The sequence below is a fragment of the Gaiella sp. genome, assembly GCF_057140465.1.
In genome coordinates this window covers 1-48,863 of record NZ_DBNHWK010000026.1, presented here as the reverse complement: position 1 = coordinate 48,863, position 48,863 = coordinate 1, and the positions used below count along the sequence as shown (strand labels likewise).

At 72.1% G+C, this 48,863-nt stretch carries 47 protein-coding genes and 1 pseudogene; 15 read left to right on the top strand and 33 right to left on the bottom strand.

Annotated features, from left to right (window positions below; all coding sequences use genetic code 11):
• Nucleotides 1–248: 248 nt before the first annotated feature.
• Complete coding sequence (locus AC162C_RS03855; protein ID WP_484096391.1) at nt 249–1,625, top strand: HD-GYP domain-containing protein; 1,377 nt, start codon at nt 249–251, stop codon at nt 1,623–1,625.
• On the opposite strand, the gene AC162C_RS03850 is transcribed toward AC162C_RS03855, so the two are convergent.
• A complete protein-coding gene (locus AC162C_RS03850) occupies nt 1,526–4,066 on the bottom strand; it encodes a helix-turn-helix transcriptional regulator (protein WP_484096390.1) in 2,541 nt (846 codons plus the stop codon). The two genes, AC162C_RS03855 and AC162C_RS03850, sit on opposite strands and share 100 nt — an antisense overlap.
• A 182-nt stretch (nt 4,067–4,248) precedes the next feature.
• Nucleotides 4,249–4,509, bottom strand: a complete 261-nt coding sequence (locus AC162C_RS03845; protein ID WP_484096389.1) for a response regulator transcription factor — start codon at nt 4,507–4,509, stop codon at nt 4,249–4,251.
• Nucleotides 4,510–4,614: 105 nt separating this feature from the next.
• Between AC162C_RS03845 and AC162C_RS03840 the strand changes: the two genes are divergently transcribed.
• From AC162C_RS03840 to AC162C_RS03830, 3 genes are all read left to right on the top strand, one after another.
• Nucleotides 4,615–5,511, top strand: a complete 897-nt coding sequence (locus AC162C_RS03840) for a TerC family protein (protein ID WP_484096388.1) — start codon at nt 4,615–4,617, stop codon at nt 5,509–5,511.
• Entirely contained in the window at nt 5,508–5,783 is a 276-nt protein-coding gene (locus AC162C_RS03835) for a MarR family transcriptional regulator (protein ID WP_484096387.1), read from the top strand. The genes AC162C_RS03840 and AC162C_RS03835 overlap by 4 nt, the downstream gene beginning before the upstream one ends.
• 200 nt (nt 5,784–5,983) lie before the next feature.
• A complete protein-coding gene (locus tag AC162C_RS03830) occupies nt 5,984–6,625 on the top strand; it encodes a CBS domain-containing protein (RefSeq protein WP_462974067.1) in 642 nt (213 codons plus the stop codon).
• A 3-nt stretch (nt 6,626–6,628) separates the two neighbouring features.
• Here AC162C_RS03830 and AC162C_RS03825 read toward each other — a convergent pair whose 3' ends face one another.
• On the bottom strand, nt 6,629–8,125 hold the full coding sequence (locus tag AC162C_RS03825; protein ID WP_484096386.1) for a gamma-glutamyltransferase family protein: 1,497 nt from the start codon (nt 8,123–8,125) through the stop codon (nt 6,629–6,631).
• On the opposite strand from AC162C_RS03825, the pseudogene AC162C_RS03820 reads away from it, so the two are divergent.
• Nucleotides 8,021–8,455: pseudogene (locus tag AC162C_RS03820) on the top strand (FAD-dependent oxidoreductase); the annotation flags it as partial. The gene AC162C_RS03825 and the pseudogene AC162C_RS03820 overlap by 105 nt on opposite strands.
• A gap of 58 nt (nt 8,456–8,513) precedes the next feature.
• Here the strand turns inward: AC162C_RS03820 and AC162C_RS03815 are convergent.
• On the bottom strand, nt 8,514–10,469 hold the full coding sequence (locus tag AC162C_RS03815) for a cbb3-type cytochrome c oxidase subunit I (protein WP_484096385.1): 1,956 nt from the start codon (nt 10,467–10,469) through the stop codon (nt 8,514–8,516).
• Nucleotides 10,466–11,011, bottom strand: coding sequence for a cupredoxin domain-containing protein (locus AC162C_RS03810; protein ID WP_484096384.1), 546 nt, complete (start codon nt 11,009–11,011; stop codon nt 10,466–10,468). Before AC162C_RS03810 ends, AC162C_RS03815 begins: the two co-directional genes overlap by 4 nt.
• Before the next feature lie 133 nt (nt 11,012–11,144).
• On the opposite strand from AC162C_RS03810, the gene AC162C_RS03805 reads away from it, so the two are divergent.
• The gene (locus tag AC162C_RS03805; protein ID WP_484096383.1) at nt 11,145–11,645 is read left to right on the top strand and encodes a universal stress protein; all 501 of its coding nucleotides are present in this window, start codon (nt 11,145–11,147) and stop codon (nt 11,643–11,645) included.
• A 59-nt stretch (nt 11,646–11,704) separates the two neighbouring features.
• Here AC162C_RS03805 and AC162C_RS03800 read toward each other — a convergent pair whose 3' ends face one another.
• Nucleotides 11,705–12,346 carry a response regulator gene (locus tag AC162C_RS03800; protein WP_484096382.1) on the bottom strand — a complete coding sequence of 214 codons (642 nt, stop codon included), beginning with the start codon at nt 12,344–12,346 and terminating at the stop codon, nt 11,705–11,707.
• A complete protein-coding gene (locus AC162C_RS03795) occupies nt 12,343–13,962 on the bottom strand; it encodes a sensor histidine kinase (RefSeq protein WP_484096381.1) in 1,620 nt (539 codons plus the stop codon). Before AC162C_RS03795 ends, AC162C_RS03800 begins: the two co-directional genes overlap by 4 nt.
• Nucleotides 13,963–14,018: 56 nt before the next feature.
• Here AC162C_RS03795 and AC162C_RS03790 point away from each other — a divergent pair, with 56 nt between their 5' ends.
• Nucleotides 14,019–14,783 (top strand): DsbA family protein, encoded by a 765-nt coding sequence (locus AC162C_RS03790; RefSeq protein WP_484096380.1) that lies wholly within the window; start codon nt 14,019–14,021, stop codon nt 14,781–14,783.
• The gene (locus AC162C_RS03785; protein WP_484096379.1) at nt 14,780–15,193 is read left to right on the top strand and encodes a vitamin K epoxide reductase family protein; all 414 of its coding nucleotides are present in this window, start codon (nt 14,780–14,782) and stop codon (nt 15,191–15,193) included. Before AC162C_RS03790 ends, AC162C_RS03785 begins: the two co-directional genes overlap by 4 nt.
• Before the next feature lie 76 nt (nt 15,194–15,269).
• Here the strand turns inward: AC162C_RS03785 and AC162C_RS03780 are convergent, their stop codons facing one another.
• From AC162C_RS03780 to hemE, 8 genes are all read right to left on the bottom strand, one after another.
• Nucleotides 15,270–16,325: a class II aldolase/adducin family protein gene (locus tag AC162C_RS03780; RefSeq protein WP_484096378.1), complete on the bottom strand. Its 1,056-nt coding sequence runs from the start codon at nt 16,323–16,325 to the stop codon at nt 15,270–15,272.
• Nucleotides 16,326–16,476: 151 nt separating this feature from the next.
• Complete coding sequence (cofE, locus tag AC162C_RS03775; RefSeq protein WP_484096377.1) at nt 16,477–17,226, bottom strand: coenzyme F420-0:L-glutamate ligase; 750 nt, start codon at nt 17,224–17,226, stop codon at nt 16,477–16,479.
• 3 nt (nt 17,227–17,229) lie between these two features.
• Complete coding sequence (locus AC162C_RS03770; protein WP_462974079.1) at nt 17,230–17,850, bottom strand: NADPH-dependent F420 reductase; 621 nt, start codon at nt 17,848–17,850, stop codon at nt 17,230–17,232.
• Entirely contained in the window at nt 17,847–18,758 is a 912-nt protein-coding gene (gene cofD / locus AC162C_RS03765) for a 2-phospho-L-lactate transferase (RefSeq protein ID WP_484096376.1), read from the bottom strand. The genes AC162C_RS03770 and cofD overlap by 4 nt, the downstream gene beginning before the upstream one ends.
• On the bottom strand, nt 18,755–19,318 hold the full coding sequence (locus AC162C_RS03760; RefSeq protein WP_484096375.1) for an NTP transferase domain-containing protein: 564 nt from the start codon (nt 19,316–19,318) through the stop codon (nt 18,755–18,757). Before AC162C_RS03760 ends, cofD begins: the two co-directional genes overlap by 4 nt.
• A 72-nt stretch (nt 19,319–19,390) precedes the next feature.
• Complete coding sequence (locus AC162C_RS03755) at nt 19,391–19,681, bottom strand: hypothetical protein (protein WP_484096374.1); 291 nt, start codon at nt 19,679–19,681, stop codon at nt 19,391–19,393.
• Nucleotides 19,678–20,886, bottom strand: coding sequence for an ABC transporter ATP-binding protein (locus AC162C_RS03750; RefSeq protein ID WP_484096373.1), 1,209 nt, complete (start codon nt 20,884–20,886; stop codon nt 19,678–19,680). The genes AC162C_RS03755 and AC162C_RS03750 overlap by 4 nt, the downstream gene beginning before the upstream one ends.
• A 91-nt stretch (nt 20,887–20,977) precedes the next feature.
• Nucleotides 20,978–22,009, bottom strand: coding sequence for a uroporphyrinogen decarboxylase (hemE, locus tag AC162C_RS03745; RefSeq protein ID WP_484096372.1), 1,032 nt, complete (start codon nt 22,007–22,009; stop codon nt 20,978–20,980).
• A 23-nt stretch (nt 22,010–22,032) separates the two neighbouring features.
• Between hemE and AC162C_RS03740 the strand changes: the two genes are divergently transcribed.
• Nucleotides 22,033–22,857 (top strand): hypothetical protein, encoded by an 825-nt coding sequence (locus tag AC162C_RS03740; protein WP_462974085.1) that lies wholly within the window; start codon nt 22,033–22,035, stop codon nt 22,855–22,857.
• Here AC162C_RS03740 and AC162C_RS03735 read toward each other — a convergent pair.
• A complete protein-coding gene (locus AC162C_RS03735; RefSeq protein WP_484096371.1) occupies nt 22,820–23,623 on the bottom strand; it encodes an ABC transporter permease in 804 nt (267 codons plus the stop codon). The genes AC162C_RS03740 and AC162C_RS03735 overlap by 38 nt on opposite strands.
• A 95-nt stretch (nt 23,624–23,718) precedes the next feature.
• Here AC162C_RS03735 and AC162C_RS03730 point away from each other — a divergent pair, with 95 nt between their 5' ends.
• Both AC162C_RS03730 and AC162C_RS03725 read left to right on the top strand, forming a co-directional pair.
• The gene (locus AC162C_RS03730) at nt 23,719–25,527 is read left to right on the top strand and encodes a PglD-related sugar-binding protein (protein ID WP_484096370.1); all 1,809 of its coding nucleotides are present in this window, start codon (nt 23,719–23,721) and stop codon (nt 25,525–25,527) included.
• Entirely contained in the window at nt 25,524–27,680 is a 2,157-nt protein-coding gene (locus AC162C_RS03725; RefSeq protein ID WP_484096369.1) for a hypothetical protein, read from the top strand. Before AC162C_RS03730 ends, AC162C_RS03725 begins: the two co-directional genes overlap by 4 nt.
• An 18-nt stretch (nt 27,681–27,698) precedes the next feature.
• Here AC162C_RS03725 and AC162C_RS03720 read toward each other — a convergent pair whose 3' ends face one another.
• Genes AC162C_RS03720 through AC162C_RS03675 form a run of 10 tightly spaced genes read right to left on the bottom strand, consistent with a single transcriptional unit; the run spans nt 27,699 to nt 37,382 of the window.
• Nucleotides 27,699–28,346: a class I SAM-dependent methyltransferase gene (locus tag AC162C_RS03720; protein WP_484096368.1), complete on the bottom strand. Its 648-nt coding sequence runs from the start codon at nt 28,344–28,346 to the stop codon at nt 27,699–27,701.
• The gene (locus AC162C_RS03715; RefSeq protein ID WP_484096367.1) at nt 28,343–29,098 is read right to left on the bottom strand and encodes a glycosyltransferase family 2 protein; all 756 of its coding nucleotides are present in this window, start codon (nt 29,096–29,098) and stop codon (nt 28,343–28,345) included. Before AC162C_RS03715 ends, AC162C_RS03720 begins: the two co-directional genes overlap by 4 nt.
• Nucleotides 29,095–30,111: a glycosyltransferase family 4 protein gene (locus tag AC162C_RS03710; protein WP_484096366.1), complete on the bottom strand. Its 1,017-nt coding sequence runs from the start codon at nt 30,109–30,111 to the stop codon at nt 29,095–29,097. The genes AC162C_RS03715 and AC162C_RS03710 overlap by 4 nt, the downstream gene beginning before the upstream one ends.
• Entirely contained in the window at nt 30,108–31,076 is a 969-nt protein-coding gene (locus tag AC162C_RS03705; RefSeq protein WP_484096365.1) for a glycosyltransferase family 4 protein, read from the bottom strand. Before AC162C_RS03705 ends, AC162C_RS03710 begins: the two co-directional genes overlap by 4 nt.
• On the bottom strand, nt 31,073–31,501 hold the full coding sequence (locus tag AC162C_RS03700) for an NUDIX domain-containing protein (protein ID WP_484096364.1): 429 nt from the start codon (nt 31,499–31,501) through the stop codon (nt 31,073–31,075). Before AC162C_RS03700 ends, AC162C_RS03705 begins: the two co-directional genes overlap by 4 nt.
• Before the next feature lie 38 nt (nt 31,502–31,539).
• Nucleotides 31,540–32,610 carry a glycosyltransferase family 4 protein gene (locus AC162C_RS03695; RefSeq protein WP_484096363.1) on the bottom strand — a complete coding sequence of 357 codons (1,071 nt, stop codon included), beginning with the start codon at nt 32,608–32,610 and terminating at the stop codon, nt 31,540–31,542.
• Nucleotides 32,607–34,712 (bottom strand): hypothetical protein, encoded by a 2,106-nt coding sequence (locus AC162C_RS03690; RefSeq protein WP_484096362.1) that lies wholly within the window; start codon nt 34,710–34,712, stop codon nt 32,607–32,609. Before AC162C_RS03690 ends, AC162C_RS03695 begins: the two co-directional genes overlap by 4 nt.
• On the bottom strand, nt 34,705–35,943 hold the full coding sequence (locus tag AC162C_RS03685; RefSeq protein WP_484096361.1) for a glycosyltransferase family 4 protein: 1,239 nt from the start codon (nt 35,941–35,943) through the stop codon (nt 34,705–34,707). Before AC162C_RS03685 ends, AC162C_RS03690 begins: the two co-directional genes overlap by 8 nt.
• The gene (locus AC162C_RS03680; RefSeq protein ID WP_484096360.1) at nt 35,940–36,965 is read right to left on the bottom strand and encodes a glycosyltransferase family 4 protein; all 1,026 of its coding nucleotides are present in this window, start codon (nt 36,963–36,965) and stop codon (nt 35,940–35,942) included. Before AC162C_RS03680 ends, AC162C_RS03685 begins: the two co-directional genes overlap by 4 nt.
• 9 nt (nt 36,966–36,974) lie before the next feature.
• Complete coding sequence (locus AC162C_RS03675; RefSeq protein WP_484096359.1) at nt 36,975–37,382, bottom strand: hypothetical protein; 408 nt, start codon at nt 37,380–37,382, stop codon at nt 36,975–36,977.
• A gap of 58 nt (nt 37,383–37,440) precedes the next feature.
• Between AC162C_RS03675 and AC162C_RS03670 the strand changes: the two genes are divergently transcribed.
• Nucleotides 37,441–38,499, top strand: coding sequence for a glycosyltransferase family 4 protein (locus tag AC162C_RS03670; protein WP_462974957.1), 1,059 nt, complete (start codon nt 37,441–37,443; stop codon nt 38,497–38,499).
• On the opposite strand, the gene AC162C_RS03665 is transcribed toward AC162C_RS03670, so the two are convergent.
• Genes AC162C_RS03665 through AC162C_RS03655 form a run of 3 tightly spaced genes read right to left on the bottom strand, consistent with a single transcriptional unit; the run spans nt 38,478 to nt 41,664 of the window.
• Entirely contained in the window at nt 38,478–39,248 is a 771-nt protein-coding gene (locus AC162C_RS03665; protein ID WP_484096358.1) for a methyltransferase domain-containing protein, read from the bottom strand. The two genes, AC162C_RS03670 and AC162C_RS03665, sit on opposite strands and share 22 nt — an antisense overlap.
• Complete coding sequence (locus tag AC162C_RS03660) at nt 39,245–40,168, bottom strand: glycosyltransferase family 2 protein (RefSeq protein ID WP_484096357.1); 924 nt, start codon at nt 40,166–40,168, stop codon at nt 39,245–39,247. Before AC162C_RS03660 ends, AC162C_RS03665 begins: the two co-directional genes overlap by 4 nt.
• Nucleotides 40,165–41,664: a hypothetical protein gene (locus AC162C_RS03655; RefSeq protein WP_484096356.1), complete on the bottom strand. Its 1,500-nt coding sequence runs from the start codon at nt 41,662–41,664 to the stop codon at nt 40,165–40,167. The genes AC162C_RS03660 and AC162C_RS03655 overlap by 4 nt, the downstream gene beginning before the upstream one ends.
• A gap of 21 nt (nt 41,665–41,685) precedes the next feature.
• Here AC162C_RS03655 and AC162C_RS03650 point away from each other — a divergent pair, with 21 nt between their 5' ends.
• The 3 genes from AC162C_RS03650 to AC162C_RS03640 all read left to right on the top strand — a co-directional run bounded on the left by AC162C_RS03650 (nt 41,686) and on the right by AC162C_RS03640 (nt 45,654).
• Nucleotides 41,686–42,834: a GDP-mannose 4,6-dehydratase gene (locus AC162C_RS03650; RefSeq protein ID WP_484096355.1), complete on the top strand. Its 1,149-nt coding sequence runs from the start codon at nt 41,686–41,688 to the stop codon at nt 42,832–42,834.
• A 235-nt stretch (nt 42,835–43,069) separates the two neighbouring features.
• Nucleotides 43,070–43,987: a GDP-L-fucose synthase family protein gene (locus AC162C_RS03645; RefSeq protein ID WP_484096354.1), complete on the top strand. Its 918-nt coding sequence runs from the start codon at nt 43,070–43,072 to the stop codon at nt 43,985–43,987.
• Entirely contained in the window at nt 43,984–45,654 is a 1,671-nt protein-coding gene (locus AC162C_RS03640; RefSeq protein ID WP_484096353.1) for a hypothetical protein, read from the top strand. The genes AC162C_RS03645 and AC162C_RS03640 overlap by 4 nt, the downstream gene beginning before the upstream one ends.
• Here AC162C_RS03640 and AC162C_RS03635 read toward each other — a convergent pair.
• The 4 genes from AC162C_RS03635 to AC162C_RS03620 all read right to left on the bottom strand — a co-directional run.
• Entirely contained in the window at nt 45,626–46,027 is a 402-nt protein-coding gene (locus tag AC162C_RS03635; protein ID WP_484096352.1) for a DUF2304 domain-containing protein, read from the bottom strand. The two genes, AC162C_RS03640 and AC162C_RS03635, sit on opposite strands and share 29 nt — an antisense overlap.
• Nucleotides 46,024–46,755 (bottom strand): glycosyltransferase family 2 protein, encoded by a 732-nt coding sequence (locus AC162C_RS03630; protein ID WP_484096351.1) that lies wholly within the window; start codon nt 46,753–46,755, stop codon nt 46,024–46,026. The genes AC162C_RS03635 and AC162C_RS03630 overlap by 4 nt, the downstream gene beginning before the upstream one ends.
• A complete protein-coding gene (locus tag AC162C_RS03625) occupies nt 46,752–47,951 on the bottom strand; it encodes a CgeB family protein (RefSeq protein WP_484096350.1) in 1,200 nt (399 codons plus the stop codon). The genes AC162C_RS03630 and AC162C_RS03625 overlap by 4 nt, the downstream gene beginning before the upstream one ends.
• A gap of 49 nt (nt 47,952–48,000) precedes the next feature.
• Nucleotides 48,001–48,863, bottom strand: an 863-nt coding sequence (locus AC162C_RS03620) for an exopolysaccharide biosynthesis polyprenyl glycosylphosphotransferase (protein WP_484096349.1), incomplete at its 5' end; no start/stop codon positions are given.

Below are 48,863 nucleotides of genomic sequence, written 5' to 3'. Positions count from 1 at the left end.
TCCGCGCCCTTCCGGTTACCCCGAAAGAGGGATGCCCATCAGGGACAGAGAAACCAGGATTCGACGGCTACCAGTCCTTCACGCCGGCGCACATGGCGGCAAGAAGGAGGTTGCGAACGAAGAGCCTTCGCATCGCTACTCCTAGGTTGGGGAACTGACGGCACAGAGATCGTATACCGCAATCGAAAATCGAACAAGGGAACAAGAGTGGTACGTCGATGAATCGCCAGCGCGCACTCAATGCCTATGTGGCGCTTCTCGCCGTATCCGCTGCAGGGCTGGGTCTTGCTCTCGTGGAGCGCGGTGTGGGAATTGGAAGCCCTTGGGCAGTTGTGGCCCTTGGCATCGCCGCAGCGATCGCAGAACGCGGAACTGTCCGTGTGACGCAGACGACAGAGCTCTCGATCTCGCCTGTCCTTACTCTCTTCGCGGCGGTGCTCTTCGGCCCCCTGGCCGGAGGCCTGGTCGGAGCGGCCTCTGAACTGGGCGAGCCCGAACTTCTTGGCCAGTCGACACGGGGCAGATCCCCGGGACTCAAGTGGCTCACCTATTCGAGCACGCGGTTCATCTCCGGTGTGGCGATGGGCGTATCGGCCGATCTCGCACGAGGTCGACTGGACAGCGACACGGGTGCGATCATCGTGGCGACCATCGCCGCGTCCATCGTTGGAGAGACGCTTGAGGTGCTCTTCGCGTCAGCCACGAGCCGACTGCGCGGCAATAGCGTCTCAATAGCCCGGATAGCCGGTCCAGTCGCCGCGATGGCCGTGCTCGTGTACGCACCAGTGGTGGCTCTTCTAGCCTTCGCATACACAGAGATCTCTCCTTGGAGCGCCTTCCTATTCCTGGCACCTGCCCTTGCCGCCCAGCGACTGTTCAGCCTCTACCAGGAGAAGACCCGACTGCTCGAGGAGCAGCTCCGTCTTGCTGCGGATCTCAGCGACGCAAACGAGTCCCTACGCAGCGCAAACCTCTCCTTCGCCGCAGCTCTAGTTCAGACGCTGGAAGAGAGTGACGAGTATACAGCCGGCCACTCCAAGGCCGTGGCGATCTACGCACGAGATATCGCGACGCAAATGGGTTTGTCTGCCGAGGATCAAGAACGCGCGTACCTCTGCGGCTTGGTTCACGACATCGGGAAGATCGGACTCCCCGCGTCACTACTCAACAAAGAGGGTCGTCTCACTCTCGAAGAGAGACGAGAAATGGAGAAGCATTCTGAAATCGGCGAGAGAATTCTGAGCAAGGTTGACGCATACACAGATGTGGCGACAATCGTGCGACATCACCACGAACGGATCGACGGCGAGGGATATCCGGATCGATTGCGTGGAGACGCGATTCCAATGCTTTCCAACCTCATCGCGGTTGCTGACGCATACAACGCCATGACCTCCGACAGGCCGTACCGAAAAGCGATGGAATACCCCGTTGCGCGTGATCGGCTGCTCCAGGCCATGGGGAGTCAGTTCCAAACCGAGGCCGTCGTCGCCTTCGTTTCCCTACTCGCAGAGGCTGACAACGACTACCGACATGCCCTTGGATCCGAGTTTGCCCCGCTCGACTTCTGGTCCACGGTGGAGTTGCTCGAGGGTTCCGTCGGGCGAGAGGCAGACGCAGCCTGACCCCCCCGCGTAGCGGCGCCGAGAGCCAGAGCAGTTCGGGACCGGATCCCTAACTTGTCGAAGACATGATGCACGTGTGACTTAACGGTCTTCTCGCTGATGAAGAGCTCTCGTGCAATCTCGTCGTTTGTCAAGCCCATGCAGACAAGTTCGTAGACGTCTCGCTGTCTTGGCGTGAGTGTCGTGCGCGGGTCGAGCAGATCCTCAGGTCTCGCACCCACACTGGCTACGAGATCCTCATCCCCGGCGCGTGCAACGAGAAACGCGATTCTCTCTCGGACGGACGACGTACTGAGCAGAACAGCGAGTAGGTCTGGATTGGCTCGATAGGCCGTGACCAAGGGATCGACTGCACCCAATGAATACGCAAGATCTACTACGTCGCGAATGCGAGTCGCAATCCCAGCCTGCCGTGTCTTTACAGCGCATACGAGATCGACGCAATGGGCGAGCACTTTCGCCTCTAGGCCTCGAGTTACTGAAGTCGCTTGTCTAGCGAGGGATTGGGCATCTTGTACTCGGCCGATCGTTGCGAGCACTAGAGCGCGTGAGCCCAACACTTCGCCCTTCATACTGCGGAGCGACGGCCTGAGGTCAGGCGGCTCAAGGCCTGCGGCGTCAGTCGCCCTTCCTTCCTGCAGAAGGAGTCTCAACCCAATGGAGTACGCGTTCTGCTCACCGTTGGAGTCATTACAGCGGCGAGCCTCCACTCTCGCCGCTTCAAGCTCATCCGCCGCGGCGCCGTACTGCCTCATGCCCGCCAATGCAGCGGCGCGTGTCGCGTGCCCATATGTCAGAGCAATGTCGACACGAAACCTTGACGCGTCGTCGACTAGTTCCTGGGCGACGGTCTGAGCCTGGCCATAGTGGCTTCCCAGAGCAAGCGCCCATCCGTACATGCTTCTGAATGAGCATCGCACGAATGGGTCGTCGATACTGGTAATGAGTTCCGCAACGCGCCGTGCGTCAGAGAGGTTCTTCACATAGCCGAACTTGAAGCCAAGGCTGAGCTGCTTGTCGGCCAGGCGCACCAACTCCAATGGATCGCCGTGGTTGATTGTCGACTCCAACTTGCGAAGTAGGGAGAACGCCTCTTTTCGCTCAAGAGCGGCTAAACACATGACCTGGCCCCATTGGGCGGATCGTAGGCATGCGTTATCAGGCGCCACATCGCCGGCGAGGCGGTAGTAGGAGAGTGCTTCCTCTTCCCGTGAGCCAACATGCGCCGCCCGCGCTGCAAGCGCACGGAATCGGAACTGGAGCGGCTCTCCGAGTACGTCAGGCGCATCCAGGGAGCCCCTTGCAAGAGTCGAAGCCGTCATGTGTCTGCCACGCCGCAGACTGACCTCACCCTCCGCCAGTCGCAGTATTGGAGCGTTGCATCGCGCCGTTGTATTGAACTGGAGCATGCTCTCCAGCGTTGCGAGTCGGCCGGCGTTGAGGAGCTCGTCGAGGGACTCGGTGAGAAGCGGCTCGAGCTGGTCGTGGAACCCGTAGCGATCGACGAGCTCGAATGCCGCATCCCACTCCCGTCCGTTGCGGTAGATCGCCAGTGCGCGCCGAGCGGCAGACTCGAGATCGCGTTCGCGATCCAACCGTGCTCTCTGCTCGAGGAACGCCGCGGCAAGCGGATGGAGCTCGAGTCGGCCCTCGCGCTCGTCAACGATCCCGAGGCTCAGGGTCTGCTCGCAGACGGCGCGGCCGACGTCGTCGCCGAGCACCTCGAACGCGAGTGCCCGATCGACGAGCGGCAGGCCCGCGAGGATCGACAGCCCCGCCCGGACCGGCCCCTCCAGCGACCGGTACACCTCGTCTGCGAAGAACTCGTAGAGCTCCTGGGGAACCTCGACGTCACCGGTCGGCTCGGCGTCGGCGACGCGCGCCAACCCGATGACAGCGGGCCAGCCCTCGGCGATCGCGATCAACCCGGCGCTGAGCCCGGGATGCCGTCCTTCGAGCACCTCCTCGGCCTCGTCCGCGTCCATCGCAAGGGCCGTCTGCGTGATCTCGAGCGCCCCTCCGTACAGGATCGTCCTCCCCGAGACCCACCCGGGGCGCCGGCGGGACGCGATCAGGAACTGGGTCGGCGTCTGGTGCGCCAACGTCTCGACGAACGCCTCTCCCGCCACCGACCGCGAGACGAACTGGTAGTCGTCGATGACGATCCAGGCGTCCGACGGCCACTCGCCGAGATCGGAGGCCAGGATCTCGGCGAGGACAACCGCTTCCCGCGCCGGATCCTGCGTGACTGCGAGACGCTCCTCGAGCTTTCGCCCCGCTCCGGGCACGATCTCCCGCGAGGCCGCGGAGAGGCCCCGCGCGAGCACGGCGACGTCGATCGCGGAGCGCCGGGCGCGGAACCACGCGACCTGCCGCGCGCCCGCCTGCGCCCACTGCTCCGCGAGCGTCGTCTTCCCGTAACCGGCCGGCGCGACGAGCATGCGCACGCGCGCCTGTGAGCGGTCGAGCGCGCGAATCAGACGAGGCCGCTCGATGATGCGACGCCGACGCAACGGTCGCGGAGGCCGCTCCCCCATCTCGGGTGGGGAGGCTACTGCACGGTTCGGCATCGGGGAAGACGGCGCCCACGGCGTCGGGGGCGGAGCCGTGGGCGCCGTCGTCTTCAACCCCCCAGCGGGGAGAGCCCCGGTGCACCCGCCAGCGGGTCCTCGCCCGTGAGGATCCGGTAGGCCGCCGGGATGTGTCTCCGGCGTGGAACGCCGAGCTTCCGCCGGAGCACGTCGCAGTGCGCCTTGGCCGTCCTCGGCGAGATCCCGAGCTCGCGTCCGAGCTCGACGTTGGAGCAGCCGGCCGCGATCAAGGCGACGACCTGTCGCTGCCGCTCGGTCAACCCGGAGATCTGTGTCGTGGTCAGCTCTGTCATGCCGCGGGATTCTGCCCCGACCGGGTCGGTCGATCCATCGGTCGAAGGATGGAAGCTGGGGTGGAAATCCAATAATAGAAGTGTGCTTCCTGTATAATTGCTCCTGTGAGTTCTTCGCTCGTCCCCTGGCTCTCCCTGGCGGTCGCGATCCTCGTCCTCCTCGCCGTCGACTTCGTTCTCTTCGGGCGCCGCGGCATCACGTTCCGCGGCTCCGCGGCGTGGAGCGTCGGATGGCTCGCCCTGGGAGCGGGCTTCGCCGGAGTGATGGCGGCATGGAGAGGAAGCGAGGCGGGCGGGGAGTACCTCTCCGGCTATCTGATCGAGCGCAGCCTCTCGATCGACAACATCTTCGTCTTCGCGCTCATCTTCTCGGCCTTCGCGATACCCCCATCGAGGCAGGGAGGTCTCCTGTCGCTCGGGATCGTGATGGCCCTCGTGATGCGCGCGGTCTTCATCCTCATCGGCGCGGCGCTGCTCGATGCGTTCCACGTCACGATCTACGCGTTCGGCGCGCTACTCGTGATCACCGGCGTGAAGCTCGCGCGACACTCGGCCGAGGAGGTGCACCCGGACCGTAACCCCGCCGTGAGGCTCGTCCGCCGGCTCTGGCCCGGTGCGCCGATCACGGCAGCTGTCGTGGCGGCGCTGGCGACGACCGACCTCATCTTCGCCGTCGACTCGATCCCCGCGATCTTCGCGGTGACCGACGACGCCTTCATCGTCTTCGCGGCGAATGCATTCGCCCTGCTCGGGCTGCGGTCCCTGTACTTCGCGCTCTCGGGGATGATGGAGCGATTCCACTACCTGTCCCACGGGCTCGCGTTGATTCTCGTCTTCGTCGGCGCGAAGATGCTCCTCACGGATGTATGGAAGATCCCGACCTGGCTGTCTCTGCTCGTGATCCTTCTCCTCCTCCTCGCGGCGGTCGGGCTCTCACTGGCACGGACGCCCGGTCGGCGCCCAGGCATCCGGAGCGCCACGCACGACGGAGCCGTCGCGTGACGTCCTGGACCTTCCTCTCCCACCACGCGCACGTCCTCCTCTGCATCGCCCGAGACCCCGACGCCCGTCTGCGCGAGATCGCAGCGGGGGTGGGCATCACGGAGCGCGCCGTGCAGACGATCGTCAACGACCTGGTCGCAGAGGGATACCTCGTTCGCACGAGGGTCGGGCGTCGCAACCACTACGACGTCGTGCTCGACGCCCGCCTCCGGCACCCCCAACAGCAGGACGTCGACGTGCGCGACCTCCTCGGGTTGGTCGGGCCCCGCTGACGGCCTCGGCTCTCGGGCGGACATCGACCACCTGGGGACGCCCGCGGCACGCACGTCTGCGGCCGCGAGAGCCCGCGTCCGGGATCCGGGTCGACCGCCATCGGTATCGCGGACAACCCGCACCCGGATCGGGGGCTGACCCGTTGCGCCGGCACCGGCCCCCGGTGACGATGGACGAGACGAGAAGGAGGACTGATTCGATGAAGATCCGAGATGTGATGTCGACGTCGGTGATCACGACGACGCCTGACGCCCCGCTCAAGGAGGCAGCGTTGCACCTCGCCCGCGAGGGCATCTCCGGCATACCCGTCGTCGACGAGGACGGTGCTGTGATCGGCGTGCTCTCCGAGGCCGACGTGATCGTCAAGGAAGGCAACGGGCACGCGTCCCACGGCTTCCTCGCCTGGTTCCTCGACCCCGGTGACCCGTGGCTCGACGACCGGATGGCGGCGAAGACGGTCGGTGACGCGATGAGCGCCCCGGCGATCGTCGTCGCCCCCGACCGCCCGGTCGCCGAGGCCGCAACGCTGATGATCGAGGAGGGTGTGAACCGGCTGCCCGTCGTCGAGGACGGCGTGCTCGTCGGGATCGTCACCCGGGCGGATCTCGTCCGGGCGTTCGTCCGCTCGGACGACGAGGTGCAGCACGAGATCGAGGAGGACGTCATCCGCCGGATCCTGTGGCTCGACCGCGACACGCTGCGCGTGACCGTCAAGGACGGCCTCGTCACGCTCGAGGGAACCGTCCCGACGAAGTCCGACCTCGAGCTGGTGCCGTCGCTGACGCGTCGGGTCCCGGGCGTGATCGATGTCGAGTCGAAGCTGAAGTCGGTGCAGCCCTAGCGATCAGATACCGGCTGCGTAGCCGTCACCACGACCGTCGGATCCTCCGACGAGTGCGTCGCCGACGCGGAGAATCGCCTGGCCGACGCCGAATGCATGCCGATCGATCGGTTGGACGACATCGTGCCCGAGGCTGCGTAGGGCATCGGCGTGACGGCCGAGACCCGGCTCGACGAGCACACGCCGTCCCTCTTCGACGCGCCAGCGCGGTGCGTCGAGCGCAGCCTGCGGGTCGTCGGCGTGGTCGACGAGGCGGGTGACGACCTGGAAGTGGCCCTGCGGTTGCATACGGCCGCCCATCACCCCGAAGGGGCCGAGAAGCGTCCCGCCCTCGAGGAGCATCCCCGGGATGATGGTGTGGAACGGCCGCCGGCCGGGTGCCAGCGCATTCGGGTGACCCGGGTCGCTCGAGAACCCGGCGGCGCGGTTCTGGAGCACGACACCGGTGCCGGGAGCGACGACGCCGGAGCCGAAGCTCTCGTACACGCTCTGGATCAGGGAGACCGCCATCCCGGCACCGTCCACGACGGCAAGGTATGTCGTCCCTCCGTGTGGCTGCTCGTAGGGGGGCGGATCGAGTGCCGCCGACGGGTCGACGAGCGCGCGACGGGCTGCGAGCCGTTCCGGCGCGAAGAAGTCGCCGGGCAACGGGCCGTCGTGGACGACCGCCTCCGTGTCGGCGAGCGCGAGCTTCATCGCCTCGATCTGTGAGTGGAGGCCCGGCTCGAGCCCGTCGTAGAGGGCGAGAGCGAGCAGCGCCGCGACGCCCTGGCCGTTCGGCGGGAGCTCGCACACCTCGATCCCGCGGTAGTCGTAGCTCACCGGCTCCACCCACTCCGAGCGATGCGCCGCGAGGTCGTCGACGGTGAGCCACGTCGCGGAGGCGATCGCCTCCGCCGTCTCGCCGCTGTAGAAGGCGTCGGGCCCCTCCTCGGCGATCCGGCGTAGTGTGCGCGCGAGCTCCGGGAGCCGGAAGCGCTCGGCGATTCGGGGAGCCGGCCACGGTGCCCGCTCGGCCACGGCCCACTTGTCGGCGATCCGCGGCGTGCACGCGACGCCACGCTCGGCGAGGTCGGCGGCAGGGGCGACCGCGGCGCCCAGGTCGAGTCGCCCGAAGCGTTGCGCGAGGTCGGCCCACGCCCGCACGGCCCCCGGGACGGTGACGCTGCGTGCGCCGGACGCCGTCGCCGCCTGGACGCCGACGATCGCCGGAGACCGCCCCGAGCCGTTGATGCCGACCAACTCGGCGTCGTCCCACACGAGCGCGAACGCGTCGCCGCCGATCCCGTTGTCGGTCGGTTCGGCGACGGCGAGCACAGCGGCGGCCGCGAGAGCGGCATCGACGGCGTTCCCGCCCTGCTCGAGGGCACGGAGGCCCGCCCGTGTCGCCAGAGGGTGGCTCGTCGCCACCATCCCGTCTCCGGCCACCGCGGGCATCCGACGCCAGCCGCTCGTGTGCGAACTGCCGGGCCGGTTGAGGGCGTCGAAGTCGATCTCCACGCGTCGATCCTCGCACGACCGGGGCGCGACGGTCGATATGTCGACCGTGTGAGGTCGGTCGACGTCGAGGTGGCGGTCGTCGGGGCTGGCGCCGCAGGGCTTGCGACCACGTACCAGCTCGCGTGTGAGGGCCGGGACGTGGCGGTCCTCGAGCAGTTCCGCCTGGGTCACGTTCGGGGGTCGAGCGATGGTGCGTCGCGGGTGTTCCGACTCTCGTACACCAACACTGCGGACGAGCAGTTCGTGCTCGGGCCACACGGGCGTCGTCGTCGGGTCGGCGTGCTCCCGGCAGGGCTTCAAGCTCACACCGATGATCGGCGCGGTGCTCGCCCGCCTGGCAGACGAGGCACTGGCCGTCGCCTCCGACGGCTGAAGCCGCGGCCGGGCGCTAGGGCGTCTCGGACGCCGACACGACGTAGGCGGCGACGTCTGCGATCTCCGCCTCCGTCAGCAGGCCCCCGTACGCCGGCATCTGCCCCAGGCCGTTCGTCACGCGGTCGATCACGAACGCCTCGGTCAGGTTCGGATTGCCGTCGAGCGACGGCCCGACGGCACCGGCCGCGCCCGCGTCCGCGAGCGTGTGACACGACCCACAGGGCTCGCTCGCGAACACGAGCTTCCCGTTCGCCACGTCGCCGCCGGCCTCGCTCGGCGGCGTCGTCTCCGTGGGGACGACCGGCGCCTCCTCGTCCGCGGTCGCCCGTCCGACGAGGAACCCGCCGACGGCGGCGGCGAGCGCGAGCACGACCACGGCGAGCACGAGGCCGCCTTCCGCGACCGCGATCGACGAGTCGCGGGGCGCGGCAGGGACGGGGATGCCACGATCGTCGAACGCGGCCGCCCCTGCCCTCCCGCGGAGGGTCTGGAAGACGTTCCAGAAGAACAGCACCTGCACGAGGCCGAGCACGATCACGAACGGCAGGGAGACGCGCGTCAGGGTGTCGTAACCCTCCGGGAGCACGGAGAAGCGTCGTGGCGCGCCGTCGAGCCCCTGCACGAGCCAGATGCCGAAGACCGTCATGCCGGCGAGGAACGTCGTCCAGACGTGCACCCAGGCCATGCGCTCGCTGTACAGCGCCTTGCCCGTCAACTCCGGGAGCAGGGCGTACACGGCGCCGAAGATGAGCAGCCCGATGTTGAGCATCGCCATGTGGTGGAAGTGCCCGACGATCCAGAGCGTGTTGTGGACGATCACGTCGAACGCGATCGTGGCGTTGACGATCCCCGAGAGCCCCGACAGCAACCAGCCGACGAGCCCGAGGAAGAGCGCGGTCGACGCCGGCGTCCATCGGAAGCGGGACTTGTAGATCGTGAACGCGAGGCTGTAGAGGGACAACGCCGACGGCAGCACGAGCGAGAAGGTCATCGGCTGCATCGCGGTGTTGATCTGCGCCTGCAGCGTCCCGTCGGGGTAGTCGAGGTACACGTGGTGCGCCCAGACGAGGACGTTCGCGATCACGGCCACCGTCCAGGCGATCGCGATCACGTTCCCGGCGACGAGCTGCCGGCCCGCGTAGCGCGGGATCAGCCAGTAGTAGACGGCGACTGCCGGGAAGAGCAGCAGGTAGACGACCGGGTGGCCGAACCACCAGAGGATGTTCTTCGCGAGGAGCACGTCGGTCTCGCCGACCCACCCGGGCGCCTGGAGGATCTGCCACACGAGCAGCCCCGCGAGCGGCAGGGTGGCGATGATCATGTCGAGGCCGATCACCGCGAGCGGGATCACGGCGTACGGGACGGGCCTCGGGTTCGTCGCGAAGGCCTTCGGCCAGAGGTATCCCCACCCCATCGAGATGCCGTAGCGCCGGAAGATGTTCCCCGAGACGGCGTGGAGAGCCGTGCGGTTCAGGACGGTGTGCAGGATCCCGAGCCCCCACGTCACGATCGAGAGGCCGACGAGCAGCACCGAGAACGAGAAGATGGCCGTCGCCCAGGCCCCCCACTCCCCCTGGCCCGCGAACGAGAGCGGGTAGAGGAAGACCCAGGAGGCGGCGAACTGCATGATCAACGTGGTGACGACGACGCCGAGCACACCGAGCGCCATCAGCCAGTACGTGAGCCGTGCCATGGCGAGGCCGAATCCGCGCGTCGGGAACCCCACCGCGTAGAGCACCCACCACGAAAGCCCCATGACGGCGAACGCCGCCCAGCCCACGAACGTCCCGAGGCCGTGGGCGGTCATCATCGCGTACCAGAAGTTGTCGCCGACCCGGGCGTCGGGAACCGCCTGGCTCCAGCGCAGCACCATGCCGAGCAGGCCGGAGGCGGCGAGGATCACCGTCGACGCGACGACGTAGCGGAGGGCGAGGCGCTTCGCCACCCTGCGGTCGAGCTCGTTCGTCACTGCCCGCGCACCTCGAAGAAGCTCCTCATCTCGTGGTGCTTCGCACCGCAGTACTCGAGGCAGAGGAGCTCGTACGTCCCGGGCTCGGTGAACGTGTGGACGACCTTCTGCACCTGTCCGGGGATCACCTGCGCCTGGAAGAGCAGCGTCCCGTCGGGGTCGTACACCCCGAGCCCGTGGTTGACAGCCGGCTCGCCGTTGATCCCCTCCGACTCGAGCCAGAACTCGACCGGGCGGTCGACGACGACGTCGGACGGCTCGACCTGTGCCCAGGCGTACTGCACCCCGACGACGCGGACGATCTGCTTCCCGGCGCCGGCCGTCTCCCCGTACGGGACGAAGAAGATCGTCGCCATCAGCAGGGCGAAGAGCGCGACGATGATCACGATCAGCCACGCCGTCTCCCGCCGGGTGTGCCCGGGGGTGTCCACGTCGTCGACTCCTCGTCCGCGCGTGGACGCGTAGATCGCGAACGAGACGACGGATCCGATCACGACAGCGACCGCGTAGGCCACGGTGATGACGATGGCCGTGTCGCTCACGGGGTGGATCCTAAACGGATCGATCGGATGGTGACCAATCGAAGAATGCGCGGGGAGTACTTGCGGGAAATCCGCAGCCCGGTGGGCACCCGCCCCGATGTCGTGCGAGGAACCCGAGAGCAGGATCTGACGCATGAGTGTGATCGTCGTGGCCACGGACGGCTCCTCGGCGGCCGCCTCAGCGCTGGACACCGCGATCGAGTTGGCACTCGAGAGCGGCGATCGAATCGGCGTGATCACCGTCTGGCGGGCCCTCCAGGGAGACTTCGGCCTCGCCTACCCTCCGAGCGCGCTGCTCGACGACATCCTGGCGGCAGAGCGCGAGCACGCTGAAGGGACACTCCGGGAGGCGGCGGCCCGCGCCGAGGCGGCAGGGGTGGAGGCCGAGACGAGGCTCGCCGCAGGCGACCCGCCCGAGCAGATCTGCGCCTACGCGGAGGAGATCGGCGCCCGACTGATCGCAGTGGGCTCGCACGGGCACGGGGCGCTGATGTCGCTGCTCGTCGGAAGCGTCTCGAGCGCCGTGATCGCGCTGGCGAAGGTCCCGGTCGTCGTCGTCCGCGACGGCGGCGACGCGGAGGTGATGGAGCCCCCGCCGGTCGGCAAGTCGTCCGGCTCGACGCGCTCCCGCTAGGGAGCCACCTCACCACCGCACACTCGCGGCCCGCCCGACGTCGCAGACGCCGCGGAGCGTCAGGACTCGTCGAGCATGCCGTTCGCGAGCGCGTACCGGACGAGCTCGGCTCTCGTCCCGAGCCCGAGCTTCTGCATGATGTGGGCGCGGTGCGTCTCGGCCGTGCGGACCGAGATGTAGAGCTGCTTCGCGATCTCCTGGTTCGTGTGACCGAGGGCGAGGAGCCGGAGAACCTCGCGCTCGCGGTCGGAGAGCGGGTCGCTCGCCGCCCGACGCGCCTCCTCGACCTCCGCCTGAGCGAGCCGCGCACCGAGCGTCGGGTGCACGTAGCGGCCACCCGTGGCGACCTCGCGCACCGCGTGCACGAGGTCGGCGTCCGCGGCCTCCTTGAGCATGTAGCCGCTCGCCCCGCCGGCGAACGCCTCGCGCACGTAGTGCGGATCGTCCTGCATCGACAGCACGAGGACACGCGCGCCCTTGGACGCCTTGATGATCTCGGCCGTCACCTCGAGGCCGCTCCCCTCGGGCATCACGACATCGAGGAGGACGACGTCCGGCTTCTCGAGTCGCGAGGCGCGGACGCCCTCATCGGCGGTGCCGGCCTCGGCGACGACTTCCATGTCCTTCTCCCGATCGAGCAGGAGCCGAAGGCCGGCACGTACGACGGCGTGGTCGTCGATGATGAGGACGCGAATGCTCACAGCAAAGGCAACTCGACGAGTAGCGTAGTCCCACGGCCGGGCGTCGAGTCGACGGTGAGGTGGCCGTCGAGCAGCTCGACGCGCTCGCGCATCCCGACGAGGCCGACCCCGGCGCGAGGCGCGCCGGGGTCGAACCCCCGCCCGTCGTCCTCGATCACCCCGACGAGGGTGTCTCCGCGCCGCGTGAGGAAGACGCTCAGGTGTCGGGCACTCGCATGCTTGACGACGTTCGTGACCGCCTCCTGGACGATGCGGTAGACGGCGGTCTCGACCTCTGGCGGGAGTCGGGCCGAGCCGAGCGGCGCCTCGACCTGGACGTCGAGCCCGCTCCGCTCCCGCGCCGACTGGCCGAGCCGCTTCAGAGCGGGAACGAGCCCGAAGTCGTCGAGGGCCGTGGGCCGGAGATCGACGGCGAGCCGACGCACCTCCTGCAGCGTCTCGACGACGAGAGCGCGGAGGTCGGCCGCAGCCGCACGCGCCTCGTCCTGGGTCGCCGCCCGCTCCACGGCGTTGAGCCCGAGGAGCATCGACGTGAGCGCCTGCCCGGTCTCGTCGTGGAGCTCCCGCGCCAACCGACGGCGCTCGAGCTCCTGCGCGGCGACGGCTCGATGGAGCGCGTCGCGGGCGACGCGCTGGGAGAGGTCGACGGCGACGGCGGCGCGCGGCGCGAAGGTCTCGACGAGACGCAGGTCGTCGTCGTCGAACCGCGGGTCCTCTCCCTCGCGATCGACGACGATGAGGACACCGAGCGGCCGCCCCCTGACGAGCAGCGGCACGACGAGCTCGGACTGGGCCCCGAGGAGGCTCGCGATCTCCTGATCGACCTCGGGATCGTCGGGCACCGAGTCGATGCGCTCGCTCTGTCTGCGCGCGAGCGCGGCAGCGCTCTTCGTTCCCGGCCCGAGCACCGTTCCGACCGCCGCGTCGTCGGTCGCCGCCTCGATCCGGAGCACCCCGTCGGAGCGTGCGAGGGCGATCGCGACGAGGCGCGCCCCGAGCAACGCACGAAGGCGCTCGGTGAGCAGCGCGAGCTGCGGCGCCAGCTCCATCTCCCCCGCGAGCGCCATCGCCAGCTCGTTCAGCGACTCGAGCTGCCTCGACCACTCCGTCGACTGCTCGTACAGCCGTGCGTTCTCGACCGCGACAGCCGCCTGCGCAGCGAGGAGCCCGACGAACTCCTCGTCCTCGTCGGTGAAGTCCGCTCCGCCCTCCTTGTCGGTGAGGTAGAGGCGCCCGTACGTCACGTTGCGCAGGAGCAAGGGGACGCCGAGGAACGTCCGCATCGGCGGGTGGTTGGGCGGGAACCCGACCGAGCGCGGATCGCCCTCGATGTCGTGCACGCGCACGGGCCGGCTTCCGTCCGACACGTCACCGAGCAGCCCCCGCCCGGTCGGAAGAGGACCGATCGCACGGATCTCCTCCTCGCTCATGCCGTGGGTGATGAACCGCTCGAGCGCCTCCCCGGACTCGTCGAGCACGCCGAGCGCCGCGTACCGCGCTCCGCTGAGCTCGACGGCGGAACGGACGAGCGTCTGCAGGACGCCGTCGAGGCTGAGCTCGGAGGTGAGCGCGATGCCCGCCGTGACCAGCGCCTGATGTCGATCGTGACGTCCCACGCACGAATTATCCGTTCCCGGCACCACGACGAGGCGCGAACAGGCAGACTTCCTCCATGCCCCCCGTTCCGAAGCCGAAGGGCCCGAAAGGCGCGGGCGGATCGCCCGGCTCCTCCGGGTGGGGCCGCTCGAACCGCACGATCCTCCTCGCGATCGCGGGCGCGGCCGTGCTCGCGGTGGTGCTGGTGGTCGCAGCCATCGCCTTCAGCGGGGGCGACGACGAACAGGCGACGACGACCGGACCGACGTCCGGCTCCACCGCAGTCGTCGACGGCATCCCGCAGAGCGGGACCGTGCTCGGCAATCCTGACGCGCAGGTGACGCTCCTCCAGTACGAGGACATCCAGTGCCCGGTCTGCAAGTCCTACACCGAGTCCGGGTTCCAGACGGTCGCGGACGAGTACGTGCGGCCCGGCGACGTGAAGGTCGACTTCCGCGGCCTCGAGTTCCTCGGCGACGACTCGACCAAGGCCCTGAGCCACGTCCTCGCCGCCGCCAAGCAGGATCGCGCCTGGCAGCTGGTCGACCTGCTCTACGCGAACCAGGGCGCGGAGAACGCCGGGTGGGTCACCGACGATCTCCTCCGCGAGCTCGGCGGGCAGATCGAGGGCCTCGACGTGGACGCGATGTTCGCGGACGCCGCCACGCCCGAGATCGCTGCCGAGATCGAGCAGGTGGCGCAGGAGGCGGCTGACCGGCGCGTGCCGGGAACCCCGTGGTTCTACGTCCAGATCGGCGACGACGAGCCGTACGAGGTGCAGCCCAGGTCGCTCGACGGCGACGAGTTCCGCCAGATCCTCGACGACGCGCTCGACCGGTGAGCGACCGCGCCCTGCGCGCGGCCGTCGCCCTCGTCGCCCTCGCCGGGGTCGCGGTCGCCGGGTACTTGACGTGGGTGCACTACCAGCCCGGATCGCTGATCTGCACGGGGGGCGGCGGGTGCGAGACGGTGCAGGAGTCCGACTACGCGGTGATCGCGGGCATCCCCGTCGCGCTGCTCGGGCTCCTCGCGTACGTCGCCGTCCTCGTCCTGACCGCGATCGACAACCCGACGACGCGACTCGTGACGGCGGTGATCGCCGTCGGCGGGCTCGGATTCGCGGTCTACCTGATCGTGCTCCAGGCGTTCGTGATCGACGCGTGGTGCGTCTGGTGCCTCGTCAACGACGTGGTGATCGTCCCCGCACTCGCCCTCGTCAGCGTCCTGCGGCTGCGCGAGCGACCGCACTGAGGAACGCCGCGCGGCGAGATCGCCCGCGGGGCGTCGTCGCACGACGGCGGCGGGCGCTCGACCGCCCGCGGAGGGATCAGGTCATCGGGACCTGGCGCTGGAGACGCGACGTGATCCGGTCGAGGATCTCCGTCAGGCTGTCACCCGTGGCCGTGATGCCGTGATTGCGGAGGCCGATGATCGCGTGTGTCGGGTCCGGCTCCCTGGCGATCAGCTGGGCGACGGACTCCGCGAGCTCCTGGGTTCCGCAGGGGTAGTTGATGTCCGTCGCCACGATTCCCTCGACCCATGCGTGAACGTGGAGGATCGCGCCGACACCGGGGTGCTCCTGGTAGATCATCCAGTGCTCGATCGCGTCGACCGACACGCGGCGTGGCTCGATGCCGGGCGGCACGCTCAGCACGATGCGCGCGCTCGGCTCGTCGTAGTCGACGACGAGGAGGACGTCCGTCCCCACCTTCTCCAGCTTCGACTTGTCGACACCGCTCGCGCTCATCCAGAACCGGTCGGCGTCGAGCCGCTGGGAGAGGTTGCCGTAGGAGAGCCCGCCCACCTGGTAGAGGCGCATCACGTGCCGCAGGTCGCGCTCGGACAGGTACTCGTGAACGGGGAACGGCGCGGGGAGCAGGTCGAGCTCGTCCATGCGCTTCCCGGCGCGACCGATCTCGGCGGTGTTCTCGTCGCCGTCCCAGAGCTCCGGCTCGAGATCGGGGCGGAACTCGTTGTCGATCACGAGCTTGGACTTGGCGAGCGGGGCGAGCCGCTCGAACACGTCCGCGGGATCGTCGGTGATGCGATAGGTGCCCCGCTCCATCGTCGTGAACCAGACGCCCTCTCCGGGGACGTGGAGCACGACGACGTTCGAGAGCGTCCGCACCAGCATCGGGTAGCTCGTCTTGAGCACGTCCGCCGGCGCCTCCCGGAGCTCGTAGAAGGAGGCCGAGTACGTGCCCCGAGACGCCCGCCTGAACGCCTTCGGGTCCTCGGGATCGAACATGTTGAGGACGAAGTCGGCGTCGGCGACGTCCGCGACGAGCTCGAACCCGTCGCGCTCGAACTCGCGCCCGATCCGCGCCACCCATTCCTCGTGGCTCGGCGACGTCGCCGAGCCCCAGATCGCGTACCTGCGCACGGCGACAGCCTACCGCGCCGGTCCGGCGGAAGTGAGCATCGACCCGCGGCACGAGAGGCGGCGAGATCGGTGCGCCGCCTCTCGTTCGACGTCTCGCACGACGGCACTCCGCCCCACCGGTGCCTCGCCCGAGGCAATCGCGCCGGAGGAACTAGCGGAAGAGGTCGCGGTCGCGAGGCATGACGAGCTCGGCCGCGCTGCCCTCTCCCGGCTCGACGTCGACGCCGCGGACGATCGCAGCCGGGATGCCGCGCGCCTTCCCCATCACGAGCTCCGCGGCGCCCGCGATCTCGTCGGCGACGGCGATCCGCGTGGAGTGGAGCTCCCGGCCCGCGGCGTCGAGCTCGCCCCGCATGTCCGTGACCGGCGCGATCCCGGCGACGCCGAGTGCGACGTCCGTCGTCCCCTGACGCCAGGCGCGGCCGAACGAGTCGCTGACGACGACGGCGGGGGCGACGCCGGTCGTCTCGAGGAGCCGCTCTCGCAGCCGACGGGCGCTCGCGTCGGGATCGAGCGGGAGCAGCACCACGGTGCGGGGGCCCTTGGCGTTCGAGGCGTCCACACCGGCCGAGGCGCACACGAACCCGTGGCGGGTCTCGGCGATCACCAGCGGCGGCCGCGAGCGCACGATCTCGGCGGACTCGTCGAGGATCACCTGGACGTGGCGCGGGTCACCGTCGGGGCCCGCGAGCTCGACGGCGCGTGCGGTCGGCTCGACGCCGTCGAGCGACACCACCCGCCCCTCGACCTTCGACACCGCCTTCTGTGCGACGACGACGACGTCCCCGCGCTCCAGACCACCGACCGCCGCGATCGCGACGGCGAGCTCGGCCGCGAGGTCGTCGCCCTCCTCGAGCTCCGGGACGCCCCGGAGCGGGATCACGCGGACCTCGCCGGTCACCGCTCAGTGCAGGCCGGTAAGACGCACCCCGGCGTGCGCCCGGTAGCGCTTGTTCACGTTCACGATCACCGCCGTCATGCCCTCGAGCGCCCTCGCGCTCGCCAGGGGCCCGCAGTCGACGGCGCGGCCCGTCGTGAGATGGGCGGCGAGCTCGAGCACGGCGTCCTTCGCAGCGCGGTCGTCGCCACAGACGAGCGCGTCCTCGTCCGGCGGGGCCTCACCGCCGAGGTTGGACGCCGCGAGCGAGTGGAGCCCCGCGACGACGGGCCCCGCGATCTCGTCCTGGATCCGCTGGGCGATCGACGTCGCCTCGTCCGTGGGCAGCACGCCGTCCTTCGTGAAGCGAAGCTCGGCCGCCACCGAGAGCACCGGCGTCGTGCCGATCGCATCGCGCAGTGCACGCGCCGTCTCCACCGCGCCGTCCGCCTTCGTCGTGAGGACCACGAGGTCGGCTGCACGGGCGGCGTCGTCGTTCGTCGCGCCCTCGACGCCGAGCTCGGCCGCCGCCGCGGCCGCGCGCTGGGCGTCACGAGAGCCGATCACGACCGCGTAGCCCGCCTCTCGGAGCCTGACGGCCAGCGCGATCCCGAAGCTCCCCGTGCCACCGATCAACGCGACCTTCACGAGACCACCTCCAGGGTGAACGCCGCGAGGCGACGCGCGTCCTCGCGACCGGTCATGAGCGTGCGTGTGACGGCGAGCGGCACGCCCGCACGCGCGGGTGCATCCGCCTCGTCGATGACGAGCGCGTCGATCAGGCCCGCGTAGCGGGCCGCGACGTGCGCGGGTGTCGTGCCGCCGGCCATGCGGGAGAGCATACGGTCGAGGGGGCCCTTGACGGCGCGGCCGCCGATCAGCGGGCTCACCGCGACGCACGCTGCGCGGCGCGACGCGAGCGCGTCGCGGATCGGTCGGACCGCGAGGATCGGGTCGATCGACACGTAGGGGTTGCTGGGCGCGATCACGATGCCGTCGGCCCGCTCGATCGCCTCGAGCACGCCGGGGGCCGGGCCTGCCTCCTCGTCGCCGGCCACCACGACGTCGTCGACCTCGTCGCGGTGTCCCCGGGCAACGAACCACTCCTGGAACGCGAAGCGCCCGGCCGGCGTGACGACGTGCGTCCGGAGCGGGTCGTCGGTCGCGGGGAGCAGGTGGGCCTCGATGCCCGCGGCGCGGACGAGCCGCTCGGTGACGGCCGAGAGGGGGTCACCCCGGCGCAGCGCCTCGGTGCGGACGAGGTGCACGCCGAGGTCGAGGTCGCCGAGCTGGAACCAGCCCTCCCCGCCCCACGACCGCGCGGACTCGAGCGCCCGCCACGTCTCGCCGGCACGGCCCCAGCCGCGCTCCTCGTCGTTGACACCGGCGAGCGCGTAGAGGACGGAGTCGAGGTCGGGGCTGACGTGCACGCCGAGCACCGTCAGGTCGTCGCCGACGTTCCCGATCACGGTCAGCTCGCCCGGCTCGAGCACGTCGTAGAGGCCGCGAGCGAGCTTCGCGCCCCCGACGCCGCCGCACAGGCACACGATCCTCATCGTGCGCAGACGGGAGCCTGCTCGAGCTGCCGTCGCGCTCGTCGCGTATGCGCGCCGAGCGGCAGCGGGAGGCCGTCGAGGTCGGCGAGCGTGTCCACGTCGAGGACGAGCTCGGGGATCACGACCGGCGCGAAGCCGGCGTCGGCGAAGCGGGCGGCGCTGCCGCGGCCGTAGAGCGGGGCGAACGCCGACGGGTCGGGAAGCGAGAGCGCGTTCGTCGTCCCGTCGCGCGCCGGGACGAGCGCCGGTGCCGTCGCCGCCGCGAGCGTGGACAACGCCTCCGGCGTCGCGCACGGGAGGTCGGCGTTGACGACGAGGGCGCCGCCGACCACCTCCCCGAGCGCGCGTTCCACCGCGGCGCCCTGCCCGCGCCCGGGATCGGCGACGACGTCGCAGCCAACCGGGACGCCCGTCGGGTCGTCGGTGACGACGACGACGCGGCCGACGGCGAGCGACGCCGCGACGACGTCGGCGAGCATCGCCCGGGCGAGGCGTGCCCGGACCGACTCCGGGAGCCGGCTCTTGCCCGTGGCGCGGAACGGGACGACGACGGTGGGCACGCGCGCAGACTACGCAGGATGCGCCGTCCAGGGAGCGGATCGTGCCGGTCGCGGGCGGTCGAGGCGAACGCGCTAGGCCGCGTGCGACGACGTGCCGGAGCCAGGCCCCGACGTCGCCCATTCGTTGACCTCGAACCAGTGCGTGCCCGCGAGGGCGGAGACGACCGTCGGGTCGGTGTGTGCCGCGTTGAACACGTGGCGGTCGGCATCGCAGCAGATCTCCGTCTCGTCCAGCGAGAGCTCGGCGAGCCGGCCGACGACGTCGAACGGCAGCTGGGCGTCGCGCAGCGTCATGTGCTTGAACTGACACTCGGGGGCGAGCTCCATCAGCGCCGGCCAGTCGGGACAGGTCTTGTAGCTCATCGGACACCCTCGTTCGCGCCCGGCTCCCAGGTTCCTCCGAGCCGCACCAGGCCGCGCCCCTCGCCGTCCGGGTAGACGACGAACACGAGCGCGTCGTCGACGGTGTGCAGGAGCCCGGTCCCGTCCGCTCCCTCGAGGGTCACCCGGAGATGGAATCGCCCGAACTCGAGCGGCGGACGAGGCAGGTCGAGCCGTACGAGCACGGGGCCGCCGCCTGCGGGCCATCCGAGCTCGCCGAGGCCGGCACCGTCCTCGGCGACGAGGACGCCCGCGTCGTCCCGGATCTCGACGTGGAGGCGGGGCGGGGCGACGGGGACGTGGGCGGTCACGTCGATCTCGAGGGTGAGCGGCTCCCCCGCGAGCACCTGCTCCCGCGGCGCGCCGTCGGCCCCGAGCAGGCGCGCCGCGTCGATCGTCGCGTCGCCGCTCCCCCACTCCCTGAGCCCGGCGCTCCGCTCGGCGGGGTCGACGTCCTCGGCGAGCTGCCGCCGGTAGCGGGCGATCGCCTCGTGCGTGCCCCCGTCGAACGCCACCTCGCCCTCGCGGAGCAGCACGGCGCGCGTGCACAGGCGCTCGACCGCGGCCGCGTCGTGGGAGACGAACACGATCGTCCCTCCCGCCTGCTTGAACTGCGCGATGCGCCCGAAGCACTTCCGCTGGAACGCTTCGTCGCCGACCGCGAAGACCTCGTCCAGCAACAGCACGTCTGCCTCGAGGAACGCGGCGATCGCGAACCCGAGGCGCATGTACATCCCGGACGAGTACGTGCGCACCGGACGGTCGATCGCGTCCTCGAGCTCTGCGAAGTGGACGATCTCGTCGAAGCGCTCACGGATCTCGGCTCGGCGAAGGCCCTGGATCGAGCCGTTGAGGAAGACGTTCTCGCGCCCGGTGAAGTCGGGATGGAAGCCGGCTCCGAGCTCGAGGAGGCTCCCGACACGGCCGCCGACGGCGACGCGCCCCCGGGTCGGCTTGATGATCCCCGCGACCAGCCGGAGGAGCGTCGACTTCCCGGAGCCGTTCCTCCCGACGAGGCCGACCGACTCTCCCGGCTCGACCTGCAGCGAGACGTCACGGAGCGCCCAGACCTCCTGGGCCCCTGTACGACCGCGCGCGAGCACGAGCTCCTTGAGGGTGCTCGTCTCGCGCGCGTGGACGACGAAGCGCCGGGCGACGCCGGCGACGTCGATCGCACCCGGCGTCACCGGAGCCCCCGGAAGAGGCGCGGGACGGCACCGTGGCCGGCGGGGACGCCGTCGACCAGCCCCCTGTGCCCGGAGGTGCGCGCCCGACCGTTCATGCGGGGACGGGCACCGCCGTCTGCTCGCGGACGAACGCCGCCAGCTGGGTGAGGACGCCCGGGTCCGTCGCCGGGAGGACTCCGTGGCCGAGGTTGAAGACGTGCCCCGGTCGCCTCCTCGCGCGTGCGAGCACGTCCCGGGCCTCGGGCTCCACGACGTCCCAGCCGGCGAGACACACGGCGGGATCGAGGTTCCCCTGCACGGCCCGGTCGCCGACGAGCGCCCAGCCGTCGTCGAGGGGCGTCCGCCAGTCGATCCCGATCACGTCGCCTCCCGCCGAGGCGATGTCCTCGAGCAGGTGCGAGGCCCCGGTCCCGAAGTGGATCGTCGGGGCGTCGACGCCCTCGAGGACACGGCTGCTGTACGAGGAGACGTGCGCCCGGTAGTGGTGGGGCGCCAGCGCGCCGACCCACGAGTCGAAGAGCTGGATCACGTCGGCGCCCGCTCGCACCTTCGACGCGACGTACGCGGCGAACGTCTCCGCGAGCTTGCCGAGCAGCCGGCCCCAGAGCTCGGGCTCCTCGAGCATCATCCTCTTCGTCGTCGAGAACTCGCGGCTCGGACGCCCCTCGACGAGGTACCCGGCGACGGTGAACGGGCCGCCGCAGAAGCCGACGACCGCCTTCTCGGGCGCGAGCTCGGCGCGGACGAGCCGCACGGCCTCGAGCACGGGGCCGAACGCCTCCTCCGGGTCGGGAACCCGGAGTGCGTCGATGTCGCGTGCCGTCCGCAACGGGCGATCGACCACCGGGCCGACGCCTTCGACGAGCTCGACGTCGACGCCCATGCCGAGGACGGGGGTCATGATGTCGGCGAAGAGCACGGCGGCGTCGACGTCGTGTCGCCGCACCGGCTGCAGCGTCACCTCCGCGCACAGCTCGGGCGTCCCTGCGACGTCGAAGAACCCGTGGCGCTCGCGGATCGCGCGGTACTCCGGCAGTGAGCGGCCTGCCTGGCGCATGAACCAGACCGGCGTGTGCTCGACCGGCTCACGCCGCGCGGCGCGAACGAGAAGCGGCACAGTCACGGGGTGAGAGTAGCCTGCGCGCAATGAGGGCACGGACGACCGCCGTCCCCCTGGCTCCGCGGTGGCTCGGAGCGGAGGTCGGCACGCCGCGGGCGGGCACGCTGCTGCGGGCGCACGTGTCGGTCGAGAACGTCGGGAGCGCCACCTGGCGCTCGCGCGCGGACGACGGCCTCCAGGTCGCCTACCACTGGCTCGACCCGCTCGGGAACCCCGTCGTCTGGGACGGGGCGAGGACGGCGCTCCCACGACCCGTCGCCCCGGGCGAGCGGCTCGACGTGGACGTGGACGTCCGCGTCCCGCGCCCGCCGGGCCGCTACGTCCTCCGCTTCGACTTCGTCGAGGAGCACCGCTTCTGGCTGGAGGAGCTCCACTGCCCGACGCTCGACGTCGCGCTCGACGTGCTCCCCCGGATCCCGGCACGGCGTCTCGGTGTCGTCGTCCACGGAGGCACCGACGCCCGGACCGAGGCCGCACTGGCCGCCCAGGACGAGCCGCTCGTCGCCTCCGATCCCGAGGCCGTCGCGCATCTCGTGCCCGGGGCGGCGCCACCGCCCGACTGGTCGCGCAGGCTGCTCGACGCGCACGAGGAGGGGTGGGCGGCCGTCGGGCCGGCGATCGTCCCCGAGAACGGCCTCGTCGCCGGGCGCCGCCGACGCCGGGCGTACGCGGCGTGGGCCCCGGGCGGTCGCAACCCGAGGCTCGGCGTCCCGCTGGTGCTCCCGAGCCTGATCGTGGGGCTCGAGCCGGGCGAGCATCGCGGGCTGCCGTCGTACGACGGCGACGACGGCGTCTTCGAAGGCCGTATCGTCGTCAGGCTTGCGCCGCGATCCGGTCGTCGACCGACCTGAAGACGAGCGCGCCGAGCACGAGCGCGACCACGGTCTCCGTGAGCAGGTAGACGGCGACGGCGACCGACGGCGCCTCGCCGGCGAAGAGCGGTGCACGGAACGCCTCCACGACGGGCGTCATCGGGTTGCCCCACTGGAGGACGTCGGCGAGCCAGGGGTGCGACTCGATGCCCGGGAGATCGGAGATCCGGTAGAGGATCGGCGTGAGGAAGAACCACGGCAGCAGGAGCGCCGTGACGATGAACTCGACGTCGCGGAAGATCGCGTTCACGGAGGCGACCGCGAGCGAGAGACCGCCGACGAAGAGCACGATCACGGCGGCGGTGGGGATCGAGAGCCACGCCGTCCCCCGCGTGTCGTCGAGGACGACGAGGGAGAGGACGAGCGCGACCGCCAGCATCGCGCCGAACGCGACCACCTGGGTTGCGACGACCGACAGCGGCACGAGCTGGCGAGGGAACCGCACCTTGCGGATGAGGTTCGCGTTCTCGAGCAGGCTGCGCGCCGACGACTGCAGCGACGAGGCGAAGAAGACCCAGGGAGGGAGCCCACAGAGGAGGAACAGCCAGTAGTCGTCCACCGCCTCCGTCGGCTGCGCCTTCCACAGGACCGAGAACACCACGAGGTAGACGAGCATCAGCAGCACCGGGAGCGCGAGCGTCCAGGCGAGCCCGAGCACGGATCCCTTGTACTTCGCCCGCAGGTCGCGGCGGAAGAGGCTCCCGAAGAGCTCGCGGTAGCGGACCACGTCCGCGTACACGTTCATGGCGCGTCAGTGTAGGGGTCGGGACGTCGTGCCCCCAACGGCCTGTCGGTGCCGCCACGCTGTCCGTGCTCCGCGGCAGCCTCTACCCTTCCCGTGTGAGCGCAGCCGTCACGATCGTCGCTGCGCCCGTCGCGGCGCTCGTCATCTGGACGCTGCTCCGCTCGTCCGCACTGGGCGACCGGCTCGTCGCGCACCCCACCGGTGAGCGGTGGCACGAGCGCCCGACACCGACGTTCGGCGGGGTCGGGATCACGCTCGGGCTCATCGCCGGCGTCGCCCTCGCCGTCGCGATCGGCGTCGTCGACGTCGGCGGGGAGCTCGCCGGCGTCCTCGTGGGCGCCGTCCTCCTCTTCGCGGCGGGGCTGCTCGACGACATCCGGCATCTCGGCCCCGTGACGAAGCTCGCCGTCCAGTTCGCCGCCGCCGGGATCGCGGTCGCGGCGGGCCTCCGGGTCGACCTGATCGGGAACGACGTGATCGCGACGATCGTCGCCCTCGTGTGGCTCGTCGGGATCACGAACGCGTTCAACCTGCTCGACAACATGGACGGGCTCGCGGCCACGCTCGCGGCCGTCGCGTGCGGCTACTTCGCGATCGACGCGGCGACCGTCCACGAGAACGACACCGTGCTCGTGCTCGCACTCGCGGTCGGGTTCGCGTGTCTCGGGTTCCTCCCCTTCAACCTCCGCCCGCGCGAGGGAGCGGTCGTGTTCATGGGCGACTCCGGGAGCCAGGTGCTCGGCTTCCTGCTCGCCGCCCTCGGTCTCGCCGCGAGCTGGACGACGGCCGGGACGACGGTCGCGACGATGCTGCTGCCCCTGCTCGTCCTCGCCGTGCCGATCCTCGACACGACGCTCGTCACGGTCGCGCGACTCCGCGAGCGCCGACCGGTCACGCAGGGCGGCAAGGACCACACCTCGCACCGCCTCGTCTACTACGGGCTGTCCGAGGCGAGGGCGGTCGCCCTGCTCGCGATCATCGCCGTCGCCCTCGGCGCGACCGCCGTCGCCTACAACGTCCTCGACAACGGACGCGTGACCGCCGTCGGCGTCCTCCTCACCTTCGTGCTGCTCGTCCAGTTCGGTGGGTTCCTCAGCGACCTGAACGAGCGCACCCGCCGCGGCCAGGCGGGCGACACGTCGCTCCGGGCCGCGCTCACGTTCGAACCGCGCCGGCTCGTCGAGGTCCTCGTCGACTTCGTGCTCGTCTGCGGGTCGTTCCTCGCCGCCTACGTCCTCGTGATCGGCGGGGAGGGGTCGGAGGTCCAGCGCGGGACGTTCCTGGCGGCGCTTCCGGTGGTGCTCGGCCTGCGGTACGTCGCGTTCGTCGCGTTCCGCATCTACCGGCGCGTCTGGCGCTTTGCGACCGCGCGGGACGCGCTCGCGATCGGCGCCGCCTGCGTGCTGTCGGAGCTCGCAGCGCTCGGCGTGGTCGTCGCGACGCGTCCGCTCGGCTCGTTCCCCGCCCGGATCTTCCTCGTCGACGCGGTCCTCTGTACGGCGCTCGTCGCCGCGTCGCGGCTCGCGCTCAAGCTGCTCCCCGAGCTGCACGGGCACCGGCGTCGCGAGCGGCGTCGCGTCCTCGTCGTCGGGGCGGGGCGGCACGGCCGCAGCGTCGTCCGGGAGCTGCGCGAGGACGGCGCCCGGGTCGCAGGGTTCGTCGACGACAACAGGTCGCTGCGCAGGCGCCGGATCGTCGGCGTCACCGTGCTCGGCGGGATCGACGAGAGCGCCCGGATCATCGCCGTCGTCGACCCGGACGAGGTGCTGGTGACGATCCCCGAGGCGCCACCGGACCGTCTCGCGCACGTCGTCCAGGCGTGCGAGGAGGCCGGTATACCCTGCCGGTTCGTGCACCGGCGGACGGAGACCCAGCCCTCGCTCGTCGAGGTGACGGCGGAGTGAGCACCACCGCCGCGGCGCCGCGCGCCCGGCAGCGATGGGACGAGCGGCTGCGGGTCGAGACCGTCGTCCCGCTCCTCGTCGTCTTCCTCGTGCTCACGGCGCTGTACGTCTGGCAGGCGTCCCGTCGCGAGGTGCCCTCGATCTTCACCGACGAGCTCGAGCTCACCCAGCTGTCGCGGTCGATCGCGGAGACGGGGCTCCCAGCGCGGCGCGGGGAGCTGCACGGCTTCACGTCCCTCGTTCCCTGGCTGACCGCGCCGGCCTGGTGGATCGACGACGTCTCGACCGCCTACTCCACGCTCAAGTACGCCCAGGCGCTGGTGATGGCCGCGACGGTCCTCCCCGCGTACCTGCTCGCCCGCACGGTCGTCTCCCGGCCGTGGGCGCTCTTCGCGGCGACGGCGACGATCGCCGCTCCCGCACTGTCGTACTCGCCGATCGTCGTCGAGGAGCCGTTCGCCTACCCCGCGGCCGCGACGGCCCTCTGGCTCAGCGTCCGGGCCGTCGCGAGACCGACGTGGCGCACGGTCGCCGTCGCCCTTGCCGCGTGCATCGTCGCCGCCGGGATCCGCTCCCAGCTCGTCGCGCTCGTACCGGCCCTCGTCGTCCCGCTGCTCGTGCGGGGATGGAGGACGCCCCGCGCCCGACGGTTCCGATCGACCTGGAGCCGCTGGGACTGGGCCGGGGCGATCGCGCTCGCGGTGGGGGCGGTGCTGTTCCTGATGGCCGTCGCGGGGCACCTCTCGGGGGAGTGGGAGGTGACGATGGCGCTCTGGAAGGGCCGGATCGTCGAGTACGGGCTGTTCGCGTTCGGCGCCTTCACGATCGGCGTCGGCGTCCTGCCGGTGATCGCCCTCCTCGCGGCCCCCTTCCGGCCGCGCGAGGAGCTCCGCGACCCCCGCACGTGGGCCTTCGCCCTCGTCAGCGCGTCCGCCGTGGCGTCGTTCGCGTTCTACGCCGGGCTGAAGGGCGCATATATCTCGACCGTCTTCGGAAGCTTCTCGGTCGAGCGGAACCTCATCTACCTGACCCCGCTCGCGTTCGCGGCGACCGCGCTCGTGCTCGCGCGCCGCACGATCTCGCCGTGGGCCCTCGCGGGGGCGACGGCCGTCGTCGTCTACCTCGTCGTCGACACGCCGATGCGCCTCGACCAGTACCCGTACTACGAGGCGCACGGGCTCGCGATCCTGGCGTTCGCCAACCGGGTGCTCGTCTGGCCCGAGAGCACGATCCAGGCGTGGCTCGTGGGGATCGCCCTCGGGTCGGGGGCGCTCCTCGCCGCGATCGCACTGCTCCGCTCGTGGTCGCGGTGGGCGCTCGGGCTCTCGCTCGCGGTCGTGGCGGCCGTTCTCACCTGGAACCTCACGAACGAGGTCTACGCCGCGAACGGCGAGCGCCGGCTCTCCGACCAGCTCGCCGACAACTTCGTGGCCGACCGGGAATGGGTGGACGAGGCGGTCGGGAACGGGACCGTGACGATCGTCGGGCAGCAGCACGTCGACCCGACCGCGATCTGGCTGACGGAGTTCTTCAACCGCTCGGTGACGCAGGTGTGGAGCGTCGACCCGAGCAGCCCGGCGCCTCCACCGGGCCCGACCGAGACCCCCGACCTCGTCAGCCCGCAGGGCGACCTCTGGCCCGATCCGGAGACCGACTACGCCCTCGCCGTCAACGGCGTGCGCCTCCAGGGCGAGGTCGTCGAGGAGCTGCCCGACGACCTCACCCGCCTCTACCGGCTCGACGGCCCCTTCCGGATCGCCGAGAACCAGACGGGCGTCTTCGGAGACGGCTGGATGGGCGAGACGGCCGCGTACAACCGGTTCGCGGTCGCGGACGACGGCCCCGGGTTCGCGCGCGTGACGCTGTCGCGGGAGGCCTTCTGCACCGACGTGCCCGTCCCCAGTCGCATGACGATCCGCATCGGGCCCGTGGGGACGGGCGCCGACAAGCAGCCGGCGCTGGCGTCGGTGACCGAGGAGCGCGTCGTCGAGGTCGAGCCGTGCCAGGCGCAGACGATCCTGCTCCGTCCGCCGGGCGCCCCGTGGCGCGTGGAGGTGCAGGCGCAGACGTTCGTCCCCGCCGAGGTCGACCCGAACCTCGGCGACCGCCGACGGCTCGGCGCGCGCGTCGGCTTCGGGTTCGTCCCGGTCTGACCGCCGCCCGGGGCCCGCTCAGCCGACGTCGCGGGCGTCGCTCCGCCAGGCGGCGACGAGGAGCGTGAAGCGACGGCGGAGGAGCAGCCGCGCGATGGGCCCGCTGCGCTCGAGCCCGCGGAGGGCCGCTCCCGCCGGGCGGGGCAGCGAGATGCGCTGCGGGACGAAGAACGGACGCAGCTCGGTGCGGTCGAGCCCCGCCGCCCGCAGGTCGGCGAGCACGCCGTCGACGTCGTACTGCCGCGGATTGAGGTCGAAGACGAGCTTGCCCGTGGTGAAGCCGGCCACCCGAGAGAAGAACGTCCGTCGGTCCCGCGCGTAGTAGATGGCGCGGAACACGGTCGTCGCCGCCACCGGGCCCGGCGGCACGTACGTGTCGATGTCGCCCACCTCGACCACGGCCTCGTCCCCCAGCCGCCGTCTGGCCTCGGCCACCATCTCCGGGGTCACGTCCACCCCCCGGTAGCGCAGGCCGCGACGGACGAGGAACGCACCGAGGCCGCCGTCGCCACACGCGAGGTCGAGGACCTCGTCGCCTGCCCGCAGCGGCGGGCCGAGGCGCACGACGAGGTCGGCCCGGTGGCCGAGGTACGTCGCCCCGTCCGCGTACTCGAGGTCCGACCAGCCGACGGCCTTGCGCCGGTACTGCTCCTGCTTCGCGCTCACAGGGCGAGCAGGCGCTCGGGATGCTTGCGCAGGAAGCGCGCCATGCCCCGCGCGTGCCAGATCGTGTGCCGGGAGAGGAACGTCCTGTCGATCACCGCCGCGTAGCGATGGTGGACGACCGCCTGCGGCACGTACCACCGTTCCCAGCCTGCGCGCATCGCCCGGTAGCAGACGTCGATGTCCTCGACGTAGTGGCGGTAGCCGGAGTCCCAGCCGTCGAGCTCGTCGAGCATCGTGCGGCGCATCAGCAGGAACGCCCCGAGCAACCAGTCCGCCTCGACGGGCGCCTCGGGCCGCTCGTCGGTCAGGTAGTGGCCGGGCTGGTCGTACGGCGCCCGGAGGGCGCGGAGGGGGGTGCGGCGGACGATCGTTCCCCCGATCGTCGGGAAGCGACGCCGCGACGGCTGCCACGTCCCGTCGGGCCAGCGCAGCTGCGGCCCGGCGATCCCGCAGCGAGGACGGCTCTCCGCGCAGGCGACGAGCGCGGCCACCGCACCGGGCTCGGGCCGTGTGTCCGGCGTCGCGTTGAGCACGAAGTCGCCCGTCGTCGCGGCCGTCCCGAGGTTCACGTTGGCCGCGAGCGAGAGCGGCCGGGGGTTCTCGAGCACCCGCACGCCTCGTGGCACCGAGCGCACGGAGCCTGCGACGTTGGAGACGACGACGATCTCGTCGACCTGCTCGACGAGCGCCGGCACGAGGAGCTCGACCTCGTCGGCATGTCCATGGGAGACGACGACGGCGGAGACGCTCACAGGCCGAGAACCTCGCGGTAGACCCGGACGGTGCGCTCGGCGGCCGCACGCCACGAGAAGGCCCGGGCGCGCTCCAGCCCCGCTCCGGCGAGCCGCTCACGGTCGGCGACCGCGCGGGCGATCCCCTCGGCCAGGTCGGCCTCGCGCACGACGACGGCCGCATCGCCCACGACCTCGAGCAGCGCCTCGTCCGGGACCGTCACGACGGGAGTGCCCGACGCCATCGCCTCGAGGACGGGGAGCCCGAAGCCCTCGAACCGGGACGACTGCACCAGGCACACCGCGCCGCGGTAGAGCTCTGCGAGGCGCTCCTCGGGGACGTAGCCCTCGAGCCGGGCGCCGCCCCGCGCGAGCTCCGCCGCGAGCGCCCGGTCCTTGACCGGGCCGACGATGCGGAGCTCGAGGCCCGCCGCCGTGGCCGCCCCGAGCGCCGCCGCCTGGTTCTTGCGCGGCTGGATCGCGCCTACGGAGAGGACGTATCCGCGCTCGACCGGATCCCCCGGGCGGAAGGCGGGGTCGACGCCGTTCGGGGTCACCTCGACCCGGTCGGGCGCCAGCCCGTAGACGTCGACGAGGTCGCGCTTCGAGCGCTCGGAGACGGTCAGCACCCGCGCCGCCCGGCGCGCCGCCCTCGGAACGATGCGGCGGAAGAGCGCGCGCTCTGCCGCCGGCATCGACGAGGCGTCGCGCTCGAACGAGAGGTCGTGGATCGTGACCACGGCCGGGCACGGGCACCGGAGCGGGATTGCGTACTGCGTGTGCACGAGCGCGGCCCCGACGGACCGGAGCAGGCGCGGCAGCGTCCATCCCATGCGGAGCTCCCGGGAGGACGTCCGCAGCTCGAGGGGATCGACGCCGTCGGGCACGAGCTCGGGATGCCGGGTGGTGGCGGCGATGCGCAGCGGAGAGCCGGCCGCAGCGGCCGGCAGCTCGCGCAGGAGGTTGCGCACGTACGTCTCGTCTCCGGTCCGAGCGCGTCCGAGCACGTCGGCGTCCACGACGACGAGGGTCACGAGAGCTCCCTCCACACCGACTCGACGAGGTCGGCGGCGCGTTCCCACGTGTACGACCGCGCGCGATCCCGGCCCGCACGGACGAGCTCCTCGCGGCGCCGCTCCGCCTCCACGATCCCGGATGCGAGCGCGGCGGGGTCGGTCGCATCGACGAGCACGGCAGCCCCGTCCGCCACCTCCTCCGTTGCACCACCTCGCGCCGTCACCACCGGCGTCCCGCAGGCCATCGCCTCGAGGACGGGCAGCCCGAACCCCTCGTAGAGCGACGGGAAGACCAGGCAGCGGGCGCCGCGCATGAGCGCCGCCAGCTCCCCGTCCGCGACCCGGCCGACCCAGCCGGGCACGCTCACCCCGCCCCACCCCCGCGCACCGACGACGCGGAGCTCGACACCGGCGAGTCGAGACGCCTCGACTGCGCAGGCGAGGTTCTTCCGCGGCTCGAGCGTGCCGACCGCGAGCACGTAGTCGCCGTCCGCGACGGGGCCGTCGGCGGCGAAGACGGGGTCGACGCCGTTCGGGACGACACGGACGCGATCGGCGGGCACACCGAGGAGCGCACCGAGCTCCGAGCGCGTGAACTCGGAGACGGCGAGGACGACGTCCGCGGCCCGGACGCCTGCGCGCAGCGCCGCCTGCCCGGTCCACCGGTGCCACGGCGGAAAGGCCTCGGGGTGCCGGAAGAGGGCGAGGTCGTGCACCGTGACGACGAGCGGCCGTCGCGGCCGGACGGGCGCGCGGAACGTCGGGCAGTGGAGCACGTCCGCGTCGCGCGCGGCGCGTCCGAGGGCGACCGGGTACCACAGCGCGTCCCTCGCGACGGTCGACGCACGACCGGGCCCGCCGAACGTGACGCGCACGAGCTCGAGGTCCGGTCGCCCGTCGAGCGCGCCGAGGAGGCCGGTGAGATGCCGCGCCGTGCCGGCGGCGGTCTGCACGAGCGGGGAGGTGTCGATCGCGACCCTCACGACCCGGCTCCGAGGAGCGCGTCCGCCACACGCACGGCCTCCTGCGGCTCGGGCCAGCGCAGGAGCGCGACGGCAGCGGCGGCGGGCAGCCAGCGGTGCTCGACGTGCTCCTCGTCCAGCACGGGCTCCCACCCCGCCGGCGCCTCCGCCCGGTAGAGCCCGAGCTCGACCTGCTCGGTTCCTGGCGGGAAGCGCCGCCTGAGCTCCTCCGGCTCCTCCGAGAGGTCGTAGGACAGCGTCAGCGGCAGGTGCACGACGGGCGCGGCGAGCCCCGTCTCCTCGCGCAGCTCCCGGGCGGCGGCCGTCGCGGGCTCCTCGCCCCACCCCACGCCGCCCGCGACGAGATGCCAGTATCCGTGCCTCTCGGGCGAGCGCAGGACGACGAGGTACTCGTGCCGCTCCTGCGCCGGGCGGTGCACGACCACGGCCACCTCGTACGGACGTCGGAAGGTGCCGGGCCCCGTCACGACCGCGCCTCGAGCGCCGCCAGCATCGTCGCCGCCGCGGTGTCCCACGCGAACCGGCGGGCATGGACGAGCCCGGCGGCGGCGAGCTCGTCCCGGCGGGTGACCGCCTCGCGGATGCCGTCGGCGACGGCGTCCGGGTCACGGGGATCGACGCGAACCGCCGCGTCGCCGCACGCCTCGTCCAGCGACGGGTGCGTCGACGCGACGACCGGCGTGCCGCAGGCCATCGCCTCCACGACCGGGAGGCCGAAGCCTTCGAAGAGCGACGGGAACACGAAGACCTCGGCGCCGCGCAGCAGGCGCGGCACCTCCGCGTCCTCGACGTAGCCGAGCAGCGTCAGGCCGGGCTCCGGACGGTGCTCGACCGCTCCCCACCCCTCGCCACCGGCGAGCGCCAGCCCGAGATCGCCGTCGAGCCGCCGCCAGGCCTCGACGAGCGCGCCGAGGTTCTTGCGCGGCTCGCGCGTTCCGAGGCCGAGCACGTAGGGCCGGCCGAGATCTGCACGCGGCCCGTCCGGCGCGAGCCCGTCCCGCAGGCCGGGGAGCACGACGACGACGCGCTCGGGCGCCACGTCGAGCGTGGCGACGACGTCGTCGGCCGTGTAGCGGGAGTTCGTGAAGATGACGTCGCACGTCCGGGCGGCGTTCTCGTACTTGCGCGTGTGCATGGAGATCGTGCGGGGGGTGCACCACTCCGGGTGGTGGACCGGCACCAGGTCGTGGACGATCGTGCTGCGGAGCCCCCGCCGCTGCGGCGGGTACATCCAGTCGGTGAACAGGAGGGCGTCGAACGGGCCGAGGAGGCGCTCGGCGGCCGGACGGCCGAGCCGGCTCCAGGCCGTCCGCACCGCGTGCGACGCGGGGAGCGGCCACAGCCGGGGGCGCACCGGGATGCCTGCGAGCGCGTCCCGGATCCGCGCCGGCCCACGGATGCTCGTCGGCGCGAACGGCACGATCTCGTGCACCCCGGGTGCCGTCCGGGCGAGCCCGGCGACCGTGCCCACGAGGTAGTTCCCGATCCCCGTGCGGGGATGCGAGAGCGGCGACACGTCGACCGCGACTCTCACGGCACGGCCTCCAGCGCGAAGCCGTCGAAGTGGGCGCCGAGCTCCCGCCGGTCGGTCGACCCCGGGATGACGTCGATCGGCCGCGCCGTCGGGCTGACGGTGAAGCGAACGACGCACGCTCCGCCGTCCGGGAGGAGAGGCACGCGCACCGTCGCCGTCAGATCGGAGGCGAAGGCGACGGTCGACGTCTCCGAGGTACCGCCCGGCCCCCGGCTCGTCGCGGTCACGCGCTGACGGACGCCGGGGAAGAGCGACGGGTCGCTCGAGAGCGCGACGACGAGGGCTCCGCCCTCGCAGCGGCGCTTGGTGTACGTCACCGCCTTCCCGGACCAGGTGTCGTTCGGGTAGAGGCCCTCGACCTTCGTCGTCGACGCGAGGGGGCCGCGAAGCGCCCACAGGGTCGTGCCCAACTGCTCGTCACGCGCGATCACCTCGCCGTCGGGCGTCACGGACCCGTCGAGGAGCGCCCATCGTGCGGTCACCGGTGTCCCGTCCGCGCGGCGGACGACGCCGTCGGCGGCGTCGACGGCGACCCGCGTCTCGCCGATCCCGCCCGGGGTCGGCTGGTCGAGGTAGTAGACGTCGCCCACCGCTCGGTTGAAGAACTCGTTCTGGTTGACCGTGAAGCGATCCGCCCTCCCGGTCCACAGCACGGCGACGGCGCCCTCCGGGGCTCCCGGCACGGCGTCGTCGATCCAGTCCCGCTCGACGCCACGGATCCCCTGGAAGAGCGCGCCCTCGGAGGCGCGCACGAGCCCGTGCTTCCCGAACCAGATCGGGTAGAACGCGACGGCGAAGTAGGCGAGCACGACGAGCGGCACCGCGATCGCGGCCCGGGCCGGCACGGCGAGGAACACGAGCGCGAGCAGGACCGACAGCGCGAAGGCGAGCTCCGCGATCCACTCGAGCCCCACCCGGTCCTGCACCGACCACCACGGGAGCAGCATCAGGGTGTCCGACTGCGCCGAGGTGTTGATGAACCGCTCGAACGGGATCGCGAGCGTCAGCGCGGCCGACGCGCCGGCCGCGATCGCGGCGAGGGGCTGGGGCCGCGGCGCACCGCGCGCGACCCAGGCGAGGAGCACCACCAGGAGCAGCGGCGCGACGGCGAACATGTTGCGCTCCTGGATCCGCGAGGCGAAGCGCGACGCGAAGACGGCGACGACGAGCAGCACCCAGAACGACACCGCGATCGTGACCGCGAGATGCCGCCGGAGCGCCGGGTCGAGCGACCGCGGCCGGCCCACGAGCACGATCGTGGCAGCGACCGGCACGACCCCGACGTAGAGCGTCAGCTCGGCGGCGTGGTAGAGGAGGTAGCGGAGCACCTCGCCCGCCTCGTACCCGGACTCGCCGACGACCGCGTAGGCACCGAGCAGGTCCGACAGCTCGCGGCCGCGGATCGCCTGCACGACGGCCACGAGCGCGAGCCCGCCGAGGAGGACGACGTACGTCGGTGCGAACGAGCGCACGGCACGACGCAGAGAACCTGCCCCCAGCACCGCCGCGAGCAGCGGCGCGGTGAGCGTCGCCGCGACGAGCGCGACCGCCTGCGAACGCGTCGCATACGCGAGCACGAGCGTCACCAGGAGCAGCGCCTGGCGACGGAGCGTCGGGCGCTCGAGCGTCCAGAGCAGCGTCCCCGCGACCAGCAGGAACATCGGGTAGAAGACGTTCTCCGTCATCACCGTTCCCGTGTAGGCGAGCGACGGGATCGCCACGGCGAGCACCGCGGCGAAGAGGGCGAGGCCGCGCCCGACGACGGCGCGTGCGATCCAGTACGCGGGGATCGCGGCGAGCGACATCGCGAGCGCGTTGGTCGTCTTCACCGCCGCATAGGCGCGGGGAAGCGACTCGAACAACGCGTACGCAGGCGCGATCACGAGCGGGTAGACGAGGCCGTAGCCGCGGGCGGGCACGTCGCGGATCACGAACCCGGCTCCGTCCGCGATGCCGCGACCCAGCTCCGCGTACACGAGCTCGTCGACCATCACGAACGGCGCGACCATCCCGCGGGCGAGCACGGCCCGCACCGCGAACGAGACGCCGACGATGGCGAGGAGCCACGCCCACGTGGGGACGCGGCGGATCGCGTCACGCACCGAGGTCGACCTCGGCGAGCCTCCGGGCGATCTCCTGCGCCTCCGCCGAGCCCGGCGCGATCCCGACCGCTGCGCCGGCCTCGCTCACCTCGCGCACCACGGCGTCGGCGACGCCGCGTCCTCCCGCGGTGGTCTCGAACGCCGCGACGTAGAGGTCGGCGACGCGCCCGAGGTCGTGCTCGCGGGTGGCGAGCGCGAGCGCCGCATCACCCATGGCCGCGCGGATGTCGGGACGATCGGCGAGGAGCTCGAGCGCGGCGCCGAGCACCTCCACCTCGTCCGACCCGACGGGGACATGGAGCGCGACGTCCTTCGGGAGCTCGTGGAACCAGCCTGCATCGCTGACCACGAGCGGCTTCCCGAGGGAGAGCGCGCGGATCGCGGACCCGGACGTCTCGCCCATGGTCGGCGAGCGCAGCCCGACGTGGACGTCACACGCCTTCATCAGCGCCCACAGGCGACGCTCGTCGACGTATCCCTCGCGGAGGATGCCGCCGTCGTCGATCCCGAGGCGCTGCAGGCGACGATCGAGGTCGAACCCGGGCGACACGGCGCCGACGAGGAGCAGCCTCGACCCGGGACGCTCGCGCCGGAGCACGGCGAACGCCTCGAGCAGCTGCGGGATGCGCTTGCTCTGGTTGACGTTGCCGAAGCTGCCGATCAGAGGCTCGCCGGCGAGCTCGGCGGCGGGGACGTCGGGCACGGGCCACGCCGGGTGCGGGACGACCGCGACGGGCCCGTCGAAGCCGACGTCCCTGACGCGTGCACGGACGTAGTCCGAGTGGACGACGAGCCCCGTTGCGAGGTCGAGCACCTCGCCCGCGAGCGGGAAGTCCTCGGGCCGGTTCTCCCACAGGGGTGGGATGCGCTTGTCGAGTACCCCGTGGGCGAGCAGGCGGCCGACCACCCCCCCTTCCCGCTCCATCGCGTCGAGGTAGCCGTGGCCGTCACGGCGCCCGATCGTGACGCCGGCGACGAGGTGGTGGAGGACGAAGTCGTGGAGGACGACGAGCCCGGGAGCCCGGCGCAGCGCATCGAGGATCCAGCCGTGCACCTCGGGGTTGTTGCCGATGTGGTAGACGGCGAGATCGGTGCCGCGCGGCGGCTTCTTCGCCCCGCGCCGGACGACGGTGAGGTCGACGCGCTCGCGGAGCGCCGGGACGAGCAGGGCCGAGTAGTCGGCGATCCCGGAGCGCTCGGGGGGAAAGGGCGAGAAGTACGCGACCTTCACGAGAGCAGCCTCCCGATCGCGCGGTCCCACGTGACCTCCGCCGCGATCGCGTTGCCCGCGCGTCCGAACGCCTCGGCCTCCTGCGGGTGGTCGCGGAGCCAGACGGCGGCCCGTGCCACGGCGGCCGGCTCGGGGTCGACGACGAGACCGGTGGCGCCGTCGTGGACGACGTCGAGCGGCCCGCCCGCGTCCGCGGCCGTGATCACGGGCTTGCCCGACAGGAACGACTCGTACGGCCCGAGGCCGAAGTCCTCGTCGACCGGGGCGTAGAACGTCGCGAAGCAGGTCGCGTACAGGTGCGCGAGCTCGTCGCCGGGGACGCGGCCGGTGAAGGTGACGCGACCGTCGAGACGGAGGCTGCGCGCGAGCTGCTCGAGCCGATCCCGGTCGGGCCCGTCCCCCGCGACGACGACGCGCAGCGACGACTCGGCCGCGGCGGCCTCCACGAGCAGGTCGATGCGCTTCGCACGATCGAGCCGATTGACCGAGAGCACGAAGTCGCCGTGCCCGTCGTTGCGGTACGGAAGCTCCTGGGCGGGGTGCGGGAGCACCTCCGCGACGAGCCCGGTCGACCGCTCGAGCCTCCCGGCGACGTTCCCGGACGTCGCGAACAGGCGGGTCGCCTCGCCGAGGGCGACGCGATCGAGCGCCTGCACCCGGCGGCGCAGGGCACGGTCCTCAGCCGACTCGCCGAACTGGCCGAGGTCGGTGCGATCGAGCTCGTAGGCCTGACGGAACTGGTGCACGAGCCAGACGCGCTTCTCCGGATGGCGCACGACGTAGGAGGGGAACTTCGTGGCCACGACCATGTCGATCGTCCTGCCGTCGGCCTCCTCGAGGTCGAGCAGGCGCCACAGGAACGCCTGCGTCAGGACACGGGCGCCCGGATACCACTTGAAGGGGACCGACACGAGGTCGGCCTCGTGCCCGCGCGCGCGGAGCTGCGCGACGAGCTCGTCCGTGAAGATCTCCGCACCGCCGTGCGCGAACGGCACCTGGGGGCGGCAGACGGCGATGCGCATCGCTCGCCTCTAGCGCGGCCCCGCACCGCGGATGCGCTCGAGCTCCGCTTCCAGCCCGGCCACGCGCTCCTCGAGGTCGTCGATGAGACGGAGCGCGGCTGCGTTGAAGGAGCGCTGGTCGTACGCCAGCGGCTCCACGTACCAGCGCATCATCTTCCGGAGGACGCTCTTCGCCGGCGTCCCGACCCCGCCGCGCACACCGGGCCGGAGGCGGAGCGGTCGCTCGGCCGAGACCGGCCAGAGGCGCTCGGCCTCCTCGCGCGCCGCTCGGCGCGTGTCCCCGTCCCCGGCCCCTCCGGGATCGGCGCCGCAGCGCCGCACCTCCTCGCGCAGCGCCTCGAACAACGCCGCCACGTCGACCTCGTCCCCGGCGACAGAGCGGGCGGCGGGCCCGGTGTCCCTGGTCTCGTCCGGCACCCATGCATTCTATCCGGCCTCCCCGGCGGATCCGCGGCCCGGGGTCTACGATCGGCCCGTGCGCGTGGCGCTCTCCCTGCTCACGCTCGTCCCCGGCGTCTCCGGCGGCAGCGAGACGTACGCCCGCGGCCTCGCCCGAGGCCTGGCGAGCCGCGCGCAGGTCGACGTCACGGCGATCGTGCCCCCGATCGCGCCCGATGCCGGCGAAGGCCTGCCGACCGAGGTCGCGACGGAGTGGGGCCAGGCCTCGTCGTCTGCCGCGCGCGCCTGGGCCGTCGGTCGGGCCTCCGCTCGCGCGGGACGGTTCCGCCGCCGCTTCGAGGGGGTGGACGTCGTCCACTACCCGCTCACGGTCCCGGTGCCGCGCGTGGAGGCCCGGCGGGTCGTGACGCTGCACGACGTCCAGCACCTCGACCTCCCGCGCCTCTTCTCCCCGGCGACCCGCGCCTACCGGCGGGTGACGTACGACGGGGCCGCGCGGGCCGCCGATCTCGTGATCGTGCCCAGCGACTTCGTCCGCGAGCGGGCGATCGCGAGGCTCGGGCTCGACCCGCAGCGGGTCCGCGCGATCCCGCTCGGTGTCGACCACGAGCGCTTCGCGCCCGGGAGCGCACCGCGGGACGCGTTCCTGCTCTATCCGGCGCGCCCCTGGCCGCACAAGAACCACGAGCGGTTGCTCGAGGCGTTCTCGCTGCTGCGGGCGGGTCGTCCCGACCTCCGGCTCGTGCTCTGCGGCGTCGGCTCCGAGCGGTTCGCCGGGAGGCCGGGCGTCGACGCGCTCGGGGCGGTGCCGGGGCCGCGGCTCGTCGACCTCCTGCAGCGCGCCGCCTGCCTCGTGTTCCCGAGCCTCTACGAGGGATTCGGGTCGCCTCCGCTCGAGGCGATGGCGTGCGGGACGCCGGTCGCCGCGTCGACGAGGGGGTCGATCCCCGAGGTCTGCGACGGGGCCGCCGTGCTGTTCGACCCGGAGGACCCGGCGGCGATCGCAGCCGGCGTGGAGGAGGCGCTCGCCCGCACCGATGAGCTCCGGGAGGCGGGACGCGCACGCGCCGCCGAGTTCACCTGGGAGCGCACCGCGGAGGCGCACGAGGGCGCCTACCGCGCGGTGGCGGCGTAGACGCCGTCGACTCCGGTCCCGAGCACCGCCGTCTCGAAGCCGGCGCGCTCGAGCCGCGCCGGAAGGTCGCGGCCGATGTCCCAGTGGGCGAGCAGGTCCGCCTTGCGCGTGACGAGCGCGTAGGGCCCGCCGCCGCGCCCGTGGTGCTGCGCGGGGAGGTCGGCCCGCGAGCGCGTGGTCGCGAGCCGCGGGTCGACGGGAACGGTGAACACGTGCCGCCCGCCCGGACGAAGGACGCGCCGGGTCTCGCGCAACGCTGCGTCGAGGTCGGGGACGTGCTCGAGCGTGTCCGACGTGAGCAGCAGGTCGAACGACGCATCGGGCCACGAGAGCGCCTGCAGGTCCTCCTCCGGGTACTCGACGGACGTCAGGCGCGGATGGGCCGCGAGGAACGGATGCATGCGGCCGAGCGCGTTGACCTCGGCGACGTCGAGCCCGGCGAAGCCGTGCTTCCCGACGAGCTCGCGGACCGACGACGCGCCGTCGCCGTACAGGCGGAGCAGCGCCTCGGCGAGCAGCCGCACGCGCCTGCTCGAGCCGCACTCGGCACAGAGCATGCTCTCGCGCTCGACGACGCCGTCGGGCCACGTCCGGCGGAGCTCCCGCGCGAGGATCCACGAGTTCCGCACGAAACGGGCCTCGGCACCGCAGACCGCGCAGGTTCCGTGCGCGTCGGCGTGCCGATCGGCGGGCGGGCGGAGGTGGAGGAGCAGCCAGAGGCCGGGATCGCTGCGCACGGAGACCGTCATCCGCCGACCGTCCCGGGTCGGGGGCCGAGGCGTCCTGCGCGGGCGTCGCGCCAGCCGTCGCGCACCGCGCGGAGGCCTGCCCGCCGGTCGCCGGACAGCAGCGCCTGGGCGATGTGCGCGCCGACGAGCACGAGGCGCCGCCGCCAGGTGCCGACGACGCCGAGCGGCGCCTGCCGCTCGCAGACGACGAGCGTGTTGCGCATCCCGTAGTACAACGTCGCCGGCGAGCTCTCGCCGCCGGAGGCGACGGAGACCTTGTGTCGGATCCGTGACTCCGGGACGACGAGCAATCGGTAGCCGGCGGCCCGCGCCCGGAGCGACCAGTCCGTGTCCTCGCTGTACAGGAAGAGCTCGGGGTCGAACAGCCCGACCCGTTCGAGTGCGGCCCGCGGCACGAGCATCGCCGCGCCGCACGCCCGGTCGGTCTCGGCGACGTGCGCGAACGCCGCCCCGTCCGCACGCCCGTACCCCCGCTGACGTCCGTTGTAGCCGCGCCGCGGGTCGAAGTCCGCGCCCGCGAACCAGATCCGGTCGGGCGGCTCCATGTACAGGATCTTCGCGCACAGGGCGCCCGCGTCGGGCGTCCGGGCCGCTTCCGCGACGAGCGCCGCGATCGCGCCCGGCTCGAGCTCGGTGTCGTTGTTGAGCACGAGGACGTAGTCCGGGGCGCTCTCCAGCGCCCGCACGATGCCGAGGTTGTTCCCGCCCGCGAACCCGAGGTTCCGCTCGCTGCGCACGAGCACGGCGTCCGGGTACGCGGCCTGGACGACCTCGCTCGTCCCGTCGGTCGACCCGTTGTCGACGACGACGGCGAGGAGCGCGACGCCCTCCTGCCCGGCCAGGGACCGCAGGCACGCGAGCGTGTCCTCGCGCCCGTTCCAGCTGAGGACGACGACGGCGACGAGCGGGCGGTCGCTCACGCGAGGCTCCGCAGGTACCGCCACGACGACCGCAGGCCCGACGGGCGGACGAGCGCCAGCACCGCCGTGTAGAGCGCGAGGCCGACGACGGCGCCCGTGACCGGCGACAGGACGAGCGCGGGCGGAACGTACGCGACCGCGGCGACGACCGCGACCACGACCGCCGCGGCGCCGAGCCCCCGCAGCGTCGGGCCGACCGACGAGAGCGCCGCGAGCATGCCCACGAGCCCGACGCCGGTCGCCAGCGCGAGCGCCAGCGCGAGCCCGTAGAGGCCGCCGAGCTCCTGGCCGAGCCACGCGAGAGGCGCCGTGACGGCGACGACGGCGAGCGCGAGCAGCGGGAGCCGTCGCGCCCGATCCGCCACGAAGAGGAGCGGGAACGCGACGGAGACACCGATCGAGACGGCCATCCACGGGGCGAGCGCGACGACGACACGGCCGAGCTCCTCGCCGACGTCGGCGCGATACGCGTCCCCGAGGACGGCGTGGAACAGCGTCTCGCCCGCGAGCGCGACGACACCGGCCGTGGCGCCGACACCGACGAGCGCGAGCCACGCCGACGCGTCGACGTGCTCCGCGACGCGGCGAGGGTCGAGCCCAGCTCGCGTCAGGGGCACGGAGGTCACGAGCGCGAGCGACGACGCCGTGACGGCGACGACGGCCGAGCCCGCGAGGTACGCGTACCCGAAGCTCGTGACGGCGCCGACGCCCTCCCGTGCCGCGAACGGCAGGCAGATCAGGTAGACGGCCTGCAGCGCGAGCGGGAGCAGGACGCCTGCGCCGAGGCCGAGCAGCCGCCGCGCGGCGCCGTCCCCGCCGCCCGCGAGCACCGCATCGCGGGGCATCGCCTCACGCCCGGCGCGCCGCACGAGCGCGAGCGACGGCAGCGCCACCGCGATCGCGGCGTTGAGCGCCATGCCCCAGCCGACGACGACGATGCCGTCGGTATCCACGCGCCAGAGGATCAGGGCGAGCCCGACGGCGCTCCCGAGCGCGTAGCCGACGGCGGGGACGACGTACTCGTCGAGCGCGGCGAGCGCGCTCGCGGCCAGCCCGGCGAAGAACTGGCCGATCGCCGCGACGACCACCCAGGGCAGGATCTCGGCCGCCGCGGCGGACGCCTCGTCGGACCGGAAGCCGGTGAGCAGATCGCCGATCGGGTCGCCGAGCACGAGCGAGACCACGAGCAGCGGCGCGAGCACGGCACCGAGGGCGAGCCCGTACGCAACGGTCTCCGCGCCGAGGCGCCTCCGGTCCCGGGCGCGGGCGAGCGGGGGGAGCAGGATCACGCGCGAGGCGGTCGCGGCGAGCGCGAGGACGACGAACACGCCGTAGGCGGCGAAGAACCCGTCGGTCTCGGCCGTCCGGCCGAACTCACGGGCGATCACGATCCCCACGACCGCGGCCAGGCCCTGCTGCACGGCGAGCGCGGCCGCGGTGACGGCACCGCTCCCGAGGGAGCCAAGGCCGGGCGACGCGGTACGCTCCGTGCTCACCGACGACGAAGCCTACGCGGCATGCCGACCGACACGATCTGGAGCGACAGCGACCTCGCCGACCTGCGGGCGACGTTCGGGGACGCCTACGGCGGGCGCACCGTCCTCGTCACGGGCGCCGACGGCTTCATGGGATCGCACCTCACCGACGCGCTGGTCGAGCTCGACGCGAACGTCCACGCCTTCGTGCGCGCGACGTCGAGCGGCGCGCTGAACAACATCGGGCACCTGCGCGGCCGCCTGAAGGTGCACTTCGCCGACCTCACCGACCGCACGTCCGTCGACTACCTCGTGCGCGAGCTGAAGGAGACCGCCCGCGACCGACCGTACGTCTTCCATCTCGGCGCGCAGGCGCACGTCGGCGAGTCGTGGCACCGCCCCTACGAGACGGTGATGACGAACACGGTCGGGACGCTGAACCTGCTCCAGTCGGTCGTCGACTGGGGCCTCGAGCTCGAGAAGTTCGACACGGCCGGGACGTCGGAGGAGTACGGGAACGTCCGCGAGGACGTCGCGCACCACCACGACTTCGACGACGCGGGCGCTCTCGTGCTGCACGAGCGCTCGCCGATCAACCCGAAGTCCGTCTACGCGACGGCGAAGGTCGCGGCGGACTTCCTGACGATGAACTACTTCGACGCCTTCGGCGTCCCGGGCGTGGTCACGCGGATGTTCAACAACTACGGGCCGCGCCAGAACCCCCGCTACGTGACCGGGACGATCATCACCCAGGCGCTGACGCGGCCGACGATCGAGCTCGGCAACCTCGAGCCGCTCCGTGACTTCTGCTTCTGCACGGACGGCGTGCGGGGCCACCTCACCGTCGCCGCCCAGGGCCGACCCGGCGACGTCTACGTCTACGGTCAGGGCGAGAACGTCTCGATGCGCGACTGGGCGCAGCTGATCGTCTCCACGGGCGCCGAGCACGGGTTCTGGCCCGACGACCGGGAGGTCGTGACGACGCCCGCGCGCTTCCGGCCCGGGGCGAGCGACGTCGAGGCGCTGCGCGTCGGCCACGACAAGCTCACCAGCGAGACGGGCTGGATGCCCCGGGTCTCCTGGGAGGAGGGCGTGCTCCGCACCATCCAGTGGTACGCGGAGAACCGCGACCGCTGGATCGGCCGTGTCGACTGGCTGCCCACCGGCGCCCCCCTCTCGCCGCAGTCCTGACGGACGACGCGAACGGGCCCGGGCGGCGCGCGCCCGTCGGCCCCCGCGCCCGGGTGTGGGCTTCTCAGGCGCCGCATGCCGCCCCGGCGGGCGGGTGCCGCCGAGCGCGTCCTGAGGCGCCGGTGGTAGACGCTCGTCGCCGCAGGGGTCGTCCCCGACCGGCGTGGACGCGCCACCGGCCGGGGCGCCGGCCGCACGACGGGGATCGAGCCGCGCCGCGGGCTACGCTGCTGCGATGCGCATCCTCGTCACCGGCGGCGGCGGCTTCCTCGGCTCGCACCTCGTGGAGCGCCTCATCGGGGACGGGCACGAGGTCGTCGCCGCGCGACGCCGTGACTACGACCTCACGTCGCTCGACGACACGAGACGGCTCTTCGACGACGCCGACGCCGAGCTCGTCTTCCACCTCGCGGCGGAGGTCGGCGGGATCGGTGCGAACCGCGCGAACCCCGGCCGGTACTGGTACGCGAACCTGATGATGGGGGCGCACGTCCTCGAGCAGGCGCGCCGGCACGGGACCCGGAAGCTCGTGATCGCCGGGACGATCTGCGCGTACCCCAAGCACGCGCCGGTCCCGTTCCGCGAGGACGACCTCTGGAACGGCTACCCGGAGGAGACGAACGCCCCGTACGGCGTGGCGAAGAAGGCGGTCCTCGTGGGCGCGCAGGCGTACCGGGAGCAGTACGGGACGAACGCGATCTTCCTGCTCCCGGTGAACCTCTACGGCCCGCGCGACAACTTCGACCTGGAGACGTCCCACGTCATCCCGGCGCTGATCCGGAAGATGGTCGAGGCGGGAGAGCGCGGCGACGAGGAGATCGTGCTGTGGGGCGACGGGTCGCCGACGCGGGAGTTCCTCTACGTCGACGACTGCGTGGAGGGGCTCGTCCTCGCCGCCCGGCACTACGACGGCGCCGACCCGGTCAACCTCGGCACCGGCGAGGAGATCGCGATCAGCGACCTCGCGGAGCTCGTGCGCGAGGCGACGGGGTACGGCGGCGCGATCGCCTGGGACACGAGCAAGCCGGGCGGGCAACCGCGCCGGCGCCTCGACACGAGCCGTGCCGAGGCCCGGTTCGGCTTCCGCGCCCGCGTCTCGCTGCGCGAGGGGATCGCGCGCACCGTCGACTGGGTCCGCACCGAGGGACGGTGAGCGACACGACGCTCTCCGCCCGCCTGCGCCCGGCGGTCGGGGCGCTCGGGCGCGGCGCGGACGCACTGGCCACGAACGTCCGCCTCGTCCTGGCGGCGATCATCGCGGGCCAGGTCCTGCTCACGGTCGCGCTCTTCTTCTCGGTCGAGCACAACGGCTGGCTGACCTATCAGGGGGGTGACCAGATCTGGCTCCTGACCTCGGGCTGGCTGCTCGGGCAGGGCACGATCCCGTACGCGCTCGTCGGCTGGGCGTGGCCGCTCGCCGTCGCGCCGCTCTCCTGGGTCACGGGCGCGTCGTCGGTGCAGATGCTCCCGCTGACCACCGCACTGCAGGTGCTCGTGCTCGGCCCGATCGCGACCCTCGCCGTGTACGACATCGCGGCCCGCGTCGCCGGCCGGGTTGCCGGGCTCTGGAGCGCTGCGGCGTTCGTGGTCGTCCCCGTCGCCGTGACGCCGCTCTTCGTCGACCGGTACCAGGAGCGATGGACCGACCAGGTGCTCGTCCAGTTCTACGGGCTGACGCAGCTCGCGGACTTCCCGTCGACCGTGCTCGTGCTCGTCTCGGCCGCGCTCGTGCTCCGATCGCTGGACGAGGGCGCCCTGCGCGAGGCGGCGCTCGCCGGCTCCCTGGCGGGCCTCGCGGCGGGGATGAAGCCCGCCAACTACCTCTTCCTCCTCGGGCCCGCGCTCGCCTACCTCGTCGCGCGCCGGTGGACCGCCGGTGCGCTCTTCGCCGTGATGCTCGCGCCCGCGACGCTGACGCTGGCGATCTGGAAGGAGCGAGGCCTCGGGACGATCCCCGCGATCGGTGCGGGAGCGGCGCACGTCGCCGCCTCCGCGGTGCCGTCGCTGCCGATCGGCGACTCGTTCTTCGACCGCTTCCCGCTCGAGCTCGACGACTGGCAGCGCAACATGTCGAACCTCCGCGAGTTCTTCTGGAGCGCGCGACTGGCGCAGTGGGCCCCGATCGCCGGCGCGATCGCCGTCGCACGGCGGTCGATCCCCGCGAGCGCGCTCCTGCTCGGCTGGATGCTCGCCTACGTGGTCGTGAAGGGATCGTCGAACGTCGCGAGCATCGAGAACGGGAGCTTCTGGCGCCTCGTCATGCCCGGGCTGCCCGCGTACCTCCTGCTCGTCGCCGCGATCCCGCTCCTCGTCCCGACGTTGCCGCGGCGGCTCGGGAGGCGGCTCGACCCGCCCCGCGCACGCCGCCCCGGGCGCCGGCTCGTCGCCGTCGTGATCACGGTGCTCGCCGTCGTCCCCTTCGGCGTCGTGCTCGCCGCGACCCCGCAGTCGGGATCCGACGAGGCGATCGACGTCGGCAACATCCTCGTCCCCGTGGACGGCGACACGGTCGCGGTCCGTGTGGAGCGCGTGCCGGAGGGGCAGCGCCTGACGTGGAGCGACGCGACCACGCGCGCCTCGACCTTCTACAAGGTGTACCGCACCGCGGGCGCCGACCCCGACGTCGCCTGTGACACGACGGGCGCCGATCGGTGCGAGCTGGCGATGGACGAGCTGGCGACGACGCGTGTGCGATCGTTCGTGGACACGGCACCCGTGCCGGGCACGACGTACCGGATCGGGGTCGCGGCGAACTGGATCGACGACACCGGCGAGGGCGACGTGTTCGTGCTCAGTCCGCCGGTGGCGGCGGCGCCGTAGCGTCGGGCGACGGCGTCGTACCGCGCTCGAGCGCGTCGATGCGCTGCCGCAGCAACGCGAGGTCCTGCGCGAGCAGCGTCTTCTCGTCGTCGAGTCGCGACAGCACCGTCGAGTAGTGCAGCAGCACGATGATCACGAAGAGGATCGCGGCGGCGAAGAGGATCGCCGGCGGGTAGCCGCTGACGCCGAGCCACCCCGCGATCGTGTTCAGCCCGTCGCGCCAGAGGGAGAGGACGAGCAGCACGACCCCGGTGACCAGCCAGAGCAGCGCGTAGCGCTCCTTGAGCCGCCGACCGCGGATCAGCTCGAGCACCACGAGGATGAGCAGGATCGAGGCGATCGAGGCGGCGATCGAGATGCGGAGCGGTGTCACCGGGTGTGCAGCCCTTCGGGTGGGGTCGGCTTCCGGGCGAGGGAGACGAGCAGCGCGAGTGTCACCTTGAGCATGTAGTAGATCGATCGGACGACCGTGATCGATGAGGATCCGTGCTCGCGCTCGAGCATCCGCACGGGGACCTCGACGAGCCGCAGGTCGTGGCGGTGCACGAGGACCGTCGCCTCCACCTCGGGGTAGTCGGCCGGGTAGTCGTCGGCGAAGAGGGCGATGCCGCGCCGGTTGAACGCCTGGAACCCCGACGTCGTGTCCGTGACGCGTGCCCGGGTGACCACCGAGACGAGCCGGGCGAACCACCGGATGCCGATGCGGCGGGCTATCGGGGGCCGGTACTCCCCGTCTCCGTCGAGGAACCGCGAGCCGGTGACGACGTCCGCCTCGCCGCGCTCGAGCGGGCGCAGGAGCTTCGGGAGCTCGGCCGGGTCGTGCTGGCCGTCGCCGTCGAGCCGGACGGCGAAGTCGTACCCGCCCGCGAGCGCTGCCCGGAACCCTGTCTGCACGGCTCCGCCGATGCCGAGGTTGATCGGGAGCCGGAGCACGGTCGCGCCGTGCACGGCCGCCACACGGGCCGTCTCGTCCGTCGACGCGTCGTCGACGACGACGACGTCGAACGACGGGTCGAGCTCCCGGATGCCGGCCACGACGCTGCCGATCGCCCCCGCCTCGTTGAAGGCGGGCACGATCGCCATCACGCGGCCCCGGCTCACGACGCCGCCCCGATCCCCACGAGGCCGAGGAGGCGCGTCGCACGATGGCGGTACGTGTGCTCGTCGAGCACACGCTCGCGCGCCCGGGCCCCCATCGCCGCGGCCTGCGCCGGGTCTGCGAGGAGCGCGCCGTAGGCCGCCGTCGCCTCGTCCGCATCGGCGACGACGACCACCTCTTCGCCCGGCTCGAACCACCGGTCGATGCCCTCGTGCGGGTTGGACACGATCGCCGCGCCGGCGGCGGCGAGCTCGAACGGTCGGCACGTCGACGAGTGCGGGACGGTGGCGTGCGAACGGCGTGTGATGTTGAGGTTCACGCGCGCCGCCGAGATCGCGCGCGAGAAGGCGTTGAAGGGGACGTCGCCGAGCAGTCGTGCGCGCCCGATGTCGCCGCGGAAGTCCCGCCCTCCGAGCGCGACGTCGAGATCCGGGAGGCGGCGGCTCGGCTCGCCGACCATCGCCTCCATCCACTCGCGGCGGAACTTGTCGCCGTAGCCGTAGAAGAAGACGTCCATCTCCTTCTCCACGTCGGCCGGGGCGAAGAACGAGGGGTCGGCCCCCCAGAAGACCGCCTCGGCCCTGCGGGCGCCGAGCTCGCGCAGTCGCGCGAGGCCGCCCTCGGAGTTCGACACCACGAGGTCGTACTCCGACGGGTCGGCACCGTGGTAGTAGTTGAACCCGGTGTCCATCCCGCCGAACTCCGGGAGGCTCATCGGGACGTCGCCGTCGTAGAACACGACCGGAACACCGAAGCGCTCGCGTAGCGCGGACGGGATCCCGCGAAGGTGCGCCATCGGGACGGTGAACACGATCACCGCGTCGGGGCGCTCGCGCTCGACGAGCCGCTCCAGATGTCGGCGCCAGCGTGGGGTGACGACCTTCCAGATCGTCTCGCGCGTCAACCGGTCGAGCGTCGAGTCCTCCGGGGAGTCCTCGCCGCGACGCAGGTAGCGGTCGCCCTTGAGGCGCGCCAGCCCACCCCGCAGGGCCGCATACGTCTCCCCCTCCCGGTAGGCGGGATTCGGTGCCACGCGCCACCAGGGCGACTCGACCGGGCGACCCCGGTAGGGCGTCACGACGAGGTCGGCGCCGGCCTCGTAGAGCCCCTTCCACAGCTGCCACCACGCGGGCGTGCAGCCGTAGCGGAAGTCGAGGTCGACGGCGGAGGCGACGGCGAGGATGCGCGGCTGCTTCACGGCGCCGATTGTAGGGGCGGGATCTGCGCCACCCGCCCGCCGAGGCGCGCTAGTACGCCCCTTCTCCCTTGAGGACGGCGGGGATCGTCTTCGCGATGATCGAGACGTCGAGCCAGATCGACCAGTTCTCGAGGTAGGCGAAGTCCAGCCGCACGAGGTCGTCGAACGAGAGCCCCGAGCGGCCCGAGATCTGCCAGAGGCCCGTCATCCCCGGGAGGACGAGGTAGCGCGCGCGATGCCAGTCCTCGAGCAGCGCGTAGTCGCGGAGCGGCAGCGGGCGAGGCCCGACCAGGCTCATCTCGCCCCGCAGCACGTTCAGGAGCTGCGGCAACTCGTCGATCGAGAAGCGCCTGAGAATCGCGCCGACGCGTGTCACCCGGGGGTCGTCCCGGATCTTGAAGAGGGCGCCCTCGGCCTCGTTGATCGCCTCCAGCGCCGCCTGCTGCTCCGAGGCGTCGGCGACCATCGTGCGGAACTTCAGCATCCCGAACTCCCGCTCGCCGACGCCGACACGACGATCGACGTACAGCACGGGGCCACGTGAGTCGAGCCTGATCGCGAGCGCGACGAGGAGCCACAGCGGCACGAGCAGGACGCCGAGCAGGAGGCTGACTGCGATGTCGAAGACGCGCTTCAGCGCCCAGTCGAACCCCGAGAGCATCGGCGGGCGGAGCTCGAACAGCGGCACCCCCTGACCGGGGACGTAGCGGCCCTCGTGCACGAGCAGGTCGGTGGTGTCCGGCGCGAGCCGCACCTTCACGCCCTCGCGGTGCGCCGCCTCGACGATGTCCAGGATCGTGCGCTCGTCGAACGCGGCCTCGGCGAGCACCAGCTCGTCGGGGTGCTCCCGCTCGAGCACCGCCCGGAGCTCCTGGAGGCTCGTCCCCAGCTGCCGGAGGCCCGGCGCCGGCT

Bases quoted from the DNA above. Each gene is read 5' to 3' on its own strand.
- cofD (WP_484096376.1), bottom strand. From the start codon at position 18,758: ATGAGGATCGTGTGCCTGTGCGGCGGCGTCGGGGGCGCGAAGCTCGCT.
- AC162C_RS03650 (WP_484096355.1), top strand. From the start codon at position 41,686: ATGCCGACCGACACGATCTGGAGCGACAGCGACCTCGCCGACCTGCGG.
- AC162C_RS03805 (WP_484096383.1), top strand. From the start codon at position 11,145: ATGAGTGTGATCGTCGTGGCCACGGACGGCTCCTCGGCGGCCGCCTCA.
- AC162C_RS03755 (WP_484096374.1), bottom strand. From the start codon at position 19,681: ATGAGCTACAAGACCTGTCCCGACTGGCCGGCGCTGATGGAGCTCGCC.
- AC162C_RS03735 (WP_484096371.1), bottom strand. From the start codon at position 23,623: ATGAACGTGTACGCGGACGTGGTCCGCTACCGCGAGCTCTTCGGGAGC.
- AC162C_RS03830 (WP_462974067.1), top strand. From the start codon at position 5,984: ATGAAGATCCGAGATGTGATGTCGACGTCGGTGATCACGACGACGCCT.
- AC162C_RS03680 (WP_484096360.1), bottom strand. From the start codon at position 36,965: ATGCGCATCGCCGTCTGCCGCCCCCAGGTGCCGTTCGCGCACGGCGGT.
- AC162C_RS03645 (WP_484096354.1), top strand. From the start codon at position 43,070: ATGCGCATCCTCGTCACCGGCGGCGGCGGCTTCCTCGGCTCGCACCTC.
- AC162C_RS03665 (WP_484096358.1), bottom strand. From the start codon at position 39,248: ATGACGGTCTCCGTGCGCAGCGATCCCGGCCTCTGGCTGCTCCTCCAC.
- AC162C_RS03790 (WP_484096380.1), top strand. From the start codon at position 14,019: ATGCCCCCCGTTCCGAAGCCGAAGGGCCCGAAAGGCGCGGGCGGATCG.
- AC162C_RS03850 (WP_484096390.1), bottom strand. From the start codon at position 4,066: ATGCTCGTCGCGCCGGCCGGTTACGGGAAGACGACGCTCGCGGAGCAG.
- AC162C_RS03845 (WP_484096389.1), bottom strand. From the start codon at position 4,509: ATGACAGAGCTGACCACGACACAGATCTCCGGGTTGACCGAGCGGCAG.
- AC162C_RS03740 (WP_462974085.1), top strand. From the start codon at position 22,033: ATGAGGGCACGGACGACCGCCGTCCCCCTGGCTCCGCGGTGGCTCGGA.